General features: G+C 67.5%; 49 protein-coding genes (1 of these 49 only partly in view). 21 read left to right on the forward strand and 28 right to left on the reverse strand.

Translation table 11 applies throughout. The annotated features are described in order from the left end of the window. The first annotated feature begins 113 nt into the window (after window positions 1-113). Both GQ56_RS0100270 and GQ56_RS0100275 read left to right on the forward strand, forming a co-directional pair. A complete protein-coding gene (locus GQ56_RS0100270) occupies window positions 114-1,109 on the forward strand; it encodes an arabinose ABC transporter substrate-binding protein (RefSeq protein WP_031396742.1) in 996 nt (331 codons plus the stop codon). A 19-nt stretch (window positions 1,110-1,128) separates the two neighbouring features. Continuing rightward, window positions 1,129-1,893, forward strand: a complete 765-nt coding sequence (locus GQ56_RS0100275) for an SDR family oxidoreductase (protein WP_031396743.1) — start codon at window positions 1,129-1,131, stop codon at window positions 1,891-1,893. A 61-nt stretch (window positions 1,894-1,954) separates the two neighbouring features. Here GQ56_RS0100275 and GQ56_RS0100280 read toward each other — a convergent pair whose 3' ends face one another. The 4 genes from GQ56_RS0100280 to GQ56_RS0100295 all read right to left on the reverse strand — a co-directional run bounded on the left by GQ56_RS0100280 (window position 1,955) and on the right by GQ56_RS0100295 (window position 7,804). Then, the gene (locus GQ56_RS0100280; protein WP_031396744.1) at window positions 1,955-3,670 is read right to left on the reverse strand and encodes a cation:proton antiporter domain-containing protein; all 1,716 of its coding nucleotides are present in this window, start codon (window positions 3,668-3,670) and stop codon (window positions 1,955-1,957) included. Between the two features lie 197 nt (window positions 3,671-3,867). After that, complete coding sequence (locus GQ56_RS0100285) at window positions 3,868-5,289, reverse strand: cytochrome c (protein WP_031396745.1); 1,422 nt, start codon at window positions 5,287-5,289, stop codon at window positions 3,868-3,870. Beyond that, window positions 5,286-7,064, reverse strand: a complete 1,779-nt coding sequence (locus GQ56_RS0100290; protein WP_031396746.1) for a GMC family oxidoreductase — start codon at window positions 7,062-7,064, stop codon at window positions 5,286-5,288. The genes GQ56_RS0100285 and GQ56_RS0100290 overlap by 4 nt, the downstream gene beginning before the upstream one ends. After that, complete coding sequence (locus tag GQ56_RS0100295; protein WP_031396747.1) at window positions 7,064-7,804, reverse strand: gluconate 2-dehydrogenase subunit 3 family protein; 741 nt, start codon at window positions 7,802-7,804, stop codon at window positions 7,064-7,066. The genes GQ56_RS0100290 and GQ56_RS0100295 overlap by 1 nt, the downstream gene beginning before the upstream one ends. Before the next feature lie 598 nt (window positions 7,805-8,402). Between GQ56_RS0100295 and GQ56_RS0100300 the strand changes: the two genes are divergently transcribed. After that, complete coding sequence (locus GQ56_RS0100300) at window positions 8,403-8,987, forward strand: RNA 2'-phosphotransferase (protein WP_052007082.1); 585 nt, start codon at window positions 8,403-8,405, stop codon at window positions 8,985-8,987. A 9-nt stretch (window positions 8,988-8,996) separates the two neighbouring features. On the opposite strand, the gene GQ56_RS0100305 is transcribed toward GQ56_RS0100300, so the two are convergent. Then, on the reverse strand, window positions 8,997-9,413 hold the full coding sequence (locus GQ56_RS0100305) for a DUF3995 domain-containing protein (RefSeq protein ID WP_031396749.1): 417 nt from the start codon (window positions 9,411-9,413) through the stop codon (window positions 8,997-8,999). 329 nt (window positions 9,414-9,742) lie between these two features. Between GQ56_RS0100305 and ald the strand changes: the two genes are divergently transcribed. Beyond that, a complete protein-coding gene (gene ald / locus GQ56_RS0100310) occupies window positions 9,743-10,858 on the forward strand; it encodes an alanine dehydrogenase (protein WP_031396750.1) in 1,116 nt (371 codons plus the stop codon). A gap of 75 nt (window positions 10,859-10,933) precedes the next feature. Here ald and GQ56_RS0100315 read toward each other — a convergent pair whose 3' ends face one another. The 8 genes from GQ56_RS0100315 to GQ56_RS0100350 form a co-directional block, all read right to left on the reverse strand. Continuing rightward, the gene (locus GQ56_RS0100315; protein WP_031396751.1) at window positions 10,934-11,326 is read right to left on the reverse strand and encodes a TraR/DksA family transcriptional regulator; all 393 of its coding nucleotides are present in this window, start codon (window positions 11,324-11,326) and stop codon (window positions 10,934-10,936) included. A gap of 292 nt (window positions 11,327-11,618) precedes the next feature. Next, on the reverse strand, window positions 11,619-12,392 hold the full coding sequence (locus GQ56_RS0100320; protein WP_063962839.1) for a transporter substrate-binding domain-containing protein: 774 nt from the start codon (window positions 12,390-12,392) through the stop codon (window positions 11,619-11,621). 73 nt (window positions 12,393-12,465) lie between these two features. Next, window positions 12,466-13,665 (reverse strand): thiolase family protein, encoded by a 1,200-nt coding sequence (locus tag GQ56_RS0100325; RefSeq protein WP_031396753.1) that lies wholly within the window; start codon window positions 13,663-13,665, stop codon window positions 12,466-12,468. Beyond that, the gene (locus GQ56_RS0100330; protein WP_031396754.1) at window positions 13,662-14,324 is read right to left on the reverse strand and encodes a 3-oxoacid CoA-transferase subunit B; all 663 of its coding nucleotides are present in this window, start codon (window positions 14,322-14,324) and stop codon (window positions 13,662-13,664) included. The genes GQ56_RS0100325 and GQ56_RS0100330 overlap by 4 nt, the downstream gene beginning before the upstream one ends. Then, window positions 14,299-14,979 (reverse strand): CoA transferase subunit A, encoded by a 681-nt coding sequence (locus tag GQ56_RS0100335; protein ID WP_031396755.1) that lies wholly within the window; start codon window positions 14,977-14,979, stop codon window positions 14,299-14,301. The genes GQ56_RS0100330 and GQ56_RS0100335 overlap by 26 nt, the downstream gene beginning before the upstream one ends. A gap of 11 nt (window positions 14,980-14,990) precedes the next feature. After that, a complete protein-coding gene (locus tag GQ56_RS0100340) occupies window positions 14,991-16,304 on the reverse strand; it encodes an aminotransferase family protein (protein ID WP_031396756.1) in 1,314 nt (437 codons plus the stop codon). A 46-nt stretch (window positions 16,305-16,350) separates the two neighbouring features. Further along, window positions 16,351-17,112 (reverse strand): amino acid ABC transporter ATP-binding protein, encoded by a 762-nt coding sequence (locus tag GQ56_RS0100345; RefSeq protein ID WP_031396757.1) that lies wholly within the window; start codon window positions 17,110-17,112, stop codon window positions 16,351-16,353. Beyond that, entirely contained in the window at window positions 17,109-17,771 is a 663-nt protein-coding gene (locus tag GQ56_RS0100350; RefSeq protein ID WP_031396758.1) for an amino acid ABC transporter permease, read from the reverse strand. The genes GQ56_RS0100345 and GQ56_RS0100350 overlap by 4 nt, the downstream gene beginning before the upstream one ends. Before the next feature lie 212 nt (window positions 17,772-17,983). Between GQ56_RS0100350 and GQ56_RS0100355 the strand changes: the two genes are divergently transcribed. Next, window positions 17,984-18,907, forward strand: a complete 924-nt coding sequence (locus tag GQ56_RS0100355) for a LysR family transcriptional regulator (protein WP_031396759.1) — start codon at window positions 17,984-17,986, stop codon at window positions 18,905-18,907. Between the two features lie 47 nt (window positions 18,908-18,954). On the opposite strand, the gene GQ56_RS0100360 is transcribed toward GQ56_RS0100355, so the two are convergent. Both GQ56_RS0100360 and GQ56_RS0100365 read right to left on the reverse strand, forming a co-directional pair. Then, complete coding sequence (locus GQ56_RS0100360) at window positions 18,955-20,370, reverse strand: undecaprenyl-phosphate glucose phosphotransferase (protein WP_031396760.1); 1,416 nt, start codon at window positions 20,368-20,370, stop codon at window positions 18,955-18,957. Between the two features lie 2 nt (window positions 20,371-20,372). Next, a complete protein-coding gene (locus tag GQ56_RS0100365; RefSeq protein ID WP_031396761.1) occupies window positions 20,373-21,155 on the reverse strand; it encodes a Crp/Fnr family transcriptional regulator in 783 nt (260 codons plus the stop codon). A 926-nt stretch (window positions 21,156-22,081) separates the two neighbouring features. Between GQ56_RS0100365 and GQ56_RS0100370 the strand changes: the two genes are divergently transcribed. The 6 genes from GQ56_RS0100370 to GQ56_RS0100395 all read left to right on the forward strand — a co-directional run bounded on the left by GQ56_RS0100370 (window position 22,082) and on the right by GQ56_RS0100395 (window position 28,967). Next, window positions 22,082-22,864 (forward strand): Crp/Fnr family transcriptional regulator, encoded by a 783-nt coding sequence (locus GQ56_RS0100370; RefSeq protein ID WP_031396762.1) that lies wholly within the window; start codon window positions 22,082-22,084, stop codon window positions 22,862-22,864. Window positions 22,865-23,034: 170 nt separating this feature from the next. After that, window positions 23,035-23,286: an acyl carrier protein gene (locus GQ56_RS0100375; RefSeq protein WP_006490451.1), complete on the forward strand. Its 252-nt coding sequence runs from the start codon at window positions 23,035-23,037 to the stop codon at window positions 23,284-23,286. Then, a complete protein-coding gene (locus GQ56_RS0100380; protein WP_031396763.1) occupies window positions 23,283-24,479 on the forward strand; it encodes an acyl-CoA dehydrogenase family protein in 1,197 nt (398 codons plus the stop codon). Before GQ56_RS0100375 ends, GQ56_RS0100380 begins: the two co-directional genes overlap by 4 nt. After that, on the forward strand, window positions 24,476-25,438 hold the full coding sequence (locus GQ56_RS0100385; protein WP_031396764.1) for an amino acid--[acyl-carrier-protein] ligase: 963 nt from the start codon (window positions 24,476-24,478) through the stop codon (window positions 25,436-25,438). The genes GQ56_RS0100380 and GQ56_RS0100385 overlap by 4 nt, the downstream gene beginning before the upstream one ends. Then, window positions 25,435-26,490 (forward strand): DUF1839 family protein, encoded by a 1,056-nt coding sequence (locus GQ56_RS0100390; RefSeq protein ID WP_031396765.1) that lies wholly within the window; start codon window positions 25,435-25,437, stop codon window positions 26,488-26,490. The genes GQ56_RS0100385 and GQ56_RS0100390 overlap by 4 nt, the downstream gene beginning before the upstream one ends. Window positions 26,491-26,519: 29 nt before the next feature. Beyond that, window positions 26,520-28,967 carry a glycoside hydrolase family 2 protein gene (locus GQ56_RS0100395; RefSeq protein ID WP_407638571.1) on the forward strand — a complete coding sequence of 816 codons (2,448 nt, stop codon included), beginning with the start codon at window positions 26,520-26,522 and terminating at the stop codon, window positions 28,965-28,967. A gap of 46 nt (window positions 28,968-29,013) precedes the next feature. Here the strand turns inward: GQ56_RS0100395 and GQ56_RS0100400 are convergent, their stop codons facing one another. Together GQ56_RS0100400 and GQ56_RS43710 are read right to left on the reverse strand one after the other, a co-directional pair. Beyond that, window positions 29,014-30,405 (reverse strand): sigma-54 dependent transcriptional regulator, encoded by a 1,392-nt coding sequence (locus tag GQ56_RS0100400; protein ID WP_031396767.1) that lies wholly within the window; start codon window positions 30,403-30,405, stop codon window positions 29,014-29,016. Window positions 30,406-30,896: 491 nt separating this feature from the next. Then, on the reverse strand, window positions 30,897-31,415 hold the full coding sequence (locus GQ56_RS43710; RefSeq protein ID WP_152601579.1) for a hypothetical protein: 519 nt from the start codon (window positions 31,413-31,415) through the stop codon (window positions 30,897-30,899). 274 nt (window positions 31,416-31,689) lie between these two features. Between GQ56_RS43710 and GQ56_RS0100405 the strand changes: the two genes are divergently transcribed. The 4 genes from GQ56_RS0100405 to GQ56_RS0100420 all read left to right on the forward strand — a co-directional run bounded on the left by GQ56_RS0100405 (window position 31,690) and on the right by GQ56_RS0100420 (window position 36,612). Further along, window positions 31,690-32,274 carry a GNAT family protein gene (locus GQ56_RS0100405; protein ID WP_034196846.1) on the forward strand — a complete coding sequence of 195 codons (585 nt, stop codon included), beginning with the start codon at window positions 31,690-31,692 and terminating at the stop codon, window positions 32,272-32,274. Then, on the forward strand, window positions 32,271-33,845 hold the full coding sequence (locus GQ56_RS0100410) for a mannose-1-phosphate guanylyltransferase/mannose-6-phosphate isomerase (RefSeq protein ID WP_031396769.1): 1,575 nt from the start codon (window positions 32,271-32,273) through the stop codon (window positions 33,843-33,845). Before GQ56_RS0100405 ends, GQ56_RS0100410 begins: the two co-directional genes overlap by 4 nt. A gap of 426 nt (window positions 33,846-34,271) precedes the next feature. Next, complete coding sequence (locus tag GQ56_RS0100415) at window positions 34,272-35,420, forward strand: glycosyltransferase (RefSeq protein WP_031396770.1); 1,149 nt, start codon at window positions 34,272-34,274, stop codon at window positions 35,418-35,420. Between the two features lie 112 nt (window positions 35,421-35,532). Beyond that, the gene (locus GQ56_RS0100420; protein WP_031396771.1) at window positions 35,533-36,612 is read left to right on the forward strand and encodes a glycosyltransferase family 4 protein; all 1,080 of its coding nucleotides are present in this window, start codon (window positions 35,533-35,535) and stop codon (window positions 36,610-36,612) included. A gap of 120 nt (window positions 36,613-36,732) precedes the next feature. Here GQ56_RS0100420 and GQ56_RS0100425 read toward each other — a convergent pair whose 3' ends face one another. The 7 genes from GQ56_RS0100425 to GQ56_RS0100455 all read right to left on the reverse strand — a co-directional run bounded on the left by GQ56_RS0100425 (window position 36,733) and on the right by GQ56_RS0100455 (window position 48,221). Continuing rightward, complete coding sequence (locus tag GQ56_RS0100425; protein ID WP_043300964.1) at window positions 36,733-38,976, reverse strand: GNVR domain-containing protein; 2,244 nt, start codon at window positions 38,974-38,976, stop codon at window positions 36,733-36,735. A 45-nt stretch (window positions 38,977-39,021) separates the two neighbouring features. Then, a complete protein-coding gene (locus GQ56_RS0100430; RefSeq protein ID WP_031396773.1) occupies window positions 39,022-40,374 on the reverse strand; it encodes a cellulase family glycosylhydrolase in 1,353 nt (450 codons plus the stop codon). Beyond that, window positions 40,371-41,582, reverse strand: coding sequence for a hypothetical protein (locus GQ56_RS0100435; protein WP_235212599.1), 1,212 nt, complete (start codon window positions 41,580-41,582; stop codon window positions 40,371-40,373). The genes GQ56_RS0100430 and GQ56_RS0100435 overlap by 4 nt, the downstream gene beginning before the upstream one ends. A 312-nt stretch (window positions 41,583-41,894) precedes the next feature. Beyond that, the gene (locus tag GQ56_RS0100440) at window positions 41,895-43,148 is read right to left on the reverse strand and encodes an oligosaccharide flippase family protein (protein WP_031396775.1); all 1,254 of its coding nucleotides are present in this window, start codon (window positions 43,146-43,148) and stop codon (window positions 41,895-41,897) included. A gap of 38 nt (window positions 43,149-43,186) precedes the next feature. After that, window positions 43,187-44,377, reverse strand: coding sequence for a glycosyltransferase family 4 protein (locus GQ56_RS0100445; protein ID WP_031396776.1), 1,191 nt, complete (start codon window positions 44,375-44,377; stop codon window positions 43,187-43,189). 428 nt (window positions 44,378-44,805) lie between these two features. Next, window positions 44,806-46,611 carry a serine aminopeptidase domain-containing protein gene (locus GQ56_RS0100450; protein WP_031396777.1) on the reverse strand — a complete coding sequence of 602 codons (1,806 nt, stop codon included), beginning with the start codon at window positions 46,609-46,611 and terminating at the stop codon, window positions 44,806-44,808. A 428-nt stretch (window positions 46,612-47,039) separates the two neighbouring features. Beyond that, complete coding sequence (locus GQ56_RS0100455) at window positions 47,040-48,221, reverse strand: polysaccharide biosynthesis/export family protein (protein WP_031396778.1); 1,182 nt, start codon at window positions 48,219-48,221, stop codon at window positions 47,040-47,042. A gap of 35 nt (window positions 48,222-48,256) precedes the next feature. On the opposite strand from GQ56_RS0100455, the gene GQ56_RS43715 reads away from it, so the two are divergent. Next, entirely contained in the window at window positions 48,257-48,439 is a 183-nt protein-coding gene (locus GQ56_RS43715) for a hypothetical protein (protein ID WP_152601580.1), read from the forward strand. A gap of 39 nt (window positions 48,440-48,478) precedes the next feature. Here the strand turns inward: GQ56_RS43715 and GQ56_RS43720 are convergent, their stop codons facing one another. Together GQ56_RS43720 and GQ56_RS0100460 are read right to left on the reverse strand one after the other, a co-directional pair. Next, on the reverse strand, window positions 48,479-48,727 hold the full coding sequence (locus GQ56_RS43720) for a hypothetical protein (RefSeq protein ID WP_152601581.1): 249 nt from the start codon (window positions 48,725-48,727) through the stop codon (window positions 48,479-48,481). Between the two features lie 229 nt (window positions 48,728-48,956). Then, a complete protein-coding gene (locus GQ56_RS0100460) occupies window positions 48,957-49,517 on the reverse strand; it encodes a DUF4865 family protein (protein WP_235212600.1) in 561 nt (186 codons plus the stop codon). 144 nt (window positions 49,518-49,661) lie between these two features. Here GQ56_RS0100460 and GQ56_RS0100465 point away from each other — a divergent pair, with 144 nt between their 5' ends. Both GQ56_RS0100465 and GQ56_RS0100470 read left to right on the forward strand, forming a co-directional pair. Then, complete coding sequence (locus tag GQ56_RS0100465) at window positions 49,662-50,519, forward strand: LysR family transcriptional regulator (RefSeq protein ID WP_031396780.1); 858 nt, start codon at window positions 49,662-49,664, stop codon at window positions 50,517-50,519. Between the two features lie 25 nt (window positions 50,520-50,544). Then, window positions 50,545-51,270 carry a DUF2625 domain-containing protein gene (locus tag GQ56_RS0100470; protein ID WP_235212601.1) on the forward strand — a complete coding sequence of 242 codons (726 nt, stop codon included), beginning with the start codon at window positions 50,545-50,547 and terminating at the stop codon, window positions 51,268-51,270. A 691-nt stretch (window positions 51,271-51,961) separates the two neighbouring features. Here GQ56_RS0100470 and GQ56_RS0100475 read toward each other — a convergent pair. After that, on the reverse strand, window positions 51,962-52,939 hold the full coding sequence (locus GQ56_RS0100475; protein WP_031396782.1) for a hypothetical protein: 978 nt from the start codon (window positions 52,937-52,939) through the stop codon (window positions 51,962-51,964). 570 nt (window positions 52,940-53,509) lie between these two features. On the opposite strand from GQ56_RS0100475, the gene GQ56_RS0100485 reads away from it, so the two are divergent. Together GQ56_RS0100485 and GQ56_RS0100490 are read left to right on the forward strand one after the other, a co-directional pair. Continuing rightward, window positions 53,510-54,133: a glutathione S-transferase family protein gene (locus GQ56_RS0100485; RefSeq protein ID WP_031396783.1), complete on the forward strand. Its 624-nt coding sequence runs from the start codon at window positions 53,510-53,512 to the stop codon at window positions 54,131-54,133. 32 nt (window positions 54,134-54,165) lie between these two features. After that, the gene (locus GQ56_RS0100490) at window positions 54,166-54,582 is read left to right on the forward strand and encodes a gamma-glutamylcyclotransferase family protein (protein ID WP_031396784.1); all 417 of its coding nucleotides are present in this window, start codon (window positions 54,166-54,168) and stop codon (window positions 54,580-54,582) included. Window positions 54,583-54,638: 56 nt separating this feature from the next. On the opposite strand, the gene GQ56_RS0100495 is transcribed toward GQ56_RS0100490, so the two are convergent. Then, complete coding sequence (locus GQ56_RS0100495; RefSeq protein WP_031396785.1) at window positions 54,639-55,628, reverse strand: quinone oxidoreductase family protein; 990 nt, start codon at window positions 55,626-55,628, stop codon at window positions 54,639-54,641. 99 nt (window positions 55,629-55,727) lie between these two features. Here GQ56_RS0100495 and GQ56_RS40455 point away from each other — a divergent pair, with 99 nt between their 5' ends. Beyond that, on the forward strand, window positions 55,728-56,529 hold the 5' portion of the coding sequence (locus GQ56_RS40455) for a LysR family transcriptional regulator (protein WP_075122825.1). 128 nt of this gene lie beyond the right edge of the window; only the first 802 of its 930 coding nucleotides appear in the window; its start codon is at window positions 55,728-55,730; the stop codon falls past the right edge of the window.

The raw sequence follows: 56,529 nt of genomic DNA on the forward strand, positions 1-56,529 counted from the left end.
CTTTCTAGGAACGCCTCGCATCATTTGAGCGTTCGCCTCGCCTCCTCCTACAATTTTTTCGCGCGCCGGGCAGCCCTGCCCGCGTGCGGGACGACAACACAGGAGAGAGACGCATGCGATTCCACTGGAAAACGCTCGCGCTGGCCATGGCGAGCGCGGCGCTGGTCGGCGGCACGCCCGCCCGTGCCGCCGATCCGGCCGACGTGAAAATCGGCTTCCTCGTCAAGCAGCCGGACGATCCGTGGTTCCAGGACGAATGGCGCTTCGCCGACCAGGCGGCGAAGGAAAAGCACTTCACGCTGATCAAGATCGCGACGCCGAGCGGCGAAAAGGTGTCGACCGCGCTCGACAGCCTGGCTGCGCAGAAGGCGCAGGGCGTGATCGTCTGCGCGCCCGACGTGAAGCTCGGCCCCGGCATCGCGGCAAAAGCGAAGCGCGCGGGGATCAGGCTGATGTCGGTCGACGACCAGCTCGTCGACGGTCATGGCGCGCCGCTGCCGGGCGTGCCGCACATGGGCATCTCCGCGTACCGGATCGGCGGGCAGGTCGGCCAGGCGATCGCGGACGAAACGAAGCGGCGCGGCTGGAATCCGGCCGAAGTCGGGATCATCCGGCTCGCGTACGACCAGTTGCCGACCGCGCGCGAACGCACGACCGGCGCGGTCGATGCGCTCAAGGCCGCCGGCTTCCCGGCCGCGAACGTGATCGACGCCCCCGAGATGACGGCCGACACCGAAGGCGCGTTCAACGCGGCGAACATCGCGCTCACCAAGCATGCGAATTTCAAGCGCTGGGTCGCGTTCGGCTCGAACGACGACACGACGGTCGGCGCGGTGCGCGCCGCCGAGGGCCGCGGCATCGGCGCGGACGCGATGGTCGCGGTCGGCATCAACGGCAGCCAGGTCGCGCTCAACGAATTCGCCAAGCCGAAGCCGACCGGCTTTTACGGCTCGATCCTGCTGAATCCGCGCCAGCATGGCTACCAGACGAGCATCAGCATGTACGACTGGATCACGAAGAACCAGGCGCCGCCGCCGCTCGTGCTGACGTCCGGCACGCTGATCACGCGGGACAACGAAAAACAGGCGCGCGCCGCGCTCGGCCTGTGAGCCGCCACAAGGAGCCGACATGACACGAACCACCCTCGTGACGGGCGCCGCCGGCGGCATCGGCCAGGCGCTGTGCCGCACCTTCCTCGCGGCCGGCGATCACGTGCTCGCGCTCGATCGCGACAGCGCGGCGCTCGGTCGCTTCCTCGACACGCTCGGCGACGGGCGCGCGACGCCGGTCGTCGACGATCTGGGCGACGCGCAGCGGCTGCGCTCGATGCTCGAATCGCATCCACCGGTCGACGTGCTCGTCGCGAATGCGGGCACGGCCGCGTCGACCACGCTGCGCAACACGACGCCGGCCACCTGGCGCACCGACCTCGAGGCGAACCTGACCGCCACCTACGTGAGCGTCGAAGCCGTGCTGCCCGGCATGCGCGCGAGCCGTCGCGGCGCGATCGCGATCATCGGCTCGGTGAACGGCATGCAAGCGCTCGGGCATCCGGCGTACAGCGCGGCGAAGGCCGGCCTGGTCAGCTACACGAAATCGCTGGCGATCGAATACGGCCGCGACGGCGTGCGCGCGAACATCGTCCTGCCGGGCACGGTGAAGACGCCCGCGTGGGAAGCGCGCGTGCAGCGCAACCCGCAGGTGTTCGAGCAATTGCGGAAGTGGTATCCGCTCGACGATTTCGCGACGCCCGACGACGTCGCGCAGGCCGCGCTGTTCCTGTGCTCGCCGGCCGCGCGGATCGTCACCGGCGTCGCGCTGCCCGTGGACGGCGGGCTGCTGGCCGGCAATCGCGTGATGGCGCAGGAGCTGACGCTGGAAACGTTCTACTGAAGCACGCGGAGCCGGCGCCCGCCCCGGGCTGCCGGCCCGTGCGCGGCGGGACGCCGCGCGCTCAATGCGCGGCCACGGCCGGCTTCGCCATCCTGCCGAGCACGTGCTCGGTCATCCCGCGCGCGAGTTCGGTCTCGCCCATGAACACGGTGCCGATGCCCTCGTTTGCCAGCAACGCGGCCTCGTCGCCGCTGTTCGTGCACAGCACGACCTCCAGTGCCGGATTGAGCGTGCGCGAGATCTCGACGATCTGCCGCACGTCGAACACGTCGGGCAGCGTGACGAGCAGCATCCCGGCGCGCGCGATATGCGCCTGCACGAGCACGATCGGCTCGATCGCGTCGCCCGAGACGGCGGCGACACCTTCCTCGCGCAGCTTCTCGACGAGCTCGCGATTCTGTTCGACGACGACATACGCGATCCCGCGCTCGTCCAGCGCGTGCGCGATGCGCGTGCCGACCTTGCCGTAGCCGACGATCACGACCTGCCCGGTCAGGTGCGTCTGCGGCGTCGACATCGGCAGCGCGGCGAGCGGATCGTCGCGCGCCTCGAGCTTGCGGGCGAACGCCGAATGCTTGCGGATCCACGCCAGCGCCGGATCGATCATCGCGAACAGCAGCGTGTTCATCGCGATCGAGATCAGCGCGACCGCCAGAATCAGGCTCTGCCCCTCGGCGGACAGCAGCCCGAGCGCCCGGCCGAGCCCCGCGAGGATGAACGAGAATTCGCCGATCTGCGCGAGGCCCGCGCCGACCGTCAGCGCGGTGTTCAGCGGATAGCGGAACGCGATCACGAGGGCCACGGCCGCGAGCGTCTTGCCGATCAGCACGATCGCCGCGACCTCGATCACGTGCAGCGGTTCGTCGAGCAGCACCTTCGGATCGAACAGCATCCCGACCGAGATGAAGAACAGCACCGAGAAGGCGTCGCGCAGCGGCAGCGTCTCGTCCGCCGCGCGCCGGCTGAACTCCGACTCGCGCATCATCATCCCGGCGAAGAACGCGCCGAGCGCGAACGACACGTCGAACAGCTTCGCCGCGCCGAACGCGATGCCGACCGCGGCCGCGATCATGCACAGCGTGAACAGCTCGCGCGAGCCGGTGCGCGCAACGAGCCACAGGATGCGCGGGAACACGCGCTTGCCGACCACCAGCATCAGCGCGATGAACGCCGCGACCTTCAGCATCGTGACGCCGAGCGTGCCCCACACGCTGCCGCCGGCCGCATGCGCGTCGCCGGGCGGCGTGCCGCCGAGCAGCCCCGCGACGGGCGGCAGCAGCACCAGCACGAGCACCATCACGAGATCCTCGACGACGAGCCAGCCGACCGCGATGCGCCCGTTGACCGTCTCGACGAGCCCGCGCCCTTCGAGCGCGCGCAGCAGCACGACGGTGCTCGCGACCGACAGCGCGAGCCCGAACACGAGCGCCGCACCGACGCTCCAGCCCCAGGTGAGCGCGAGCGCGCCGCCGAGCAGCGTCGCGACGGTAATCTGCACGATGGCCCCCGGCAGCGCGATCTTGCGCACCGCGAGGAGATCGCCCAAGGAAAAATGCAGGCCGACGCCGAACATCAGCAGCATCACGCCGACTTCGGCGAGCTGCTGGGCGAGCGACAGGTCGCCGACGAAACCGGGCGTGCCGGGGCCGATCACGATCCCGGCGAGCAGATAGCCGACGAGCGGCGGCATTTTCAGCAGCGATGCGAGGTAACCGAAGATCATCGCGAGCCCGAAACCGGCCGCGAGCAACGCAATCAGGCTGACGTCATGAGGCATCCCCCCTCCCAAGGTCTTGTAACTATTTAGTAAGGTTCAAGACTGAGAGGATAAGGGATGAGGCGGAAGAATGGCGCGCCACCGCGAAAATTTCACGCGGCGGCGCGCCTTTGCGGGGTGCAACCCCGGCGAAACGACAGGCGACGCGCGGGCTCGCGGGCGCCGCGCGACAGGCGGGGCCGGCGCCCCGCCCCGCGTCAGCGCGACGCTTGCGGGAACCGCGCGCCCGGCGGCGCATCGGGCCGGGTCGACGGCACGCTCTTGCGCACCTTCGCGACCTGCGCGGCCGTCACCGGCGCGCCCGTGTTGCCCCAGCTCGTGCGCACGAAGTTCGACACGTCCGCGACTTCCTGGTCAGACAGGCGCCAGCCGAACGGCGGCATCGTGAAGGTCGACGGCGCGGTGTGCGTGCCTTGCAGCGCGCTGCCTTCCAGCACGACGTGGATCAGCGAGGTCGGATCGCCGCCCTGCACGACCGGGTTGCCCGCGAGCGCCGGAAACACGCGCGTATAGCCGTGGCCGTCGCTTCGATGGCAGGCCGCGCAGTTGTCCCGATAGACGGCCGCGCCCGGCTTGCTCGCGTCGCCCGCCTGCAGCGCCTTCGCAACGGCGGCGTCGTACACGTGCGGCTGTTCGCCCTGCACGCGCGGCGGCAGCGTCTTCAGGTAGCGCGCGACCGCGTTCAGGTCGTCGTCGGTCATGTACTGCATGCTGTGGCCGACCACGTCCGTCATCCCGCCGAACGCGGCCGTGCGCAGCGTGCGGCCCGTCTTCAGGAACTGCACGATCTCCGCCTCCGTCCACGTGCCGAGACCCGTGCGCGGCTCGCCGCGCAGGCTCGTCGGCACCCAGCCGTCGATGGCCGCGCCGCCGGCCAGGAAGTCCAGGCCGTCCGCGTCGGTCAGCCCGCGCTCCTGCATCGTCGGCGCGCGCGGCGTGTGGCATGCGCCGCAGTGGCCGAGACCCTGCACGAGATACGCGCCGCGCGCGACTGCCGGATCGCTGTACGGCGCCGCCTCGAACGGCTTCGACGCCGGCGCGAACAGCTTGCGCCAGATCCCGAGCGGCCAGCGCATCGACAGCGGCCACACGATGTCGACCGCGCGGTTCTCGTGTTCGACGGGCGCGACGCCGTGCATGAAGTACGCGTACAGCGCCTTCATGTCGTCGTCGGTGAGGCGCGAATACGACGGGAACGGCATCGCCGGATACATCGTGTCGCCGTTCTTGCGCACGCCTTCGCGCACCGCGCGCGTGAAGTCCTCGTAAGTCCAGCCGCCGAGGCCCGTTTTCGGGTCCGGCGTGATGTTCGTCGAATAGATCCCGCCGATCGGCGTATCGAATTTCAGCCCGCCCGCGAACGGCTTGCCGCCGCTCGCGGTGTGGCATGCGATGCAGTCGCCGGCTCGCGCCAGGTATTCGCCGCGCCTGACGAGATTCGCGTCGGCGGATTGCGCGACGGGGGCGGCCGCCGGGCCGGACGCCGCCGCGGGCGCCGCCGGTTGCGCGAAGGCCGTCGTGCCCGCGACGCCGAAGGCGGCCCAGGTTGCGCCGGCCGCCAGTGCGCGCCGCAACAGGGAAATACGGCGCGTGGCGCGGAAGTTCATCGTCCTCTTCATACGGTCACCAGCGGGGCGGGATTCTTCAGGTATTGCTCGCGGATCGCGCGGGCCGACCAGTAGGCCAGCGCCGCGATGATGCCGGTCGGGTTGTAGCCGATGCCCTGCGGCAGCGCCGATGCACCCATCACGAACACGTTGTGCACGTCCCAGCACTGCAGGTACCGGTTCAGCACGCTCGTCTTCGGGTCGGTGCCCATGATCGCGCCGCCGACCAGGTGAGTGGTCTGGTAGGCGCGCGAATCGAAGTGCTTGCCGAACTCGCGCGTCGACACGCCGATCGCCTTCGGCCCCATCGCCTCCGCGATCTTCTTCATCTGCCCGGTCACGTACTGCGCCATCTTGATGTCGTTGTCCTTCCAGTCGAAGGTCATCCGCAAGAGCGGCTGGCCGTACGAATCGCGATAGGTCGGATCGAGGTCGAGATACACGTCGCGGTACGACATGTTGGTGCCGTGCGCATCCATCGAGATCGTGTGCGCGTAGTTGTCCTTGACGGCCTTCTTCCACGCCGAGCCCCACTGCGGCGTGCCGGGCGGCGTCGCGATGCCGCTGATCGGCTTCACGCCGGCCTGGTTCACCCACAGCGGCGAGCCGCCGACGAAGCCGAGCGGGCCGTGGTCGAAGTTGTCCGCGTTGAAGTCGTCCACCCCGACGCCGTTGCCGCCCGCGCCGATGAACGGGTTCGTATAGGTGTCCTTGTCGAAGAACGCCTTGATCGTCGACAGGTTCTGGTACGCGAAATTGCGCCCCACGACGCCTTCGCCCGAGACCGGGTCGTACGGCTTGCCGATGCCCGACAGCAGCAGCAGGTGCACGTTGTGGTACTGGAACGCGGCCACGATCACGAGATCGGCCGGCTGGTGTACCTCGCGCCCGGCCGGATCGACGTAGGTCACGCCCGTCGCGCGCTTCTTCGTGTCGTCGAGATCGACGCGCAGCACGTGGCACTTCGAGCGCAGCTCGAAGTTCGGCGCCTGCTTCAATGCGGGCAGGATGTTCAGGTTCGGCGACGCCTTCGAGTACATGTAGCACGCGTAGCCGCTGCAGTAGCCGCAGAAGTTGCACGGGCCCATCTGCACGCCGTAGGGGTTCGTGTACGGGCCCGACGTGTTCGCCGACGGCAGCCGGTACGGATGCAGGCCGAGCGATTTCGCCGCGTCGAAGAACCGCTGCGCCGAATAGGTGTTGAGCTGCGCGGACAGCGGGAAGTTGTCGCTGCGGTTCGCCTCGAACACGTTGCCGTCGCCGACCACCTTGCCGCCGACCTTGTACGCCTGCCCCGACGTGCCGAACACCTTCTCGGCGAAGTCGAAATGCGGCTCGAGCTCGTCGTACGTGACGCCCGTGTCCTGGATCGTCATCCCTTCCGGGATGAACTTCCTGCCGTAGCGCTCTTCATAGTGGCTGCGCAGGCGCAGCTCTTCCGGCGTGATCCGGAAGTGCACGCCCGACCAGTGCAACCCCGCCCCGCCGACGCCTTCGCCCGGCAGGAACGCGGCGAGCTGCCGGTACGGCAGCGCGGTGTCCTGCAGGCCGTGACGGATCGACACGGTCGTCTTCGACAGGTCGAGGAACAGTTTCTTGCGGACGTTGTACGTCAGTTCGTCGATCGTGTTCGGATACGCGCCGTCCGGATAGGTGTCGCGATACTCGCCGCGCTCCAGCGCGACGACCTTCAGGCCCGCTTCGGTCAGTTCCTTGGCGAGAATCGCACCGGTCCAGCCGAAGCCGACGATCACCGCATCGACGTGCGGCTTTTTTTCTGCGGCCATCAGCTCCGCTCCCCGTTGATCGAGACGGGGCCGTACGGATACGGCTTGCCGTTCTGGTTGACGAAATCCATGAAATCCGCGCGCGCGCCCGGAAAGCCGATCATCTGCCACGCGGCCATGCCGCGATTGCCGCCGTGCACCGGATCGCAGAAATAGCCTTCGCGCGTGTTCTGCAGCAACTGACCGAAGAACACGCCCGGCGGCACGTCGTCGATCTGCGCGCCGCCCTTCTCCAGCGCGCCGAGCACGGCGTCGCGCGTCGGCGCGTCGAGCGCCGCGAACGCGTTGCCGTGGGTCTTCTCGCAATAGCGGTTGACCGCCGCGATGCCGAGCCGGTAGATGTCGCGCGGCACCAGCTTCAGCTGGTAACCGAGCTCGGGGACGCCCTGCTGGAACGGCCCCTGCATGTACCACGTCGCGCCGTGCGCGTACGGCGTCTCCATCTGGCGGTCGATGAATTCGGGCACGCCCGCATCGAGTGCGCCGGGGCCTTCGGCGTCGGCCGGAATCAGCCGGTCGACGGCGGCCTGGACGAACGCCCATTCCTTCGCATCGAAGAAGGTCGGCTTGTACGGGGCGCGGTCGGCGCCGGCCGACGCGGCGGGCGCATTGCCGGCCGTCGTCGCGGACGGCGACGACGAGCGCAGGTCGCAGCCGGCGACCGACGCGATCGGCACGAGTGCGACCGACGTGCGCAGGAAACGACGGCGCGAGTTGGGTTTGTCAGGTGGCGTGGACATGGTCGTGTTGATCGTTGGGGATCGGGGCCCGGACGCGCGCATTCCGCAAGCGGCGCGCCCGGCATTGGCAGCCGCGCCGCACGCGGCCGGCCTCCTGTTCTTTCATCTGTTGCGAACCAGCTCGATGCGGGCGCCGTCGGTGCCTCGCGCGGCAACGCCTTCATGCGGGCACGCAGCGCGCGGCTCCGGTGGCGCTGCACGAATCGACCTCTTTGCGGGCCTTATCGTCTGACAAATGCCGGTATCTACCGGCATCTGCCATTTATCGCCCATGACCCTTTTCAACTTAGACGCCGCATTTGTGGACAGCAAGCACGGCGTGCACGCCCCTCTCTCGGGTCTGGCGACGCGTGCGGCGAATTATATATGGAACCGGTTCCATATCGAGATGGTTCAATGCAATTCAATGCATCGAAAAATGCAACAATTGAAAAGCCGGAAACCGGCGTGCGCAAGGATCGTGTGATCCGCCCGCCGGCGAACGCGCAGGCAAGACGATTGCCGCGGTCAGATTGCGGCTGGCGGCTGTCTCTTTCCAGCGACGCCGGGTGGCCCGAGGGTGCCGGTTCGCGTGGCGGTCTGGTAGCCTCCGCGTCTCATGAGACCACGACAGAACGAATTGCCGGCGTCCGACGCGACCCGCATCAGCAAATATCTCAGCTACCTGCTGCGCCACGCGCCGCAGGCCATTGGCCTGCAACTCGACCCGGAAGGCTGGGCCGACCTCGACGAGCTGATCGCCGGCGCCGCCCGCCACGGCCACCCGCTCGATCGGGCGACGATCGAAGCCGTCTGCGCGACCAACGACAAGCAGCGTTTCGCGCTGTCGGAAGACGGCCGGCGCATCCGCGCGGTACAAGGTCACTCGACCGCCGCCGTGCAGCGGCGCTATCCGGCCGCGCAGCCTCCCGAGCGCCTCTACCACGGCACGGCGACGCGCTTCCTGGCGTCGATCCGGGTGCAGGGGCTGAAGCCCGGCGCGCGTCATCACGTGCACCTGTCGGCCGACCGCCAGACCGCGCTGGCCGTCGGCTCGCGCTACGGCGTGCCGGTGATTCTCGAGGTCGACGCGCAGCGCATGCATCGGCAAGGCCACACGTTCTTCATCGCCGAAAACGGCGTATGGCTGACCGACGCGGTGCCGGCCGAATACCTCACGGAACGGGAGCCGCCGGCGCGCTGACCCGCGCGCTCACCACGGCCAGAACGTCGACGCGATGGACAGCGCCAGCGCCGCGCAAAGCGGCGAATAGCACAGCGTGTCCATCCGCGCGAAACGCGACCCGCGTATGCGCTTGAAGAAGCCGACGTAGCGGAAATCGCCGACGGCCCGCACCGCGAAGATCAATGCGAGCGCAACGACCGCGAACGAGATCGCGCCGTGATATGCGTTGCGCCCCAGCCAGCCGGCGCGCGCGGCGACCCCGCACGCGCCGCCCAGCAGCGCCGCCGCGACGGCCAGCGTACCGATCGCGCTCGGCCGCAGCAGCGGCTCGCCGTCCTGCTCCGGAATGGCCGCCCGCTTGCCCAGTCGCCCGCCCAACGCCCAGTAGACGTGAACGAGCGCGATTGCGCACAGCGTCGGCACACTGAAATACGCTCCGGTCATGTCGGTCAGTGTCCTCGTCCCGTTGTGTTGTCGTGCTGCCGGCAAGATGCCGGCACGCGGCCCTCGCCCGCGACACGCATGACGATACCGAAACCCGGCAAACCACGCATTGCGACGCCCGGTCGCAACCCGCGCCCGCGCCCGCGCATGTTGCGATGCGGTGCGCATGCGCCGCCGCACCGGCGCGCCGCTTGACTTCCCTCCGCGCGCCACTACGCTGTTATTCCAGTGCCGCGGCCGCCACGCCCCCGCGCGACCGGCCGCACGCGCATCGTTCGCCGCAGTGCGCGCCTGCACGACAACGATAACGAAGGCCAAGGAGACGAGTCATGCTGATCGGTGTGCCGAAAGAGATCAAGAACCATGAATACCGCGTGGGCCTTACGCCCGCCGGTGCGCGCGAACTGACGCGGCATGGCCATCGCGTGCTCGTGCAGCGCGGCGCGGGCACGGCGATCGGCCTGCTCGACCCCGACTACACGGCCGCCGGTGCATCGCTCTGCGACGGCGCCGACGAAGTCTTCGCGCGCGCCGACATGATCGTCAAGGTCAAGGAGCCGCAACCGGCCGAATGCGCGATGCTGCGGCGCGGCCAGATCCTCTACACGTACCTGCATCTCGCGCCCGATCCCGAACAGGCGGCCGCGCTCGTGAAGTCCGGCGCCGTCTGCATCGCGTACGAAACCGTGACGGGCCCGGGCGGCGGCCTGCCGCTGCTCGCGCCGATGAGCGAGGTGGCCGGGCGCATGTCGATCCAGGTCGCGGCCACCCACCTCGAAAGCCCGCGCGGAGGCCGCGGCCTGCTGATGGCCGGCGTGCCCGGCGTGGCGGCCGCGCACGTGGTCGTGCTCGGCGCGGGCGTGGTGGGCACCGGCGCGCTGCAGATGGCGGTGGGGCTCGGCGCGCGCGTCACCGTGCTCGACACCAACGTGAACCGGCTGCGTCAGCTCGACCTCGTCTTCGCCAACCGGATCGCGACCGTGTGCTCGAATGCACAGACGATCGACGAAGCCGTGCGCGATGCCGACGTCGTGATCGGCGCCGTGCTCGTGCCGGGCGCATCGGCGCCGCGGCTCGTCACGCGCGACATGATCGCGACGATGCGCACGGGCGCGGTCGTCGTCGACGTCGCGATCGACCAGGGCGGATGCTTCGAGACGTCGCATGCGACGACGCATGCGGACCCGACCTTCGTCGTCGACGGCGTGGTGCACTACTGCGTCGCGAACATGCCCGGCGCGGTTGCGCGCACGTCGACCTTCGCGCTGAACAACGCGACGCTCGGGCATGCGCTCGCGCTCGCCGACCACGGCTGGAAGAAGGCGCTGGCCGACGATCCGCATCTGCGCGCCGGCCTGAACGTGTGCGACGGGCACATCACGTACGAAGCGGTCGCGCAGGCGCTCGGCCTGCCCTATGTGCCGGCGGCCGGCGTGCTGGCGTGACGCGCACGCCGGCGCACGGCCGTCGGCGCGTACCGCATGCCGCGCATCGCGTGCCGGGCCGCCGGGGTCGTCAGGTCAGAGGGTTGCGCGCGGCGTCGTTGCGTAGCGTCGTTCGTAGATCGACTGGCAATGCGTGCAGCGCTCCGCGGTCGGGCGCGCCATCAGGCGCTCGTAGCCGACCGCCGCATCGCAGTCGATGCATTCGCCGTAACTGCCGTCGCGCATCCGCTGCTGGGCGCGGCCGATCGCGCGCAGTTCGGCCAGCTTCATGCCGATCAACGCATGATCGACGTCGACGAACAGATCCGCATTCGCCTCGTCGCCCTCGTCCGGCGCCGCGCCGGCAAGATCGGCATAGGACTCCGACGCGCGATGGTCTTCGCTCGTGCGGATATCCGCACGCAACGCCTGCTCGTTCTCGCTCAGCCGCCGTCGCAGCGTCTGTCGTTGCTGTGGATCGAGCGCCATGGCCGTCTCTCCTGTTCCGGGTTCCGCGCGGAAAGTACGGCGCGCGGTGTCGCGCCGGTGCGCGGCGGGCAGGCACGACCGGCGCCGCCGCGCCCGGATGCACGCCCGGACGCACGAAGCACCGGACGCATTCGACGCAGGATAAACCCATTGAACACGCATGTGTTGACCGGAATCAGCCTGCCGGCTGACGCCCGTCATGTGGCGCCGAACTGGGGACGGACGCGAAATCGCGATGCCACGCGCCGGTCCGGCGACCTCCGCGATGCAGGACGCCAGGCCGACGACGGAATCAGCGCACGTCCTCGCCAAGCCACTGCTTGCTGATCGCCCCGTATTCGCCGTCGTTGAACAGCGTATCGAGCGCGGCGTTGATCGCCCCCAGCAGCTTCGGGCTGTCCTTGCGCACCGCGATCCCCATCTTCTCCGGATAAAGCAGCGCCCCGGCCGGTTTCGCGTCGATGTGCTTGTCGCGTATCGTCAGGAGTCCCGCGATGCGGTCGGTCACGAATCCTTCGATGCGGCGGTTCTGCATGTCGATCAGGATGTCCGGCAGGCCCTTGTAGGTCTTCACCTGCACGTCGGGCCGATTCTTGCGCAGCCACGCTTCATACGTCTCGCCGAGCGTGACGCCGACCACCTTGCCCTTCAGCTGGCCGATGTCCTGCACGGCGCTGCCCTTCGGCACGAAAAGCTGCGCGCCCGAGCGATAGTACGACCGCGTGAAATCCACGGCCTTCAGCCGTTCGTCGGTGATGGCCAGGCTGCCGATGACGGCGTCGTACTTGCCGGCCAGCAACCCGCCGACGATGCCGTCCCACGCGGTCATGACCGGGACGGGCTTCGCGCCGAGCCGGCTCGCGATGCGATTGCCGATATCGACGTCGAAGCCGTTCAGCCGGCCCGACTCGTCGATGAAGCTGAACGGCGGATACTTGCCGGTCAGCGCGAACGTCAGGTTGCCGCTCTGCCTGACCCGGTCGAGATCCTCGGCGTGCGCCGCGACGCTCGCGGCTCCGATGAGCGCCGCGCACGCCACCATCGTCAATCGTTGCATCACATTCATTTCCAGTCTCCAGAAGATCGATTTGATCGTGTACCGAACGCGGCGACGCGTTCGACGTGACATCGCGCGATTGCTAGCGGCGCGCGACCTCGAACAGCGCGGCCGCGCCCTGCCCGCCGCCGATGCACATCGTGACGACGACACGTCGCACACCGCGTCGCGCCCCTTCGAGCAACGCGTGGCCGACCATGCGCACGCCGGTCATGCCGTATGGATGGCCGAGCGCGATACTGCCGCCGTTGACGTTGACGGTTTCATACGACAGCCCGAGCGCCTCGACGCAATGCACGACCTGCGACGCGAAGGCTTCGTTGAGTTCCCACAGGTCGATGTCGGCGGCCGACAGGCCCGTGCGGGCGAGCAGCCCGCGCACGGCCGGCACGGGGCCGACGCCCATCTCGTCGGGCCGGCAGCCGGCCACCGCGTACGCGACCATGCGCCCGAGCGGCGGCGCGTCGAGCGTCCTCAACATCGCGCCCGATACGATCGCGCAGGCGGCCGAACCGTCCGCCAGCGCGCAGGCATTGCCGGCCGTCACGGTGCCCCCGTCGCGCACAGCGTCGAGCGCCGCCAGCGCATCGACGGACGTGCCGGGGCGCCGGCACTCGTCCTCGCTCGCGCGCAGCATGCGCGGCACACTGTCGCCGCTGGACTTGTCGCGCTCGAGCTTGCGCACGTCGACCGCGACGATCTCGTCGCGCAGCCGACCCGCTTGCGCCGCATCCTCCGCCCGGCGCTGGCTGAGCACCGCGTAGTCGTCCTGCGCGCGCCGCGACACGCGATACCGGCTCGCGACCACCTCCGCCGTCTCGACCATCGGCATGTAGGCGTCGCCGTGTCGCGCCAGCAACCGTTCGTCCTGCTGACGATGGCGATTCATGTGGGCATTCTGGACGAGGCTGATCGATTCGACGCCCCCCGCCAGGATCGCGTCGGCGTGGCCGCCGGCGATGCTCGCCGACGCCATGACGACCGACATCAGGCCCGATGCGCATTGCCGGTCGACGGTCATGCCCGGCACGCTCACGGGCAGGCCCGCGGCCAGCGCCGCGAGCCGGCCGACGTTGTAATACTGCGTGCCTTCCGGCAACGCGCAGCCGAGCATCACGTCGTCGATCCGTTCCGGGTCGAGGCCGCTGCGGGCAAGCGCGGCGCGCAACGACAGCGCGGCGAGCGTCGGCGACGTCGTATCGTTGAACGCGCCGCGAAACGCACGCCCGATCGGCGTACGCGCATATCCGACGATCCAGGCGTCGCGATCGGTCCCGCTCATGCCGCCTCCCCGTCGACCGCGAAGTCGGCATCGGTCATGTTCCGGATCTCCGCGACGCTCATCGAGCCCAGCCGCTCGACCAGCGTCAACCCCTGCGCGTCGCACCGGAACACCGCGTGTTCGGTGACGATCGTCGTGACACGGCGTCTCGCCGTGAGCGGCAACGTACATCGCTCGACGATCTTCGGCCGGCCGTTCTTGTCGGTGTGCGGCATCGTCACGATCACGCGGCGCGCCTTCTGCGCGAGTTCCGCGCCGCCGCCGATACCGGCCACGAGGCCGCCGGGCACGAGCCAGTTCGCGAGATCGCCGTACGCCGACACTTGCAGGGCCCCCAGAAACGTGATGTCGACCAGCCCGCGCCGGATCATGCCGAACGACTCGGCGCTGTCCACGATCGCGCCGCCCGGCACGACCGATACGTAGCCGCCGCCGGCGTCGATCAGCTGACTGTCGGGTTCGGCCGCGCGCGCGAGCGCCCCGACGCCGACGATGCCGTTCTCCGAGTGAATCCACGCGGCGGGCGGATCGCCGAGATACGACGGGATCAGCGTCGGCAGGCCGATGCCCAGGTTGATCAGTTGCCCGCGCGCCACTTCGCGTGCGGCCCGGCGCGCGATCACGTGGCGCGGGTCAGCGCTCGATGGGCTGGTATTCATCGCCGTCTCCGTCGATCTGGATGAGGCCGTGCACGTGAATGCCCGGCGTATGGATGTCGTCGGGCGCCAGCGGCGTCGCGTCGACGACGCGCGCCTCGGCCAGCACCCGGTCCGCCGCCATCGCCATCAGCGGCGAGAAGTTGCGCGCCGCGCCGCGATAGCGGAGATTGCCGCAGGCATCGGCGCGATCCGCGCGCAGCAGCGCGAAATCGGCATGCAACGCGGGCTCGAAGAACAGCGTCCTGCCCGCGACCGAAATCGTCTCGCGCGCCACCCCGAGTTCCGCCGGCAGCTCGATGTCGGTCACGACGCCCGGCAGCCCGACACCCGCGCAGCGGATGCGTTCGGCGAACAAGCCCTGCGAAAAGAACTCGACCCGCAGCGCACCGGACAGATACGCGCGCCGGGCCGCGCCGCTCAGGCCGAGATGCGTCGTCAGCAGCCGGCTCACGACGCCGGCCTCGATCAGTCGCGATACGCCGTAGTTGTCCTGATTCGCATCGTTCTTGATGATCGTCAGATCGCGCTTGCCCTGCCGCTGCAATTCGGCAAGCAGCGAGAACGGCGTGCCCGGCGATCCGAACCCGCCGACCATGATCGATGCGCCGTCCGGGATCGGCGCGACCGCGTCCGCGAGCCGCATGCATTTGTCCATCGGCCGGCCGCTCATCGCCCGAGCGTCCGGAACGCGAGATCGAGCCGTTCGACGATCTCGTCGCACTGTGCTCGCGTCGTGATCAACGGCGGCGCAATCAGCGTGTGGTCGCCGGTTTCCCCCATCAGGGATTTGCGCGGATAGACGATCACCCCCTGCTCGCGCGCGGCACGCGTCACCTGCTCGCCGAACCGCAGCGCCGGGTCGAACGGGGTCTTCGCGGCGCGATCCGCCACGTACTCGAGCGCCAGCAGAAAGCCGCGCCCGCGCACGTCGCCGATGAAATCGTGCCGGCTCGCGAGATCGTCGAGCAGGCCGCGCAGGTAGTCGCCCGTCACCGCCGCGTGCTCCACCAGCCCCTCGCGTTCGATCACGTCGATCACCGCCAGCGCCGTCGCGCTCGCGAGCGGATTGCCCGCGTACGTATAGCCGTGCTGAAACCCGCCCGACGCCAGGATCGGGTCGGTCAGCGCGGCCCGTGTCACGATCGCCGACGTCGGGTAGTAACCGGCGCCCAGCCCCTTCGCGACGCACAGGATGTCCGCGTCGACATTCCAGTGCTGAAAGCCGAACCAGCGCCCCGTGCGGCCGATGCCCGTCATCACTTCGTCGAGGATCAGCAGGATCCCGTGCCGCGAGCAAATGTCGCGGATGCGCGCGAAATACGCATCGTGCGGCACTTCCGCGCCCGTGCTCGCGCCGCCGATCGGCTCGGCGACGAACGCGGCCACCCGCTCGGCGCCGACTTCGCGGATCGCCGCGTCGAGCTCGTCCGCGCAATCGAGCGCGTGCTGCTCCGCCCCCTTGCCGGGCGGCACACGATACTGCGTCGGCGAGGCAATCTTCGGATAGAGCTGGATCATCGGCCCGAACGGTTGCGTCAGCGGCGTGTAGCTCGTCATCGCGAGCGCGCCCATCGTCGAGCCGTGATAGGACGGCCGACGCGCGATGAACACGCTGCGCGCCGGCTCGCCGCGGCACACCCAGTACTGGCGCGCGAGCTTCAATGCCGATTCGACGGACTCCGAGCCGCCGCTGGAAAAGAACACACGGTCGAAGCGCCCGCCCGCGAGGCCGACGAGCTTCTCCGCGAGATCCACGGCGGGCTGGTTCTCGAACTGGGTCCGGTACGAGAACGCGACCTTGTCGAGCTGCGCGAGCATCGCGTCGCGGATCGCCGGGTGGCCGTGGCCGAGCTGGGCCACGATCGCGCCGGAACACGCGTCGATATGACGGTTGCCGTCCGTATCCCATGCGTAGATGCCTTCGGCGCGCGCGATGGTCGGCAACTGCACGGCGGACTGGTAAAAAAGATGGTCGCTCATTGACGTCCTTTTCGGGTTGCGTAGGGTGATTCGGTGCGGCACGCCGTCACCGGATGTCGGCGAGAAACGCCTGGGTCCGTTCGTGCGACGGCCGATGAAAGATCTCGGAAGGAGGGCCGTCCTCGATCACCCGGCCGTCGGCCATGAACACGACGCGATCCGCCACGCGCTCCGCGAAACGCATCTCGTGCGTGACGATCATCATCGTCATGCCGGCCTGCGCCAGCCGCTCCATGACCGCCAGCACGCCGCCGACCATCTCCGGGTCGAGCGCCGAGGTCGGCTCGTCGAACAGCATCGCGTCGGGTTTGAGGGCCAGCGCCCGTGCGATCGCGACGCGCTGCTTCTGGCCGCCGGACAGGTGGCCGGGATAGACATCCTGCTTGTCGAGCACGCCGACCTTGTCGAGCAGCGCCCTCGCCTCGTCGCGCGCCTGCGCCGCCGCCACGCCGAGCAGCCGCATCGGCGCGAGCGTCAGGTTCTCGAGCACGGTCAGGTGCGGAAACAGGTTGAAATGCTGAAACACCATGCCGACCTTCATGCGCATCGCGTTCAGGTAGCGCTCCTGCGCGCCGTGCCCGCGGGCGGGATCGTTGACACGGCTGCCGAGCACCGTGACCTCGCCGCGCGTCGGCGTCTCGAGATGGTTCACGCAACGCAGCAGCGTGCTCTTTCCCGACCCGCTCGGGCCGATCAGCACGACCACCTCGCCCTTGCGGACCTCGAGTGAAATGCCCTTCAACACGTCGAGCGTGCCATACGTCTTGTGGATGTCGCGCAGGACGATCTGCGGCTGCGTGGCGTTCATGCGCGGCCTCCCTTCAGGATCAGACGCTGTTCGAGCTGGCGCAGCGCCATGCTCGTTCCGGTGGTGAGCAATGCATAGATCATCGCGCAGGCGAAATAGAGTTCGAATGGCTTGAAGGTCGCGCCGACCAGCTGCTGCGTGCGCATGAACAGCTCCGCGAGCGTGATCGTCGACACGAGCGACGTGTCCTTGGTGAGGATGATCAGGTTGTTGCCGAGCGGCGGCACGATCAGCTTGAGCGCCTGGGGCAGCACGACGAGCCGCATCGTGCGCGCGGCGCCGAAGCCCAGCGACCGCGACGCCTCGATCTGCCCGTGCGGGATCGCGAGGATGCCCGCGCGGATCGTCTCCGCGTTGTAGGCGCCGACGTTGAGCGCCAGGCCGATCACGCCGGACGTGAACGGCGACAGCTCGATGCCGAATTGCGGCAACCCGAAATAGATGATGAACAGCTGCACGAGCAGCGGCGTCGAGCGGATCAGCCAGATATAGGCGCTCGTGGCGTCGCGCAGCACGCGATGGCGCGACAGCCTGCCGAGCGCGGCGCCGAGACCGATGGCGAGGCCGAACACGGTGGCAAGCAGCGTCAGCTCCACCGTCACGGCGGCCGCTTCGAACAGCATCGGCAAATACTTGAGCACGAGATGGAAATCGAACATGGCGTGGCGGCCCGCGCGCTGCGCGGCGGCGCAACAGCGCGGAGGTGTCTCCGTAGGATGAGTGACCGATTTGATTCATCATCTGAAAACAGCTCGAGAGCCGCGACAGAACAAGGAACCGGCCTGTTGTTTGACTGGCTCGAAGTCTCGCTTTGAATTATTTTTCGGTCAATATATGATCTTTTTTAATCAATTGATTGACCGGAGCGAACATGCGGAGCGACTTCAGCCTGCGCGACATCGAGATCTTCCACGCGATCGCCACGGCCGGCTCCACGCGGCAGGCGGCCGTTCAGCTCGGCATCACGCAATCGGCGGTCAGCCATGCCCTCGCGCGGCTGGAGGACAGCCTGCGCATCCGGCTGTTCGCACGCGAGAACCAGCGCCTGCAGATCTCGCCGGCCGGCCGCTACATGCTCGACGAGGCCGTGCAGCTGCTCGACCGGCTGAATCGCATCGAAGAGGAGATTTCGCTGCTGCAGGACAACGGCGTCGCATCGCTGCGCATCGGTTGCGCGCCGGGGCTGTGCCACCGCTTCGGGCCGCGGCTCGCGCAGCAGTATGCGCAAGCGCACGACGGCACGGGTGTCGCGCTCGACGTCGCCGCGAGCGGAAGGCTGATATCGGATGTGGAAGGCGGCCGCCTCGATCTCGCGATCGTGTCCTACGAGATCCACGAGCCGGGCCTGATCTTCGTGCCCGTCTTCGGCGCGAAGATGGTCGCGCTGCTGACGCGCAAAAACCGGCTCGCCGCGCGCAAGCTGCTGACGTACGACGATCTCGCCGACCAGCAGTACATCAAGCCGATCCAGTCCGATCATCTGATCTACGACGATTCAAGCGACCGGCGGCGGCTCGGCTACGAATTGCGCGTCAGCATGAGCTCGCTCGGCGAAGTGATCCGGCTGACCGACGGCGTCAGCCTGCTCAACGCACTGACCGCCGCCGATCTCTGTGCGAACCGCGACCTGGTGGCGCGCCCGTTCGATTCGACCCAGTGGTTCAATTTCTATCTCGTTCACCAGCATGCGCTGAAGAACAATCCGGCCGTGCGCGACGTGCTCGACATCGCGCAGGCGTGCGTCACGGATACCGCCGCGGGCACCGCGTATCCCGAAGCGTTCGTGGTGCGCTGACGCCCGCCGCCGCGACGCCGGGCCCGGCGTGCGCGCACCGGGCTTCGTCAGAACGCATTGCGCCCGACGAAGCCGCGCACGACCGTCAGCAGGATGATCTTCATGTCGAACCAGAAACTCCAGTTCTGCATGTAGAAGAGATCGAACTTCACGCGCGCCTCCATCGCCTCGACCTTGCGCGTCTCGCCGCGATACCCGTTCACCTGCGCCCACCCGGTGATGCCGGGCCGCACGCGGTAGCGATACATGTAGCAGTCGACCAGTTGCCGGTAGAGGTCGTCGTGCTCGATCGCATGCGGGCGCGGGCCGACGACCGACATCTGCCCGAACAGCACGTTGAAGAACTGCGGCAGCTCGTCGAGCGACGTGCGCCGCAGGAACGCGCCGACCCGCGTGATGCGCGTATCGTTGCGCGACGCCTGCCGCACGACGCCCGGCTGCGCGCGGTGCACGCGCATCGTGCGGAACTTCAGGATGTCGAACTCGCGGCCGTCCACGCCCTTGCGGCGCTGCCGGAACAGCACGGGCCCCGGCGACGACAGCTTGACCGCGATCGCCAGCATCGACAGCAGCGGCAGCAACGGAATCAGCACCCCGACCGCGAACAGCCGGTCGAACGCGAACTTCGCCCACAGTTCCGGCGCGGAGCGCGGCGTGGTCGCGAGATTGATCGCCGGCATGCCGAGCACGTCGGTCGCCGAGCGCTCGACGGCGGCCATCTGCCGCACGTCGGGCAACAGCCGCAATTCGACGAATTCGTCGCGCAACTCGCGGACGATGCGCTGAATCCGCCATTCGTGCGACATCGGCAGCGTGAGCCAGACCTCGTCGATCCCGCCGCCGCGAATCATGTCGCGCAACGCGTTCCAGTCGTCGATCACCGGTACGCCGCCGATGGCGTCGGCCGAGGCCGGCGCGTCGTCGTCGAAGACGCACGCGGCCGCGAACGGGCCGTTCGACGCGAGCTGCATCCGTTCGATCGCCACACGCCCGTATGCGGTCGCGCCGATCACGGCGACGCGGCGCTGCCGTGCGGACGGGTCGTCACGCGTCAGCGCGAGCGCCATCAGCGCGGCGCGGCCGAGCAGCAGCGCCACGTCGCCGGCCAGCACCGTGCACACGATCCAGCGCGCCGTGACGGTGCCGCCGCGATCCATGATCCACATCGTGACGACCACCGTCAGCACGCTCATGCAGACGACCGCCGCCACTGTCTGCGTCAGCCCATGGGCGCCGCCCTGCGGCGCCGTGCCGCCGCGCACGGCGTGCAGGTCGCGCGGCAGCAGCGCCACGGCCAGCACGCACAGCAGCGCGATCGCGCCGCGCTGCGCGTCGGACAGCGTGCGCCACGCAAGACCCGACGCCGCCTGCGCCGCGAGCGCCCCCGCCAGCACCAGCACGACGTCCGCCACCGCGATCGCGGCACGCCGCGTCGCACTTGTCCCACCGGACCTCGACTGCATCGTCACGCACCATGGGCCGGGAATCCGCAACGCCCCTCCGGCATGCGCGGGCGAACCGGCGCCGGCCGCGCATCGTCGCGCGTGCCGAGTAGCCTGCGATAGTCCGCGCGGATCAGGTCGTAGCACTCGCACGCATGATGTTCGAGGCCGTCGCGGTCGAGCACCGTGATGCGGCCGCGGCGCTGCCGGATCAGCCCGGCTTCCTGCAGGTTGCCCGCCGCTTCCGTCACGCCTTCGCGCCGCACGCCGAGCATGTTCGCGATCGTCTGCTGCGTGACGGCCAGCTCGTCGCCGTCGATGCGGTCGTGCGCGAGCAGCAGCCAGCGGCTGAGCTGCTCGCTGACCGAATGATGGCGGTTGCACAGCGCGCTGCGCGAGATCTGCGCCATCGTCGCCTGGCAATAGTTGAGCAGCAGCCGGTAGGTCTGCGGCGACCGCTCGAATTCCGCGCGCATCACGCAGCTCGGCACGCGGTAGGCCATGCCGCCGATACGGACTTCGACCCGATACGACAACGCCGCGCCGCCGACCAGCGACGCCAGCCCGACCGCGCCCTCGCGGCCGACCAGCGCCACCTCGACCATCGCGCCGTCTTCCATCAAGTGCTGCACCGACATCATCGCCGTCGTCGGAAAATGCAGATGGCGCATCGGCTCGCCGACCCGGTCCAGCATCCCGGCCTTGATCCTGACCAGTTCGAGATGCGGCGCGAGGGCGCGGATGCTGTCCTCCGGGAGGGCATCGAGGATGGCATTCGCCGAGTAGCTCGAGTGAAGATGAAGCATGTCTGTATCCCTTTTATCGTCCGTGCCGCGTGCAGCCGCGTGCATGGAACTCGTTATCGCGATGCGTGCCCGGACGCTGATGGAGGTTGCGGCCCACAACCCTGATTCCGATCGACCATCGGCTTGTCTATACCGGATCGAATCGACCGTCCCGTTTCGACACGCCCGCCCGAATAAGCGATTTACGTGCCAATACAGGCCCGTCCTTAATATGTGAATCACGATTGATTTGGATCGCCCGAATTAGCGTTTCAAAAACAAAAAAAATGTCTCATTTCCGGACACTCTCCCGCCGCGCGGACACCGTACGCTATTCGACTGATCAATCCATATGCATCGAAGCGAGACACTGGCACCGGTGCCACGAGGCTTGCCGCTCATATACTTACAGCCGTTTTTCAATTGTTTCCGTGATGTTCAGGACAGCATTTCACGGCGCCGCCACCCCGCGCCAACCCGTTGAAAACTGTCTCAAATTTGAATCGGCACACTAATCTACAGCTCTGTAAGACACCGCACATATCTCAAATAAGCCATTGATTTACATGGACAATCTTTCCTCATCCAGGCCTTTGTTAAACAATGTTTAATCCGCCACGAATGCATTCTCCACACGATATCCCAGGGCGGACAATTGCTTCCGGACCGACATTGAATGGACGACCGATACGCCAATCCATTCCGGAATGATTAATTCCACTGAAATCAATCTTTAAATCCATATAACGTTTGCGCCCAATTCAAATCGTCAAACTTTGTGAGATGACGCGATGTGCAATTGATTGGATTCAATTGCATGCTAGCCTTTTCGCCAGCATCGTCATTTCCGTTTCCTGACGAACACAAGTCCGCACGAGCGCGCCACTCCCCGGGGCTCCGGGGTACCGACGCGACGACGCGCGACCGCCACCCTGCGAGGATGTGCCGTGACTGACCTGGCCCCTGACGCCGTCGCCTGTACGAACGGCACGATCGAGCTTTCCCACAGCTTCGACGCGAACCGGTTCCTCGCGGCGATCGATCGCGACGAGCTCGTGGCGCTCGCGCCTCACCTGCAACTCGTCCACCTTAAATCGGGGCAAGTGCTGTGCGAGCCGGGCGAGATGCTTGCCGCGGTCTACCTGCCCGTCACGACGGCGATTTCGCTGCAATACGTGTCGTCCGGCGGCATGACGCTGGAGGTCGCGGAGATCGGCAGCGAGAGCGTGGTGTGCGAGGACGTGATCGGGGGCAGCGGCCGGATGCCCTGCCGGGCGGTCGCCTGCCGCGACGGCTTCGTCTACCGTCTCGACCGGCGCGTATTCGCCGACGCGTTCGACGCGTCGCCGGTGATCCGCCACCTCGTGTTCGTCTGCGTGCGGCTGCTGATGGCGCAGGTCTCGCAGATCACGTTCTGCAGCCGTCATCACGTGCTCAAACATCAGTTATGCAGATGGTTCCTGCTGGCATACGACCGTACGCGCAGCATCGAGATCCAGGTGACGCACAGCATGCTGGCGCAAATGCTCGGCGTACGGCGCGAAACGGTCACCGACGCCGCCGGCGAAATCCAGAAGCTCGGCCTGATCCGGCAATACCGGAGTTCGATCGAACTCGCCGACCTCGGCGGCCTCGAGAAAATGTCGTGCGGCTGCCGCGCGATCGTGCGCGACGAGATGAAACGCATCCTGTCGGCCGACTCGGGCGTGCCGGCCGCGTCGCGCGCCTGACCGTCCGACGCGGCCCGGGCCGCGCCGTCAGGTTGGGTTAGTGGTTTGTAGGGTGGCGAACAGACCGCCGTGCGTGCCAATGGTCTACTGATGCCGGACTGCCGGGGGGACGTCAGCGCGTGTCGCGCGTCTGCCCCGGGCGGACGACACCACGCACGACGGAGCAGCACGTGAAAAACGAAATCAGAACCATCCTGAAGCACGTCGCCCACCTCGAAGCCGCGATCGACTCGATCGGCGACGGGGACGACCTCTACGAAGCGGGCCTCTCCTCGCTCGACACGATCCAGCTGATGCTTGCGATCGAGAAGCAGTTCAACATCGAGATTCCCGACGAGATGCTGAACCGCAACCTGTTCCGCAGCATCGACGCACTCGCGGACACGATCGCCACACTACAACGCACCGAGCATTCCGCATGAGCGCGCCGCTCCCCGAACTCGCGGCCGACAGCGATTCGCGTCGGCTCGACGAGGCCGCTCATGCCGTCGCCCAGATCGCCGCGCAGCATGCGGACGCGGTAGACCGCGACGCGCGCTGCCCCGTCGAGGCGATCGAGGCGATGCGCGCGCGCCGCCTGCTCGGCGCGATGGTGCCGACCCACCTCGGCGGCGCCGGCGCGTCGCTGGAGGATGTCGCATCGGCCTGCTCGATTCTCGGCCAGGCCTGCGCATCGTCGGCGATGGTGTTCGCGATGCACCAGATCCAGGTCGCCTGCGTCGTCGATCACGCGGTCGACCAGGGCTGGCACAAGCTGTTCCTGCAGCAGCTCGTCCGCCACCAGTGGCTGCTCGCGTCGGCCACGTCGGAAGACGGTGTCGGCGGCAACCTGCGTGCGAGCCAGTGCGCGCTCGAAACCAACGGCGGCGAGTTCCGGCTGCGCAAGTCCGCGCCGACGATCTCGTACGGCGACTATGCCGACGGCATCCTCGCCACCGCGCGACGCGACGCGGACGCGCCGGCTTCCGAGCAGGTGCTCGTCACGCTGCTGCGCGACGGCTACACGCTCACGCGCCGCGGCGAATGGGACACGCTCGGGATGCGCGGCACCTGCAGCAACGGCTTCACGCTCGACGCGCAAGGCGCGGCCGTCCAGTGCCTGCCCGTGCCGTTCGCGAAGATCGCCGAGGAAACCATGGTGCCGGTGTCGCACATCCTGTGGGCCGCGGTATGGATCGGGGTGGCCGGCGACGCCTTCCATCGCGCGCACCAGTTCTTCCGCGCACAGGCGCGCCAGACCGACGGCGCGCCGTCGCCCGCGTCGCGGCGCATCGCCGAATCGCTCGCGCTGATGCAGGCGATGCAGGCCCGGGTCGACAACGTGCTGCGCCTCCATTCGAACGCGACGTCCCGCTCGTGGTCGGCCGGCATGGCGTGGGCCGCCGAGATCAACACGCTGAAGACCTACGTGTCGACGACCGCGCTGGAAGTCGCGCACCAGGCCATGATGATCTGCGGGATGGCCGGCTACAAGCAAGGCACGCCGTTCAGCATCGGCCGCCACATTCGCGACCTGCATGCGGCGCCGCTGATGATCAGCAACGACCGCATCGCCGTCAACACCTCGAACCTGCTGCTCGCGCTGCGTCCTGCGACGCTGGAGAAACACTCGTGAACGACCGCCTTGCCGTGCCCACCGCCGCCGACGCCCCGCTCGACCGCGCGGGCGTCAACCCGCTGCGCGACGCGCTGATCGACGCGGGCCTGCTGGTCTCGACCGGCATCCAGGGCCTGTTCGGCCGCAGCGAGCGATTCGAACGCGTCGTCGAGGCGCTCGACGCGTTCGTCACGCGCATCGGCGCCGACCAGCAGGCCGAAGTGCTGCGCTTCCCGCCCGCGATGAGCCGCACCGAGTTCGAGCGCAGTGAATACATGAAGAGCTTCCCGCAGCTCGCGGGCAGCGTGCATGCGTTCTGCGGCGACGAGCATCAGCACCAGCGCGTGCTGCAGTGCCTCGATCGCGGCGACGACTGGACGGAGAGCCAGAAGCCGACCTACGTCGTGATGACGCCGGCCGCCTGCTACCCCGTCTATCCGGTCGTCGCGCGCGCGGGCGCGCTGCCCGCCGACGGCCGCATCGTCGACGTCTTCTCGTACTGCTTCCGTCACGAGCCGTCGCTCGACCCGACCCGCATGCAGCTGTTCCGGATGCGCGAATACGTGCGGATCGGCACGCCCGAACAGATCGTCTCGTTCCGGGAAACCTGGATCGAGCGCGGCACCCGGATGATCGAGGCGCTGCACCTGCCGAACGCGATCGATCTCGCGAACGACCCGTTCTTCGGCCGCGGCGGCAAGATCGTCGCGAACAGCCAACGCGAGCAGAACCTCAAGTTCGAGCTGCTGATCCCGATCGAACACGACAACCGTCAGACCGCGTGCCTGAGCTTCAACTACCACATGGACCACTTCGGGCTGCTGTGGGACATCCGCACCGCGACGGGCGACGTCGCGCACACGGGCTGCGTGGGCTTCGGCCTCGAGCGGCTCACGCTCGCGCTGTTCCGCCACCACGGCTTCGACCTCGACGCGTGGCCGCGCGAGGTCCGCGACGTGCTGTGGGGCACGCCATGAGATTCGTGTCCCGCGACGGCGAGGATGCGACGTTCGAAGACGTGCGCCACCGCGCACGCCACTACCGGCCGCACCCGTTGCACAGCCAGGAGATGGTCTGGAAGCAGACCAACTGCTACGTCGACATGTGGCTCGAGGTGCTCCGGTGGTGGGGCTTCAATCCGTACGCGGCCCTGCCCTTCACGATCGCGCTCGATTTCGAGGGCGACCAGTTCACGTTCTTCAAGTTTCCGCACGACGAACTGGAGCGTCTCTACGGCATCGTCGTGCAGGAGCACTCGATCTACGAGCCGCTCGACCAGCACATCGAGACGCAGGTCGCGCGCGGCCACCTGATGATCGTCGAGGTCGACGCGTGGTTCCTGCCCGACACGCGCGGCAGCAGCTACCGCACGCAGCACACGAAGACGACGATCGGCATCGATGCGATCGATCGCGCGAAACGCCAGATCGGCTACTTCCACAACAGCGGCTATTACGTGGCCGAGGAGGCCGACTACGACGGGCTCGTCGGCGACAGTTCGCCGATGACGCTGCCGCCGTACGTCGAATGCGCGAAGCGGCGGTTTGCGCCGCTCGACGAGCGTGCGCTCTGCGAGGCGTCGCTCGCCGCGCTGCAGCGCCACCTGCGGCGCCTGCCCGTCGTCGATCCGATCGCCGCCTTCCGGCGGCAGTTGCAGACCGACGCGCGCACGCTGGCCGACGCGCCGCTCGAACACTTTCACGCGTACTCGTTCAATTCGGTGCGGCAACTCGGCGCGAACTTCGAACTGTTCGGTCATTACGCGCGCTGGCTGCAGGCCAGCGGTTGCGTCGGGCCGTTCGCCGAGATCCGCGCCGCGTGCGATCGCATCGCGTCGGAAGCGATGGTGCTGGAATTCCGGCTCGCACGCGCATGCGCGCGCGGCAAGGAAGAACGCGGCGATTCGACGCTCGAGGCGATCGAGACCGCCTACGCGGATGTGGTCGCCTGCGCACGGCAGATCTGCGCGCCGCTGCGGCACGCCACGCCGGCGCGCAGCGACGCGGCCCCCGTGCCGGCCATGCGGTGACGCGCGCGCGCACGCCGCCCGCGTGGTCGATGCTGGCGACGGCCGCGGGCGCCGCGCGGGAGCCGCGCGACCTCCCGGGAGCCAGTGCCGGCTGGATCGCGGCGCCCGTGCCGGGCACGGTCGCGCAGGCGCTCGCGCTTGCCGGCCGGCTCGACGAAGCGGAATCGCTCGACGCACGCGACCACTGGTACCGGCTCGAGCTGCGCGGACACGGGCCGCGCGTGCTGCGCTTTCATGGCCTCGCGACGCTCGCGCAAGCGTGGCTCGACGACACGCCGATTCTCGGCTCCGACAGCATGTTCGTCGCGCACGACGTGCCCGTGACGCTCGACGGCACCCACCGGCTGACCCTCTGTTTCCGCGCGCTCGCGCCGTACCTGCACGACGCGCGCGCGCCGCGCCGTGCGCGATGGCGCACCCGGCTCGCCGAGCCGGCGGCGCTGCGCACGATCCGCACCTCGCTGTTCGGCCACATGCCCGGCTGGTTTCCGCCGTACGTGCCGACCGGCCCGTGGCGGCCCGTCGAGGTGCTCGATCCCGCCGGCGGCCCCGTTCCGGTCGCGTGCGACCTGCGCGCGCGCATCGAGGGCGACACCGGCTGGCTCGATGCGGAGCTGACGTTCGCCGCGCCGCTGCCCGACACGCTCGCCGCACGGCTGTCGTGCGGCGAGCACCAGGCCACGCTCGAACGCGCCGGCGCCGACCGCCTGCGCGCCAGCGTCGCGGTGCCCAACGTGCGCCGCTGGTGGCCGCATACGCATGGCGAGCCGGCGCTCTACGACGTCGTGCTGCATCTCGGCGAGGTGCGGCGGCCGCTCGGCGCGACGGGCTTCCGCACGATCGAGATCGACGCCGGCGCCGACGGCAAGGGTTTCGGGCTGCGCATCAACGGCGTGCCGGTATTCGCGCGCGGCGCGTGCTGGAGCAGCGCCGCGCCGCTCGCGCTGCACGCGGACGACGCAACCTACCGCCGCCTGCTCGGGCTTGCGCGCGACGCCGGCTTCAACATGATCCGCGTCGGCGGCACGATGACCTACGAGGCCGACGCGTTCCACGCGTGGTGCGACCGGCTCGGGCTGCTGGTCTGGCAGGATTTCATGTTCGCGAACTTCGACTACGCGCTCGACGATCCCGCATTCGCGGACAACGTCGGGCGCGAAGCCGCGCAGTTCCTCGCGCGCCACGGCGCATCGCCGTCGCTCGCGGTACTGTGCGGCGGCAGCGAGATCGCGCAGCAGGCCGCGATGTCGGGGCTCGGGCCGAAGCAGCGCTTCCTCGAACTGACGGCCGAGCGGCTGGCCGGCCTGGCGGCCGCCCGCCGCCCCGACGTCCCGTACGTCGCCGATTCGCCCGACGGCGGCGTGCTGCCGTTCGTGCCGCGCGAGCGCGTGTCGCACTACTACGGCGTCGGCGCGTACCTGCGCCCGCTCGACGACGCGCGCCGCGCGGACGTGCGCTTCGCGAGCGAATGCCTCGCGTTCGCCAACGTGCCGTGCGATGCCACGCTCGCCGAACTGGGCTGGCCCGGCGTGCACGAACCGCGCTGGAAGGCGGCCGTGCCGCGCGACCCCGGCACGTCGTGGGATTTCGAGGACATTCGCGACCACTATCTGCAGACGCTGTACGACGTCGCGCCCGACCGGCTGCGTCGCGAGGATCCGGCGCGCTACTTCGAGCTGTCGCGCGCGACGATCGCGGACGTGATGCGCGAGACTTATTCCGAGTGGCGGCGCACGGGCTCCCGCTGCGCCGGCGCGCTCGTGTGGCAGTTCCAGGACGTGATGCCGGGCGCCGGATGGGGCGTGATCGACGCCGCGCACCGGCCGAAGTCGGCGTGGTACGCACTGCGCCAGGTCCTGCAGCCCGTGCAGGTGCTGCTTGTCGACGAAGGCTTGAACGGGCTCGACGTCCACGTGGTCAACGAGCATCCCGCGCCGCTGTCGGCGGCGATCGAACTGGTCGCGCTGCGCGACGGCCGCACGCCGGTCGCGCGGGCCGGTTGCCCGGTGCGGATGGCGGCCCACGACACGGTGCGGATCGGCTCGGCCGAGCTGCTCGGCCGGTTCTTCGACTGGACGTACGCGTACCGTTTCGGGCCCTGCGAACACGACACCGTCGTCGCGACGCTGCGCGCCGACGACGGCACGCTGCTGTCGCAGGCGTTCCATTTCCCGTCCCGTACGCATCCGGCCGTACTGGCGCGTCGCGAACTCGGGATCGAGGCGTGCGTGTCGCGCACCGGCGACACGTGGCACGTCGACATCGACACGCGGCACGTCGCGCGCCATGTGCAGATCGACGCCCCGGGCTTCGTGCCGCGCGACGACTGGTTCCATCTCGCGCCCGGCTCGCCCGCGCGCGTCGCGCTGGTTCCGTGCGACGCGGCCGGAGGCGATCCGGCCGCCGCCGCACCGCCGACAGTGGAAATCCGCGCGGTGAACGCCGTGCGCACGGTACGGGCCACACAGGCCGCCTGACGCCGCGCTCGCGGCCGGCGAAGCCGCGAGCGTTGCCCGCCACGCGTCAGTCGGACGAGCCCGTGCCGCGCGGCCGCTCGATCCCGTAAGCCTCCATCCAGCGATACAGCGTGGCGCGCGATACGCCAAGCTCGCGCGCCGACGCCGCGACGCGTCCGCGCGTGCGCAGCAACGCGGTTTCGATCGCCTCGCGCTCGATCGACTTGCGGATATCGGCCACCGACGGCGACGCCGCGTCGAGGCAGTATTCGAGTTCGAGATCCTGCGCGGTGATCAGGCGGCCTTCCGTCATCACGACCGCGCGCCGCACGCGGTTGATCAGCTCCCGGACGTTGCCCGGCCAGTCGTGCTTGTAGAGCGCCGTGATCGCATCCGTCGAGAAGCCGCGCACACGGTGGCGCGCGTCGCCGCGAAAGCGTTCGAGCATGTGGTGCGCGAGCAGCTCGATGTCCTTGCCGCGCGCGCGCAGCGGCGGCTGGTCGATGCGCATCACGCACAGGCGGTGGAACAGGTCGGCGCGAAAACGCCCCTCCTCCATCGCGTCGCGCAGGTCGACGTGGGTCGCCGATACGATCCGGACATCGACCGGCACCGGATCGCTGCCGCCGAGACGATGGATCGCGCGCTCCTGCAGAAAGCGCAGCAGGCTCGCCTGGCTCTCGTGCGGCAGGTCGCCGATCTCGTCGAGCAGCAGCGTGCCGCCGTTCGCCGCCTCGACATAGCCGATCTTGCGCGTGTTCGCGCCGGTAAACGCGCCGCGCTCGTAGCCGAACAGTTCCGATTGCAGCAGGTGCGGCGGAATCGCCCCGCAGTTGACCGCGACGAACGGGCCGCTGCGCCGCTCCGAATGGCGATGGATCGCGACGGCCGTCAATTCCTTGCCGGTTCCCGTTTCGCCGAACACGAACACCGGTGCGTCGGTGCGCGCGAAACGCCGTACCGTATCGAACAGCCGCAGCATCGCGCTGCAGGTGCCGACGATGCCCTTCTCTTCCGATTCGAGCTGTTCTCGGTCGCGCGCGAACAGGCATTCCATGCCGTACGCATGGCCGACCGTATCGGCGATCCGCTGATGCGACGCAGGCAGCGTGACGTAGTCGAAGCAGTAGTCGCGCAACAGCGCGCGCACGTTCGGCGACGCGGTCTGGCCGACGTCGATGAGCGCGACCCAGACGACGTCGCGCATCGACGCGCAGGTCGACGCAATGCTGCCGATCGCATCGGCATGGCCGCCGCTCAGGTCGAGGATGCCGCAGGTGATTTCGCCGGACGTGTCGCGCAGCTCGCTCGCCTGGGCGACGATCGACACTTTCCAGTCGCGTCGCGCCAGCTCCTTTCGCAGCATGACGGACGGCGACTGCGTCCAGTAAATCAGCGGACGCTGCCCGTTACCACTCCCCGCGCCGGCGCTCTTATCGCGCGTTATTGGCATATTCATAGCGAACCATCACTTTCCACACTCCGCGAACCGTTCGCGTGCGCTGCGGCCGCCGGTACATGACCGACTGTCCGCGCTGCGCTTCCGCAGCTTTGGCGAAGATCGAGACTGCACACGGCAAGAGCCCCCGGAGGTCGAGCCGGATGTCATCCGGCCTCGTTGTCATCCAACTCGAAGGAAACGCGCGGCTGCGGGAGCCGCGACGTTCCGGCTTTGATGCGCCCCGCCGCGAGGCAAGGCACGTCTGCAAACAGGAATTCCGTCCGCCCGGGCGTCGCGTCTTGCACGACCGTTGCGCCCGATGCCGAACCGGACGGCTGCCAACCCGCTCCCGGAATGACCGCCGCACTTCATCCGCTCCTGAATTTACACCCCGTTTCGAGATGGTCTTGTTACCAAAAGATAAACCTGAATCAGCCGGTTACGCGACCCTTCGCCCCCGCGCCATGCACGTTTGATCACTGAGATTTGATTATCTATAAACATTCCAGTCAATCAGTGGCAAATCCTACTTTCCCCCGGGATGGCAGCCATCGATTGCCCGCGATTCCCGCCCGAATCACCGGAAATAGTCGGCACCGTATTTCGATCGACGCATAATCGCGCGCGCGGCCGGCCGGCAGCACCGGGCCGCGACGACGCACGGCCCGTGCCTCTCGCTCGCATCCGTTACATGCGGTAATCAAAGGCACCGATCCGCGCGTCCCGCGGCGCAGCATGGCCGGCACGCATGAGGCGACGGGCGGTCTCCCGGGCTCGGGGCTCGGGACCCGATCGGCAGCGGAAACGACGGCGGGGTGCAGCGGGTGCGCACGCAGGCAAACGCCGACGTACTGGATGAACGACGTGCGCGCCGCGCAGGCACGCACGTCCTGAAGGCATGCGACGAAGCCGCCGGCCTGCCCGATACGGCGGGCCGCGCGCGCGAGCGTGTCCCCTGCGCGGCCCCGCGCGACCCGCCCGTCGTGAACGATCGCGATGCTCAAATCCTGCCCCGGTTCGTTTTTCACATTCGATGTCGACCGGCCGCGTGTCGTGGCGGGCCGCCAGGATGGAGTCATTATGAAAAAGCACCGGTCGCGGCGATGTGTGCTACCGCACCGTCCGGCATTCGCGGGGCATGCGAGGCAATCCATTCCGCGCCGCCGCATGAATCCCGGGCATGAGTACGCTTTCGAACAGACCGGCGCGCCATGCATCCGGATGATGAGGATCGCCACACCGTACGGAACGATTGCGTCCGCGCGGCACGGCATGCCGAAGGCATCACGCGAGGACCGCATCATGGAATGGCATTGTTGTGAATTCGAACATCTGAGCGCCGTCGATCTCTATGCAATCCTGCGCGCGCGCAACGCCGTGCTGGTGGTCGAGGACGCGCACACGCATCTCGACATCGACGGCAAGGACGCGGGCGCGCTGCACGTCTACGCGACCGTGCGCGACGGCGACGCGACCGAAGTCGCGGCCTACGCGCGCATCCTGCCCGGCGACGACATCGATCAGGACGTCGTGATCGACAAGGTACTGACGAGCGAACGCTGCCGCGACGACGATACGCTCGAGCGGCTGATCGGGCGCGCACTCACCGCCGCGCAGGCGGCGTGGCCCGACGCCGCCGTGCGCACGCACGTCCCCGCGCCGCGCCAGGCGTTCTACAAGCGCTTCGGATTCCGCAAGGCCTACGGCCCGTATCTCGAACAGGGCGCGCCGTTCGTCGGCCTGATCCGGTCGGCCGATCGCGCCGCCGGCGCATTGCGCACCCTGCTGTCCCGGGCCGTTTCGGCGCATCGGTCACGCAACGACGACACGCGCGCCGAAGGCCGCACCTACCACCGGCAGCCCGCCGACACCGGAGCCAACCGATGACCCGCACCCTTCGCCCGGTTCGCGAGCCCGACATGCCGCGCATTCTTCCGGTCATCCTTGCCGGCGGTTCCGGCACGCGGCTGTGGCCGCTGTCGCGCGAGCAGTATCCGAAGCAGCTGATCGAGCTGACCTCGAACGAGTCGCCGCTGTCGGCGACCGCGCGGCGCCTGAACGGCATCGCGAACGCGTCGCTCGACGATACGCTGCTGCTGGTCTGCGGCGAGCAGCATCGCATCATGAGCGCCGCGCAGGTGCTCGGCCGTGGGGCGTCGCCCCGCATCCTGATCGAACCGGCCGCGCGCAATACCGCGCCCGCCCTGACACTTGCCGCGCTCGACGCAAGCGCGCTCGCCGACGATCCGGTGCTCGCGGTGATGCCGGCCGATCACGTGATCGCCGACGTCGGCGCGTTCCAGGACGCGGTCGCGCGCGCCGCGCGCTACGCGCAGGAAGGCGCGATCGTCACGCTCGGCGTGCTGCCGCGCCGCGCCGAAACGGGCTACGGCTACATCCAGGTCGGCTCGCCGCGTGCGGGCCGCGTCGGCGGCCAGGGCGGCTACGCGATCGGCCGCTTCGTCGAAAAGCCCGACGCGACGCTCGCCGAGCGTTACCTGCAATCGGGCGACTACTGGTGGAACAGCGGGATCTACGTCACGCGCGCGTCGGTCTGGTTGAAGGCGATCGCCGCGCTCGCGCCGGACATCCACGCGGCATGCGAAACCGCCTGGCGCGCGGGCGTCGCCGAGGATCCGTTCTTCCGGATCGACTCGGCTGCTTTCGACGCGTGCCCGTCGGATTCGATCGACTATGCGGTAATGGAACACCTCGCGAACCGCGGCGACCTCGGCATCGAAGGCATCGTCATCCCGCTCGCGGCCGGCTGGTCGGACGTCGGCACCTGGGATGCGATCTGGGAAATCATGCCGAAGGACGACCAGGGCAACGTCGCGCGCGGCCCGATCGTGTTCGAGGATACGCAGGACAGCCTCGTGCGCTCGGAAGGCCGCCTGATCGCGTGCGTCGGCATGAAGGACGTCGTCGTGATCGAGACGCCCGATGCGGTGCTGGTCGCGAACAAGCACGACGTGCAGCGCGTGAAGAACATCGTCGAGCGCCTGAAGATCGACCGGCGCCCGCAGGCGAGCGAGCACCGCAAGGTGCAGCGGCCGTGGGGCCATTACGATTCGATCGATCTCGGCGAGCGCTTCCAGGTGAAGCGGATCGTCGTCGAGCCCGGCAAGCGGCTGTCGCTGCAGATGCACTATCACCGCGCCGAGCACTGGATCGTAGTGCGCGGCACCGCGAAGGTCACGCGCGGCAGCGAAACCTTCCTGCTCTGCGAGAACGAGTCGACCTACATCGCCGTCGGCCAGGTGCATCGCCTCGAGAACCCCGGCCGCATCCCGCTCGAAATCATCGAGGTGCAGTCGGGCAATTATCTCGGCGAGGACGATATCGTCCGCTTCGACGATCAGTACGGGCGTGCCGTCGAGTCACGCGCGGCGCAACCGGTCGCGCTCGCATCGCAACAGGCGCCCGCGCCCGTCACGGCGCCGGACGTCGCCGGCTAGGCGTGCCGGGGGCAGGCCGCCGCGCGCGTCAGGCTTCGACGCGCGCGGCGCAGTGTAAGCCATCGCACCCAGCCCGCCGCGCATGCGTAGCACAATGCGTTCGGCACCGGGAATCACGCGTCTTCGTGCACGCCCTCCCGGTCGGGCGACGCGATTCCCGCCCACTTCGTGCGTGGAGAAGCGTTCCGTCCTTCCGCGATATCGGTCCTGCACCGCGCGCCCTCTTCCCGCACGACGCCATGCCGCACGGATGACCTTGGCGGCACCGGCATGAATGACAACGCTCGAACCCATCCATTTATTTAGTCATACATATCTTTTGATCCATTCCGGAGAGCGGGACGAAAGCCAGCGACATCGCGCCCCGCCCGACATGCGTTTTTACAGGCGACCGTGCCGCGTCCGGTCGAACAGGCTGCCCCGAAGATGACCACACAACGGATCGTTCATATCGTCGAAGCGTTTGGCGGCGGCGTGCTCTCGATGCTCGTCCATCTCGCCAATCACGCCGCGGCAACGGGCGCCGACGTGACCGTCCTGCACGCCATCCGGCCGGAAACGCCGGACGATTTTCCGTCGCTGTTCCATCCCGACATCAGGCTCGTCCACGTCGAGATGGATCGCGAAGTCAGCCTCTCGAAAGACCTGCGCGGCGCGCGCGCGCTGGCCCGGTGCCTGCGCGAGTACCGGCCGACGGTGATCCATCTCCATTCGTCGAAGGCGGGCGTGCTGGGGCGGGTAGCGGCCCGGATCGCCGCGCCGCGCGCGAAGGTGTTCTATTCCCCGCACGGGCTCTCGTTCCTGCGTTGCGACGTTTCCCGGCTCAAGCAGTTCGCGTACCTGAGCTTCGAGCGAATCGCCGCCTGCCTGGGCGGAACCATCGTCGCCTGCTCCGACAGCGAACTGAGGGAGATCAACGGAAGGATTCGCGCGAAATCGGCGGTACTGGTGGAAAACGGCGTCGACGTTGCCGAAATCCCGGCGCGCCGGACACGCGACGATCGCAGGATCGCCATCGGCATGAGCGGTCGCGCGTCGTTCCAGAAAAATCACCAGGCGTTCGTGCAACTGGCGTCCGAACTCCGCGCGTCCGACGTCGAGTTCCTCTGGATCGGCGGCGACGCCGCCGAGATCCCCGATCCCCGCGAAAGCCGCGCGGTCGCCTGCAGCGGCTGGGTCACGCGCGCACAAGCGCTCGAGCTGACCGCCGGGCTGGATATCTACGTCCAGACGTCGCGCTGGGAAGGCATGCCGGTGGCGCTGATCGAAGCGCAGGTGGCGGGCTTGCCCGCCGTCGTGACCGACGTCGTCGGCAACCGCGACGTGGTGATTCACGGCGTGACAGGCTACGTCGCGTCGAACGCCGACGAGATGGCGCGGTACGTGGCCCTGCTCCGCGACGACCGGCAGCTTCGCGAACAAATGGGGGAATCGGCCAGAAAGTTTGCACTCCATCGGTTTTCGATGACTTCCATCTTCCGACAGTGGCGTTCCCTTTACGGACTGGACGCGATCCCGCGTCGCGCCGACGCATCGTATTTCGAGCATGCCGCGCCCGACCGGGTCGAGGCGTGAGGGCTCGCCGACGCCGGGAACGGGCCGAACCGGCCCCGGCGGCCACGCGAGCGGCGCGGCCCGGCACGATCCGTACGGGTCCCGGCCGCGCAGCGATTTCACCGGATTTCACATGAGCAACATTAAAGAACCCAGGAAACTCGTCTATAACGGCCGTTTCGCCACGCAGAAAACGACCGGCGTCCAGCGCGTCGCACGCGAACTGATCGCCGCGCTGGTCAGGCTGCAGCCCCAGGATTCCGTCACGGTGCTGGTTCCCCCGCATACCGACGCCGTGGTGAGCGGCACCCGGACGGTCAGGATCGGTTTCTCCAAGGGCGTGATCTGGGAGCAACTGGTCCTCCCGCTGTTTGCGCGCCGCGACCGCATCGTCAACCTGAGCAATTCCGCGTCCATCTTCCTCGGCAACCAGATCATCTACATGCACGACGCGGCGGTGTTCGACACGCCCGCGCACTTCTCCCGGCTGTTCCGGGCCTGGTACCGCGTCATGTTCTGGATACTGGCGCGCACCTCCGTCTGCGTACTGACCAACTCCCGCTTCTCGCGCGATCGCCTCGCGCATCATTGCGGCGTGTCGGCGGACAAGATCAGCGTCGTGCCGCTGGGGGCCGACCATCTCGATTCGCTGGAACCGGACGCGAGCGTGCTGAACGAACACGCGCTCACGCCCGGCCGGTTCGTGCTGGCGGTGAGCAGCATGAATCCCACCAAGAACTTCGCGCGCATGATCGCGGCGTTTCGGCAGCTCGGCGATCCGTCGGTGGATCTTGTCATCGTCGGCATGCGCAATACCGCCGTGTTCGGCGCGCAGGACGACATCGCCGCGACCGAGCCGAACATCAAGTTCGCCGGGTACATCAGCGACGAGAAGCTGAAGGCGCTGTATCAACACGCGGCCTGCTTCCTCTACCCGTCCATCTACGAGGGCTTCGGCATTCCGCCGCTCGAAGCCATGCGGTACGGCTGCCCGACTCTCGTGGGACGAACGGCGGCGCTGCCCGAAGTCTGCGCCGACGCGGCGCTCTACTGCGACCCTTACTCGTCGAACGACATCGCGGAAAAACTGCGCAGCCTGCTCGATTCCGCCGAACTCCGCGCGGACCTGAAGCGCCGCGGCGCCTTTCACGCCGAGCAATACAGCTGGAGCAAGAGCGCGGAAACGATGGCGCGGATCTTCAATACGCTCTGACGCGCGCGGCATGCGTCGCCGGACGCATGCCCGCAAACCGTCGCCGCCGCGGATCGGGCGGGCCCGGCTCGATGCCGGGGCCACGCCCGTCGCGAACCCGCGACATCAGGACACCCCCTGCTACACCCGCTGACGCTCGGTCGCCCGAACCGGAAAGCGACGCGTGCGCACGCGCTCGACGACCGGCCGGATCGATCCCGCGTACGTATTGAACACGTGCCCCGTGATATCGGCCCCGATGCTCTGCAGGCGCGACAACGCCGTCTCGACGTCGGCGGCGCGTGTCAGTCCGCTGCGCGACACCAGCACGTGCGCGTCGCACTTCACGCCGACGATGCCGAGCGCATCGTTGTTCGTCAGCAGCGGCGGCCCGTCGATCACGACGAAGTCGTAATGCTCGCGCACCGACGCGACGAGCTTCGCGAAAGCCGCGGATTCCAGCAGTTCGCCCGGTGACGCCGTGCCCGGCGAGCCCGCCGGCATGATCGACAGCTGGCTGCCCGCGACGCGCAGCGTCACGACCTCGGGCGACACCGTGCCGTCGAGCACCTGTGCGAGCCCCGGGCCGCCGGCCGTCGACGACGCGCGCAGGTCGGCGTTGATCAGCAGCACACTGGCATTCGTCCCCGCCAGCAGATACGCAAGGTTCGACGCCACGAAGCTGCAACCGACGCCCGCCGTCACCCCGGTGAACAGCAGGACCTTGCCGCCGCCGCGCCCGGTTTGGGCCAGCGCGACCTTCAGGCTCGCCCGCAATGCACGTACCGAATCGACACCCGCGTCGTCCGGATGGGTCGCCGCGAGCGGCAGCGCGGCCACGCGCGGTCCGCCGGGCAACGCCGCCAGCGCCGGCGACGACGCCACGCTCGCGAGACACGGGCGGTCGGTCAACCTGGCCAGTGCGCCGGCCGAATGCAGTTCGCGGCGATACAGCGACAGCAGATGCACGCCCGTCAGCGCCAGGAACACCCCGGCGAACAACGCGCCGAGCACGATGATGCCGCGCTTGGGCCACACCGGCCGGAACGGCGCGACCGCCCAGTCCACCGCCGTCACGCCCGGCGCCGCGCTGGAAATCGCGATCTCGAGCTGCTGCGCATTGGTCACCACGCCCGTGTAAAGCTGCGTCGCGATCGTCACCTGGCGCGACAGCCGCACGAATTCGCGCTGCGTCGTGGGCAGCTTCGCCGCCTCGGCGCTCGTGTCGCGGATCTCGCGCTTCACCTGGTCGAGCTGCGACTGCACCGTCTGGTACTGGAAGCTCTTCGGCAAGAAGCGCTGCCTGACGTCGTCGAGCGAGATCTGCAGCTCGGTCTGGTGCTCCGCGAGCGTATTGAGCCGGCCGATCAGCGCGGCGCCTTGCTGATCGACGTCGATCGCGCCGTTCTGCGTCCGGTACCGGTTCAGATCGTCCTCGGCTTTCTGCAAGTCGTGCTTCAGCGCCGGCAAGCGCTGGTGCAATGCGTCCAGATTGCGCCGGGCGCGATCCGTCCGGAACGCGAGGTCGCGCTGCAAGTACGCCTGCACGATCGCGTTGACCATCTTTTTCGCGTCACGCGAACTGTCGGCCTGGTAGCTGAGACGGATCATCGAAGGCGATTCCAGCGTCGAATCGCGGTTCGGCACGACCGTCTTCAGGTGCTTCGAGACGTTGTCGTACACCAGCGGTTCGGGCTGCTTGCGCACCGTGAACGCAATGCCCGGACGCGCGCGCAACGTGTCGACGCGCAGGCGGCCGGCCGTCGCCTCGCCGGGCAACTGGAACGGCACGGTTTCGCCGACCTTGCCGTGCGCGAGCGCGTGATTGTCGTCGTCGTAGAGCGTCCAGTCGTTCGCCTCGTCCGCGACGATCCTGAACCGGTCGCCCAGCGCACCCGACGGAATCGAGAATTCGCCGATGTCGAGCCGCTCGCCGCCCCACGCGTAACCCGTCAGTCCGAGCGGCGCCGGCGCGAGTGCGTCGTCGCCGTCGACGCGCGACGCGAGGAACGCGCCGATCAGCGGAAACCGGCTGGCGTTGCGGATGTCGAGATCGGCGCCGGTCGCGTCGATCGCGCTGTCGACGACCGCGCGCGAAATCAGCATCTCGCTTTCGTCGGACGCGGACGGCGACGCCGCGATCGTGCCGGAGACGTCCGACAGCGAACTGATCGACGAGCCCGGCTTGGTCTGGACGCGCAGCAGCGCCTCGGCCCGGTACTGCGGCGTGGCCAGCAGCGCATACAGCACGCCCGCGGCGAACGTCGTCGCGATCGTCCCGAAGAACAGGCGGCGATGCCGTGCGACCGATTGCCAAAGCTGCATCAGCCCGGATTCGTCCGGTACCCGTTGCGGATATTCGAGGTTTCGTGCGTTGAATTTCATGTTTGTTTTCTGTATGAGGCGATCGTTTCCGATCCTGCTCGCCGGCTATCGGTCAGTCGCAGACACGATGAACACCGGGCCCTGCTCCTCGCGGAGCGTCAATCGACGGCGCGCGATGTCGAGCGACGCGCCGTAGAGATCGGTTGCGGACGTACCCGCGGCAGGCAACCGGGACAGGTCGATATCGACCGCGTTGCCGCTTTCGTAGCACCAGACGACGTATTTCACGACCTTGTCGGCATGCAACTGCAGGACGGCGACGCGCCGGACGGGATCGAGAAACACGCGCGCGGCGTGTGCGTTCGCGGTGAACGCGAACAGGTGCCGAACCGCGACGTAGGCCGGCAGCGGCGTGTTGTCCGCGTCCAGCAGCCCGAAGTTGTGCTCCATGTTCGTCGGGTCGCGCCCGTCGTTGCGCATGTCGTAGTACGCGCTCAGCCCGATCTGCGCGATCCAGTCGACCAGCAGGCGTCGCACCGCGTAGCGCGCCTGGCGCTCGCGCGCGACCGGATCGTGACCGTCGCGGGTATGCGATACGTACTTGTAGCCATAGGTCGGATACGACCATTCGGTTGCCCAGATGGCCGGCGCCGTGCGGTACGCGGCGAGATCCCGTGCGAGCACGGCGTAATCGCCCAGCGCGGTCTCCGGCGCAGTCTGCCGATACGGGTGCACGCTGACCGCGTCGGGTGCGGGCTGCGACGCGCCGCCGATATCGCCCACCGACCGGATGAACGCCCGGTCGACCTGCTGGACGCCGCCCGTCGCGACGACGGCGTCCGGATTCGCGGCCTTGACCGCCCGGACGGTCGCGACCAGCAGGTTCCGGTACGCGGCCGGCGACGGCGGCGCGAGCCAGTAATCCTTGTGATCCTCCTCGTTCCACACTTCGAAGCGCACCGGCTCGCCGCGATAGTGCCGCGCGGCCTGCGTCGCATACTCGGAGAATGCGGCGATCTGCGCGGGCGACGTCGGCGGCTGCTTGGGCGCGTATCGCGGATGCCCGTAGCCGAGAATGAACAACGCGCCGAGCCCACGTGCGCGCAGGTTGGCGACAAGCGCGTCGTAGCGCGAGAAATCCCAGCCGTGCGGCGTTTCCACCGAATCCCAGAAGAGATCGGTACGGACGAACGAGAATCCGGCGTCCCGTACCGCGTCGAGCAGCGCCGGATCGTCGATCTCGTGGATCGCGACACCCGTGTTCGCCCGCGTGTCGAAAAAGCGCGGAAGCGCGACGTACGGCGGTGCGGGCGCTTGCGTCGGGTTCGGCAGGACGACCGGCGGCTCGTCCGAGCGGGCGGAATTCGACGCCGCCGATATCACGACGGCGCCGAGCAGCGCGGCGGCGAACCATTTCGCCCACGCTTTCGCGCGGGCGGGTTCGATGCCCGTGCTCATCGGCTTCCCGCCCAGGTCGCCGTGCGCCCGGCGCTGTCGCGACGCGGTTCGTGCACGCGGCCGGCACGCACGGTCAGCGTGCGGATCGCGAGGCCCGTGAACAGCAGGCAGCCGAGCGCCTCGAAAATGTCCGTGGTCACGCCGCTCAACAGCACGAAGAGCAGCATCACCCACGCTCGCGGATCGTCGATGCGACTGGCCAGCACGCGCTGCGCAAACAGGAGCATGACGAGCAGCCCCCCCGCCACGCCGATATTCGCGACGACATAGAGCGCCGCGTTGTCGGCGTAGCCCGTATTGAAGCCGAAGTCGGCCGTGTAGTACGCCGTCGCGGAACCGAAACCGCCGGGCCCGACGCCGAACCAGAGCAGATTCGCGTTCGCCATGCCTTCGAGCAGTTTCGGCCAGGTGTTGAACAGCCGGTCCTGCATCGACGCCAGCGAACCCGTATCGGCGACGCCCACGTTGGTCGTCGTGGCGACGACCCAGCCCACGATCGGCAGGACGATCATCAATCCCGTCAGGACGATGCACGCGCGCCGGAGGCCCGGCGTCTTCAGCGTCGTGAAGCAGAACAGCACGAGCGACAGCGCGATGAGCGTCGTCTTGTTGGTGGTGGCCCAGATCGCATACGCCGACATCGCGAGCAGCGCCGCGATCGCCAGCGCGTTGCGCAGGCGCGGGACGAGCCACGTGGTCAGCAGGCCGATCACGAGGCCGGTCGTGGCGCTGCTGCGGCCGAAACCGGTCAGGCGCGGCACCGTGCCGACGTAATTGGACGACGCGAGCTGCACGTTGACGCCGTCGACGTCGATGCTGCCGCCGACCCACGGCAGGTGGACCAGCCCGTTGAGCATGACCCCCGCGCAGCAGGCCGTCGCCAGCAGGACGATCGCGCCCCGGATCGCGTCCGACTCGAGCAGGTCAAGCGCGCCGCGCGGCATGAGCAGCACGAACAGCAACGGCGCGACCGTCCATATCCAGAAGCATGCGGCCACGAGACTGACGCCGTTCGCGAGCGACACGCACAGCTGCACGGCGAGGAAACTGGCGACCAGCAGCGTATCGACGCGCGGACGGATCGCGAGGCCGAGCGCGATGCAGCCGACCATCAGGGCCTTGGGCAGATAGCCGAGCATCGACACGCCCGCGATCGACGTGTAATAGCGAATCGCGCCGGAAAAGACCTCGCTCGCGATCGCGATCATGAATGTGGCGGCCCAAAGCCGGTTTATCGATCGGTTTCCGTTCATGACGCTGGAGACACATGTTTTCGAGCGGAGCGACGCGAACGCGTGGCGCGCGACCGGATTCGCGCAGACCGCCCCGTGCGACATGCGCCGATCAGGCGCGGCGAGGCGTCGCCCGCCCGCGCTGATGTCAGGCCAGTATAGGTGGGGGCCCCCGGAAGAAACGTTCGACAACCCACACTTTCCGTGCCGCGGCAAAGCAGGCTCGCGGGGCCGGAAGATCGCGCGGCCGCGCCGCGCCGCCGTCGGGCGCGCCGGGCGCGACGCGCGTCAGCCCGTGCGCGCCGGCACGTTGACGAGGCCGACCCGCTCGCGGCGCAGCACGTACGCCAGCGCCGCCGCGACGGCCGTTTCCGCGATCAATACCGCGATGGCCGCGCCGCGCTCGGCGAACAGCATCGCCAGCGGCGGCAGCAGGGTCACGTTCAGCACGCCGGACGAGATCAGGATGAGGCTGAACGCGCGCTTCATGCCGAGCGGCAGCATCGTCTGAACGCCGAACAGGTCCGTCATGCAGGCCATGAACGGCACCAGCGCCAGCCAATGCAGCACGCCGACCGTCGGCGCGAACGAGCTGCCGTACAGGATCCGGACGGCGAGCGGCGCGCATGCGTAGATCGCCGCCGACATCGCGAGCACCAGCGCGCCCTGCATGACGATCAGCTTGCGCAGGAACGCGAAGGCCTCGTCGCGCGCGTGATGCATCAGATAGGTGACGTGCGGATAGGTCGACGCCCGCAGCGGCTGCAACAGGCCGACCGCGGCCCGGATCAGCTTGTCGCCCGCGGCGAAATAGCCGGCGGCGACGTTCCCCGAGACGATGCTCAGCAGCACGGTATTGGTCGACGCATAGAACGAGATCGACGTCGACGCGAGGAACACCTGGAAACCGCCCTTCAGCGCGTCGACGATGTCGGCGAACCGCACGCGCACGCCCTCGATCTCGCGATGCAGGAACAGGTACGCAAGCAGCGTGACCCCGCACAGCAACGGCACCGCCGCGTTGATCGCGACCGCCGGCAGGAGATCGTCCGGCGAGCGAACCCACATGAAGAAGGCCGCCACGCTGAGTGCGCGGTACACGACCACCGTGACGCTGTAGACGCTCAGCCGCTGGATTCCCTGGAAGTACCAGCCCGGCGTCAGCGCGGCGCCGATCGCCATTCCGAACCCGATCAGCAGCGCCGTACGCTCCGCCGCGAAATGCGGGATCAGCACGGTCAGCCCCACGAGCACGGCGAAGCCGGCGACGGTGATCATCCACTGCGCGCACACCGTCGTCCAGAAAATGCGGGACCGTTCGGCCCGGTCCTTCGCGAGGGCGACACGCGGCGTCGCGGTCAGGTCGAAACTGTAGTTCGCCAGGTTGATGAAGTATGTCGCGACCGCCAGCACGAACGACAGCGTGCCGTACTGCTGCGGGCCGAGCACGCGCGTCAGCAGCGGCAACGTGACGAGCGGAACGACGTACGTCGAGATCTGCAGCGCGAACAACAGCGCAAAATTTTTTCGAACGGCGGTCATCGTGCTCTACGGGCTGAATGTGAACAGTGCGCCGACTGTCAGTGTGCCCACGTGCGCGGACCCTCGGTGCCGATGCCGAGTACGGCGCACAGCGACGACGCATAACGGTCGACCGAGTAACGCGACCAGTCGTAGCGGCGATTCTCGCGATCGAGGTGCGCGCGCAGTCCGGCCAGTGCTCGCGCGAAGTCCTGGGGCGTATTGCGGTAGCGAATCTTGTTGCCGATCTCGTCGCCGAAGGTCGACAGGCTGCCGATGTCGTGCACGAGCGCCGGCAGCCCGAGCATCGCGGCTTCCACGATCACGAGGGGGGCGTTCTCCACCCAGATCGACGGCATCACGAGCGCGTCGTGCATCGGCAACGCGGCGAACAGCGTTTCGTGATCGAGGCGTCCGGCGAATCGCAGCCTGCCCGAATCGACGAGCGCCGCGTAACCGCTCTCGAGGGCGCCCCGCTCCGATCCGTCGCCGTAGACCGTGAGCGACGCGATCGCATCGCCGGCCGGCTGGGCCATCAGCGCGAGAAACGGCGCGAGGCCCTTGTCCGCTTCCACGCGGCCGACGAACGCGAGATCGAGACGTTCGCCCCTCGCGCGCTTCGGCGCACGCGGAACGAGCGTGGCATCGACCGGGTTCGGCAGCAGCGTGGCGGGCGTGCGGCTCGATCCCGCGATCAGGTCGCGCATGAACGGGCTCGGGCAGAGAATCTCGTCGAACAGGCCGAGCGGATCGAACAGCGCGTTGACCGCATGCCAGTGCAGCTTCTTCGCGACGTCGTGCAGCACGCCGTGCGGGCTGGCGGTGAAGACGACCCGCCGCGCCCGCCGCAGCGTATCGAGCGACAACGGCCGCGCCCGTCCGCCGGAGTAGACCATCAGGCTCGGGTTGTAGAACAGCAGATGGTAGTCGTGCGCGGTCAGGTACAACCCGCATCCCGAGCGCCGCTTGTAGCGGGCGAGCACGGGCAGGATCGCGCTCGACAACAGGTTGTGATAGTTGTGCACGAGGATCCGCTGCGGACGGAACCGCTCGAGCAGCGCAACGAGCGCGCGCGCGGCGGCCGGCGACCAGGCGCGCGCGCGCCGGCTGTTCCCGGCATCGGGCAGCGCATGCTCGTCGAAGGTTTCGACCACGACGCCGTCGCGGGCGCGCAGCACATCGACGGATACCCGGTACACCTCCTCGGCCCCACCCTTGCGGACGAAGTCGTTGATCACCAGCACACGCATCGCGACGGCCCTCAATGTACGCTGGGCCGGGCGCGCGACGCGCCGTCACCGTCCTTGCAGGCCGCAAGCGGCGCCATGCGCCCGCTCCACGTTCCGGCCCCCTGCACGCACGCCCGCGCGAACCGGCGCGCCGCAGGGTTTGGGCTCATCTTTCGGCATTCACGGCGATTTCGTTGCATCGGCATTCCTGAACGGCCTCGTGACGCCGACGCCGTCGAAAACGGGACGACACGAGAAAGGGACACCGCCACGATAATGTGTCGGAAACCGCGGATCTGTTCGCACGGTTACTTACGGGCGGTTTCAGCCGGGCAGCCGGGCGCGCCGGGCAGCGCTCCCGGTTGCGCACCGGGCAACCTGCCGGGCGTTCAGGCGGCGGGACTCGCCGGTCGCGCCGCGTTCGTCTCGACGCGGGGCCCGCCCGGATGTTACGGAATCGCGCGTTCCGTCTTCGTTTTCACTTCCGTTCCCGGAGCGGTGGCAACCGCGACGACGGAGGCGGCCGGCGCATGCCAGCCGACCAGCAGCGCGGCGCACCGGTCGATCACGTATTGCGCGGCGGCGGCGCCGTGCAGCGAATGATCGAGCGTGTCCTGCATATCGACCGACACATTCGGCAAGTGCGCGAACGCGCCGGACACGGGGCCGAAATTCCGGACGATCACGTCGACGCCCGCGTCGAACGTCCCGTAGATCAGGTGCGTCTGGATACCGCGCAGCGACATGTCGCGCAGCAGGCCGCGAGGCGTGTCCTTGCCCGGCCCCCGGCCGATGCGCTCCGCCAGGTTCCTCACCGGCACGGTCGCACTATCCACGACGAAGCGGGCGAGCGCACGCAATACCGGGCGCAGGTCGCGGCCCTCGCTCAGCAGGCGGCGCCACTTGTCGACGCTGCGCAACGACGCGACATAGCCGCGCATCGAATTGGTCTGGTTGTCGACGGCATCCGCGAGCGTCTGCCCGCGCGGCCAGATGAGCACCGGAAGGTTGACCGCGATCACGCCGGCCAGCGTCCCTTGCGCGGCCGCATGAAGCGAAGCGTACGCGCCGGAGCAGATTCCGAACGTGACGACCCGGTGGTGGCCGGCTTCCTTCAACCAGCGCGCGGCGGCGACCATGTCGGCAACAGCCTGGTCGGAGTACGGGATGTCCGTCTGGTTGTCGCGCGCACGCCGGCCGCTGTCGCCGATGCCGCTCGAATCGACGCGCAGGCTGCGGATGCCGAGCGCCGCGAGCGAACGGGCCAGCCGAACCGCCAGCCGCCCGTCCGCGACACGCGGGTTGGCCGCCGTATTGGCGATCAGCAACGTGGGCGCGGCGGCGCACGCCCTGTCGCCGGCCGGCTCGCACAGCACGCCGACCAGTTGCTGCGGCCCCACGCGCACCAGGTGTTCGACGCAGCCGTTGCCGGCCAGCGTGGGCCGGGGCGCGGGACGTCGCGCGAGCGTGCGGACGGCCGCGGTCGAACCGTCGTCGATCCAGTCCACGATCGTATCGGGCAGCGCATCGGGCCATCGCGACCAGATCGGTTCGCGCATCGCGACCGCCCAGTCCGAGCAGGTTTGAAGGTTCACCGCGACACCGCGCGCCTGCAGCGCGGACGACAACGCAGCACCGTCGCCGTACGGCGCATCGACGATCAACGCGCGCGCCGGGCAGCTCTGCAGATTCGCGGCGGTGCGGCACAGATCGATGCGCCGGAGCGCGTCGACGAGATCGTCGGGATACGCATGGCCCAGCACGGTGAACGGCCGTTCGTCGCGAACCGCATCTCGTACGGCGGGCGACACGTTGTCGAGCCAGCGTTGCGCGACGAGCGAAAGCTCGCGCATGTAGCTGCGGCCGCGCACGACGGGCGCCAGCGCGACGAAACGCGTGAGGCCGGGTATCCCGTCGGCCGCAAGGAGTGCCAACGCCGCGCCCGCGCGCACGCCGACGAGCGTCAGGCCGTCCAGCGCCGCGCTTTCACGCAGCGTCCGGGCGGCTTGCCGGATGCTCGCCAGCATGCGCTCGAAGCGTTCGGCATCCTGTTCGTCGCCGAGCGAATCCCCGCTCGCCGGATACTGAAAACGCAGCACCGGAAAGCCTCGATCGGCGAGATGCTCCGCGAGCGAGCGCACGAGCTTGTGAAGCCAGAGCGCCTCATGGCCCAGCGGCTCGCAAATGACGATGCCGTGGGATCGGTTGCCCTCGTGAAGCCAGCCAACGCATCCATCGAAGTGGATGGGTGTCATGGTTTGGTCCTTGTTCTAGGTGTCTGACGGGCCGGATTTCAATACGTGCCTGCCGCAGGCCATGCGGCAAGTGGTCGGGCGCTACTCACCAGACCGAAGAGCGGCACGCGCATGAAGCACGAACGCTTGCCGTGGACCACCCCGATCCGCGAGCTCTTCGAGATTGAGACTGGTGTCGGGAATGTGCTTGATTCGCATTCCGTCATATCGCCATCTTTCATGCCTGACGACCTCGATGCGTCGGGCCGGCGGCCCCGCTCGAATGTCTACGCGCAGTAGATCATTCACGCCTGACGTATTTCGTACGCCACATTACAATTTCAATACCTTCCGCAGTATCACCACCCCGCAGCCGGCAGGAACGATGACTGCGTCCTTCCACGCGCCCGACGGCGCGAAAAATCTTCCCCGGCGCACACAACGGGGCATCACGGCGTCACGGCCCGGGCGGTCAATGCGCCCTGCGCCGCGGACGGAATCAGCAGGTTCACGACGCGGCTCCAGCGCACCAGCGACGATGCGTCGACGAACACGACGTCGCGCCGCTCGAGCGCGAACTGGTCGGCGAGCGCGTACGACGCCGGCGCACTTCCGTCCAGGTGATAGACCTGCGGCCGGTTGCCCGGCCCGCGGCGCACCACGTAAATCTGCCGCGCGTCGGACGTGTACTGGCTCACACCGCCCGTATCGCCGAGCGCTTCGCCGAGGCTCATCCGTCCGTCGGTCAACGTCAGCGTCGCCGGGCGCGACACTTCGCCCAGCACGAACACCTTCGCGTCGCTCGTCGCCCGCACGCGCACCAGATCGCCGTCGCGCAGCAGGATGTTCGACGGATTCACGCCCGCCGCGATCAGGGCCGGCAGGCTCACGTTCACGGTCTGTCCGCCGCGCGTCACCGACACCTGCGACCGGTCCGCCGTGGTCGTGAAGCCGCCCGCGCGATCGATCGCCTCGGGCAGCGTCATCGGCATGTCGTTGACGATCTGCAGCCCCGGCGTGCGCACCTCCCCATCCAGATAGACGCGCTTGCTGCGATACGCCTGAATGCGCAGCGCGATCTGCGGCTTGCGCACGGTTTCGCCCAGCCGCCGGGTCAGCACCGTGCGCGCCTCCGCCTCGGTCAACCCCGCCACGTGAACGAGGCCCGCGTAGGCGAACTGCACGTTGCCGCCGGGGTCGACCGTGTAGCCGGCCGCCACCGAGTTGGTGCCGATGTTGTCGCCGTTCGTCGTCTGGGCGGTAGGCAGGTTCAGTTCCGGGTGATCCCATACGACGATGTTCAGCACGTCGCCGGGGCCGATCACGTACGGCTTCGGCGTACCGAACAGGCGCCGGACTTCGGCGTCGACGCTGGCGGGTCGCGCAGCCTGCTGCTGGACGAACGCCGGCGTGATCTCGATCAGTTCCTCGCTCGACACGTTCTGCACCCCGTCGAGGCCGCCCGCGCCCGATGCGGCGACGTTCACGCTCGCATTCGCGTCGCGTCCGGCCGGCGCGCGGTACGTCATGCCGGGGGCGAATGCACATGCGCTCAGCGCGCACACGGTCGCCGCCGCCGCGAGCAGTCGCGGCGAACCGAGCCTCGTTCTCTTTTGTGTAGTCGTTGACATCGCGTCTTTCCAAACTGTGCAGGAACCCGTCCGGAATGACGGACTGGCGCATTGCGCTTGCCGGCACGGCACGCGCCGCATTGCCGCGCTTCCCTTGTCGCCGCACATCGTTCCGCCCGTTTCGTGATGAACGGCTCGATGTCGCATATGCCCGCGTCCTGCCGGTCGTGCTCCGTCAGGGCTACTCACGCGGTAATACCCGATTGGACACCGTCTGACGCGACGTGTATGTGAGCAACCCCACCGAAAGCCTGTCTTCATACAAAAATGCGATCGCACCCCGGCTTTCGCCGGCCCGTGCGGCCGATGCCAGTGCCGGAACCGCTGCCGGGCTGGAGGAAGCCGGCGATGTCGGTCCGGAACGAGACGACCGGCCGTTCGAACGCCGGATGCGCTGTGTCGGGCGCGTTGCCTGTCGGGGTGGCGGACAGCCGCTCACGTTTGTCGAGGTCGTTGAGGTCGTCGCGGGCCGGCCGGTTGCAGGGAACCCTGCGGCCATAAACCAACGGGGGAGCCGCGCACGTCGTGCCCGGCTCCCCCGCATTCGCCCTCCCGTCGACGCTGCTTATCGAAGCAACAGCGCCAGCAACGTCGCAAGCGCGGCAAGCGCCGCCATCCCTGCCGCCACGCCGGCCAGATGCGCGGCAACCGCCAGGCCGGCCGGCAAGCATGTCGACGCCTCGCCACTCGCCCCGCCCGCGGGCCCGGCCCGCGGTCGCGATGCAACGCCGGCCATCACGCGCCGCCCGCTTCGAGCGTATCGAGCAACGGCCTGGCCAGATACAGGACCTGATGCACCGTGCCGGCCGCCCCGCCCTCCGGTTCGTGTTCGGACAGCAGGATGCGGCTCAGTCGCCAGCGCGCGGTATCGATGCTGACTGCCGCGGCGACAACGCCGGCCTGCGCCGCCGCTTCGCGATTGCGCGCGATCTCTCGCGCAAGCGTCGCATCGAGGTCGGAATCGACCGGAATATCGATGGCGTCCAGCCGCGCGAAGCGTGCCGTCGAAGCGCTGCCCTTGCGGGCGTCGAGCACGACCTGCACGTCGATCGGCGCGCGTCCGAAGCTGGCAGTGACGACCCGATAGCGGCCCTCCGCGACGAACCGCGTAAACGCCTGCTCGTTGCGCCACAGATAAAGCGACGCAAAACTGTTTTCCGTCGCGCCGTGGCGGCCTGCCTCGCGCAGCAGGAACCCCTTGAACAGCAGGTCCGGCGCGTCGTCCCAGTGCCTGCCGCGCTCGCGGGCGCGCTCACGGATGAGGTCGAGGTCGTAGTCCGCCGGCAGGCGGTGCACGTAATACGCGGTCAGCATGATCGACTCCTGGAAAGGAAACGGAGATTCCGGACGGCTCGAAGACAGCGTAGAAGACCTTGAATCATTTGAAAATACGATGGCAGAATATTTCAATGATTCAATTCTGAAATGAGTGAGTACGCGATGAAAACGCTCGACATCGAAGCCGTGCAGGCGTTCGTGCTGACCGCCGACCTCAAGAGCTTTACGCGGGCCGCCGAGGCGATGGACACGACGCAGTCGGCGGTGAGCCTGAAGATCAAGCGGCTCGAGGACGGGCTCGGCCGCCGCCTGCTGGAGCGCACACCGCGGCAGGTTCGCCTTTCGGCCGACGGCACCGCGTTCCTGGTGCCGGCGCGCGAACTGGTGGCTGCTCACCAGGGCGCGGTCGGCGCGTTCGGCATCGGGCAGCGGCGGCTGGTGATCGGCGTGAGCCATCATGTCGTCGGCGCCGAGCTTCCGATGCTGCTGCGACGCATGAGCGAAGCGGAGCCCGGGCTCGTGCTGGAGATCCGGGTCGCCGCGTCGCGCGACGTGCTCGATGCGTTCGACCGCGGCGAACTCGACGCGGCCGTCGCGTTGCGGCACGACAGCCGGCGGCTCGACGGCGAGACCATCCTGTCGGAATCGTTCGGCTGGATGGCCGCGACCGATTTCGAGTACCATCCGCCGCAACCGCTGCGGCTCGCCACGCAGGCCGAGCCGTGCAGCGTGCGCCGCATGGCGATCGGCGCGCTGGACGAAGCCGGCGTCGCCTGGACGGAAGTCTTCGTCGGCGGCGGCGTGGCGACGATCGGCGCGGCGGTATCCGCGGGGCTGGCCGTCGCCGCGCTCGGGCATCGCGTGGCGCCCGCCGGGACGATCGACGTGGGCGCGCAATACGGATTGCCGCCGCTGCCCTCGCGCGATGTCGTGCTCTACTCGAACCAGACCGATGCGCCGGCCCGGCAGGCGCTGCGTACGCTCGGCGCGGCGCTGCGGTCGTCGGTCGGGGTGCGGTGACGTCGCGTGCGGCATGGGTAGGTCGATGCATGCGACGTACCGCTCGGTCGCGCCGGTGCCGGTCGGCCCACGCTGGATCGAAACACACGGAGAAAACGACATGCGCCCGCTGGACGAACTGGTGAACGAACGCGAATCCGCTCTTCCGACCTTGACCGAGTGGGCGGCGGCGGCCAGCGGCCCGTGCGAAATACTGCCCTCGTCCGATCGGTGCGGCGACGTGCTGGCGGCGCTTCAGGTCTCCACACGATCGACGTTGGGAACGGTCGCGTACTCGACCGGCGGCATCCTGGCGGCGGGAGGCTTCCTTCGCCTGCTCGGCTCGGGCCATCCGAGGCTGCCCAGGGACATCGTCGGCTGGAACGACGGGCGCTCGTCCGGTTTTCTGCTGGTCGCGGACGACGCCGTCGGCGGATTCTTCGCATTGAACGGCGGCGCACTCGGGGAGGACACGGGCTCGCTGTATTACCTTGCCCCCGACACCTTGCAGTGGGAGCCCCTCGAGATCGGGTACAGCGACTTCGTGCGCTGGGCCCTCGGCGAAAAGCCGGACGATTTCTATGCGGGCATGCGCTGGCCCGGCTGGCAGGCCGATGTCCAGCATCTGACGACGGATCAATGCTTCAGCTTCTATCCGTTCCTGTGGACCAAGGAAGGATCGGTCGAACACAGCAGCCGCAAGGCGATAGCCGTTTCCGAACTGTACGCACTGCATCTTGCCCTTCGATCCGGAGCGTCACCGCAATCGTGACCGGGCCGCGGTGCTCGAACGACGCACGCGGCCGGGGCGGCGGCCATCCATTCCCATCGTGTCGGCGGCAACAACATGCACCGATGCGCCCCACGGGAGATTCCCCGCGTCTTCCCGCTCTCACCTGCGCGGGCGGGAACGAAAAGACGGCACCTCGATGTCATTACGTGCGTAAGTCAAGACCTGATCTCTCAGTCAGCGTCAGATCAGGTCTGAGATTGCTTCGGCATCACTCCATCAAGGGCCCGGATCGACCCATCTCAGTCGTTCGTCGCCGCGCCGACTATCCGTCGTTTCTTGGGACCACAACGGCCATTCAGGAACACCTCTTTCGAGAAAAGCCCTCCATAGAGCCATCTCGCTTGCTAGTCCGCGTTAACTTGCGGTCGGTCGTGCGACCGTGCGGTTTGCAGATGCCTGCCAGGCTCCTCAGTGGCGAGCACGACCGACACCTAGGCATTAGCGACCTTCCCTTTCATGCGCCATATGTTGGATATGCGGATTCAGGCAGGTCTACGATCCCCGCTTGGCTCAGCCAGTGATTGATGCACATAGGTCTACCCATCGAGTGGGACTTGCTTCGGGCCGGCTCGGGACCGCACGCTTCCACGAACGACCGCTGACCGGCGAGAAGTGCGGCGACTCAGCGCCGTGAACAGTCGCTCACTACCTGAACCCAAGCCTCAAGGTGTCACTGCACTTTCCTGATCCTGAAGTCGAACATTGTGTGCAAGACACCCAACTGATTAACCGTTTGGGGGGTTTCGCTCGTGATCACCCATCCTGCTTTCCGGAAAACGCCGGTGCTGGTTCTTCCGTGCCGCTGGCAGTCGGACACCACGTCGTCACTGCGTTTTGGTGATGAATCGAAAAACGCCGTCCTGCAGTAATCCTCTTCGCCAATGGGTTCTTTCGCCCAAGTCGCGACCACAGCTTGCGCAGCCGACACTGCTTCCTTCTGCCTCTCAACCATATCTTGTCTATGCACTTCCCCGCGATGCTGCGCCTCTTGAATCTGACTATCAACCTTCTTCAGGAGAGACACTTTTTCTTGTTGTGCGTCATCGAAAAACTTGACGGTGTTGGTCACCGGTGCACCAATTACGCGACCCGGATCCCAGAATTCGTCTGTCGGAACCAGATAGGCCGAAGGCTGTAGCGGGTTGGAATTCCAAGGCAGGATCGCCTGAAGGTCATCGTCCGTGATACCGGAAAGCAGATTGCCCATCGCATTGTAATTGTGGATGTTGAACGGGACTCGGTTGGTGCATGTCTTGTCAGTATCGCAATGCAGCCATGCCAGTTCCGACGCCTTGGGATACGCGCGCAGCCTCACATTGAAGGTCTCGCCGGAACGCATTTGCACGCTCACGTTGCCGACCTTGCTACCGACCTTGCGCGAAAAATTGACGCTGGAGACGTCCTTCGTGTTGTAAACGCGCTCACCGATCTGAAGAGCGAGGATCTCGTCGCCACTGCGGGTCCACGCCCAATACTTAGGGGAGAGGTCGCTCTTGGACGTCGTGTACGCCACCGTGTTATCGGAATAGACGTTCAGGGTAGTGGTATCCATCTTGCCCACTTCCGTCTTGACTGCAGAAGTGCTTGCGCAGGCTTGCAGTAGAACCGTCAAAGCGCCAGCTGTTCCAATGAGGTATTTTTTCTTCATTCTCAATCTGCGATAGAAAAGGGGGGATTCCAATGCGTTTCATGTTATCGGCACGGAAACCAATTTTCTTGAACCTGCTGAAGCGGCCAGGCGGCCAATTGCACTTTAGCGCCATACTGGCTGCGCAAAAGGCCGATGATTGGTTCGGCGAAGCCCATGCATAGCCCCAAAGGACGGGCGTGCCTGCAATCCATCGGGGATACTGCAATGCGAATGGCTGATGTCGGCGCCGACGGCGACGCTCGAACTCCCTGTCAATTTGATCGTCGAACGTCGCCTCATGGCCGAATACAGCCGGATGCATCGCGCATAACCTAAGGCGTCAACGCAGCGCGTCGACCGACGATATGCTACCTCCGCGATCACGAAGCCAGTGGAAGCTGGTTCGCAACCCGACAGCAACATAGTCCCGCCACAGGTGCGCTGGCCTGGCCCGGTGAGTGGCATCGGAACTGTACCTGTCGGGCAGTACGACCGATAGATACACTGGATTGATCAATCTATACAGCGTAACTGAGTGGCCTGATTCGCTGCGTCGTTCTGATCAACCACGAACATTCTGTCATCAACATGCTGCAGATACTGGGGAAGGCCTCTTCCATCAACGTGCGCAAGGTACTCTGGACCTGCGCCGAACTGGATCTTTTGTTCACGCGTGAAGACTGGGGGGTGGGTTTCCAGTCCACCAACACGCCCGAATTTCTGGCGCTCAACCCTAACGCGATGGTGCCTGTGATTCGCGATGGAGATTTCGTGCTCTGGGAGTCCAACACGATCATTCGCTATCTCGCCAACCGCGAAAACGCTACCCACCTTTACCCAACGTCAGCGCTGGCCCGCGCTCGCGTAGACCAATGGATGGACTGGCAGGCGACCGATTTGAACAAGTCGTGGAGTTACGCGTTCCTGGCGCTAATCCGGCGTCTTCCGGATTACCAGGATCCGGAACAGATCGCGAAGTCGTGCACCGCCTGGCGCAGACACATGACAATCATCGAGCGACAACTGGAAAAGACCGGGGGCTTCATCGCCGGAGCGTCGTTCACGATGGCCGACATCCCTATCGGACTCTCCGTGAACCGCTGGCTCGAAACGCCAGTCTCGCATGAAGGCTTCCCTGCCACGCTGGCGTACATGGAACGCATGTGCGAGCGCTCAGGCTACGCAGAGCACTGTCGCAACGGAACCCCGTGAATACCACGAACCTCTCTCACGTGGCGCCCACGATGGAACGACTTGTCGACATATTTTTCTATGGCCTGCACATGGATGGCGCCAACCTCGCAGCAAAGGGGGCACATCCACGGCAGCCTCGCATCGGGCGCATACTCGATCACCGTGTCGTGGTGGCGACGAAGGCCATCCTGATTTGCGCTCCGGGTGAGGTGGCCGAAGGGATGATCTACGCGCTCACGCACTGCGAGATCGATCGACTCTATGACGGGCTCGACGACTACCGCGCCGAAGCGTACATCGCGCGCATCGATGACCCGGACGGCGAAGTGTCGCTGCTCGTTCCGACTTTGGCCATGGTGCATGTCGCTCCGCGCATCGATGGCGCCGTCGAGCCGGACTACATAGCCCGACTCCATACCATACTCACGTCGTTGGGACTATCAACTTCTCACTTACCCCGGATATAAGTCGGCGCTGCCACGAACCCGGTCTCGTATGAAGTCGCCGGTCTGCACATAGAGCATCAGGGGCGCAATATGATCGAGCCGTTTGCTTTGCCCGTTTCCAGCCGACGCTGCGCTTCGCCTGCTTCGGCCAGCGGTAGCACGGCTCCGATCTGCGCTCTCAGACCGCTTCGCACGCGTTGGAATGTAGCCAGCCCCGCTTCGCGGTATCGCAACGGATCGGCAATGTAGCGGAACACGCTCGGACGCGAAAGTGCAATCGAACGTGCGGGACCGAGCAGAGACAGATCGATTGGCCCGGGATCACCGTCGACCTGGCCGACGCTGGCGACCATTCCAAATGGGCGCACGGTGCCGAGCGTCTCGATGAACGTCTTGCCCCCGATGCCGTCGATGGCGTAATCAACGCCGCGACCATCGGTCAGTGCGTGGACGGCAGTGGTGAGGTTCTGTTCGCGGTAGAGAATCGCATCGTCCAGACCAAACTCTTTCGCGAGTTCCGCCTTTGCTTTCGAACCAACGGTGCCGATGACACGCGCGCCTAGCGCTTTGGCCCATTGTGTCACGACGAGTCCGAGTCCGCCGGCAGCGGCCTGGATCAGCACCGTGTCGCCGGCCTTGATGGTGTAGACGCAGGAAGACAGCATATGTGTGGTGATGCCCCGCAGCAGCAGGCTGGCAGCCGTGTCATCGTCGATGTCATCTGGCAAGGGGAGAACGCGAGCCGCAGCAATATTGCGCGCGCTGGTATAGCTGCCGACCGGCGGACCGGCGTAGGCGACGCGCTGGCCAATGTACAGCGATTCGACGCCTTCGCCGATGGCGTCGATGATACCTGTGGCTTCGACGCCCAGCACGGCGGGAAGTGCTGGCAGCGGATAGAGGCCCGTGCGGTGATAGATATCGACGAAATTGACGCCGATAGCTGTCTGGCGGATGCGCACGTCGCCGGGTGCAGGCGCAGGGAGCATGGTCTCGTGCAGTTTTAGCGTCGAAGCGTCGCCGTGCCGTGCAATGGCGAGTTCGACAGCAGGTAGCGGCGACGTCATCGGTATGGCAATGGAAGGCATGTTTTCCTCATGATGTGTTATCTGGCAAGTTCATGGTGCACTGAGAGGACGCCCGGTTCAATTCCGCATAGATCGACAATGAGTGTGCAAAAAAACACAGGTAGCGCTCTGCTGGAAGGCTCTCGCCTGCAATGGGACGACATCCGGTATTTCCTCGAACTCACGCGAACCAGAAGTCTCTCGGGTGCGGCGCGTAAGCTCTGCGTCGAGCATTCGACGGTTGCCCGCAGGGTCGGGGCGCTGGAGCAGTCACTGGGACTTAGACTGTTTGATCGTCTGCCGAAGGGCTGGACGCTTACCCCGGAGGGAGAAACCCTCGCCCGGCATGCGACATGCCTCGACGAAGAAGCGCACGCGTTTTTCCGCGCGGCCGCTGGCATATCGTCGTTGAGCGGTACGGTGCGGCTGTCTGCGCCGCCTGTGCTGGCGAGCCATCTTCTGGTGCCGCGTCTGTCCGCAATGCGTGCCCAATGGCCGAACATCGATCTCGAGGTGATGGGGGAGTCACGTGATGCGAGTCTGTCTCGCGGCGAGGCGGATCTGGCGATTCGCATGTCCAGGCCTACCACTTCAGGCCTGGCCGCGCGACGCGTCGGCGAAATGGGTTATGGCCTTTACGCTGCGACCGGGTATCGAGAACGGTCGGAGTCGGAATGGGAATTCCTGGGCTATGACGAGCGTCTCAGTCAGGTGCCGCAGCAGCGCTGGCTCAAACAATTCGCCGGAGATAGACGATTCGTATTCCGAAGCAATGACCTCGCCGCCCTATTTCATGCAGCCAAAGCTGGGTTAGGAGTGGCGGTGCTTCCGTGTTTTTTGGCCGAACAGGATCCGGCGCTTCTGCGGATATCAAATCACGTCTGTCCGATCACCCGACCGT

It is taken from the genome of Burkholderia paludis (assembly GCF_000732615.1).
GTDB classification, from domain to species: domain Bacteria; phylum Pseudomonadota; class Gammaproteobacteria; order Burkholderiales; family Burkholderiaceae; genus Burkholderia; species Burkholderia paludis.

What these genes read in the sequence shown, in the direction of transcription:
- GQ56_RS0100270 (WP_031396742.1), top strand. Translation starts at nt 114, where the DNA reads ATGCGATTCCACTGGAAAACGCTCGCGCTGGCCATGGCGAGCGCGGCG.
- GQ56_RS0100275 (WP_031396743.1), top strand. Translation starts at nt 1,129, where the DNA reads ATGACACGAACCACCCTCGTGACGGGCGCCGCCGGCGGCATCGGCCAG.
- GQ56_RS0100280 (WP_031396744.1), bottom strand. Translation starts at nt 3,670, where the DNA reads ATGCCTCATGACGTCAGCCTGATTGCGTTGCTCGCGGCCGGTTTCGGG.
- GQ56_RS0100285 (WP_031396745.1), bottom strand. Translation starts at nt 5,289, where the DNA reads ATGAAGAGGACGATGAACTTCCGCGCCACGCGCCGTATTTCCCTGTTG.
- GQ56_RS0100290 (WP_031396746.1), bottom strand. Translation starts at nt 7,064, where the DNA reads ATGGCCGCAGAAAAAAAGCCGCACGTCGATGCGGTGATCGTCGGCTTC.
- GQ56_RS0100295 (WP_031396747.1), bottom strand. Translation starts at nt 7,804, where the DNA reads ATGTCCACGCCACCTGACAAACCCAACTCGCGCCGTCGTTTCCTGCGC.
- GQ56_RS0100300 (WP_052007082.1), top strand. Translation starts at nt 8,403, where the DNA reads ATGAGACCACGACAGAACGAATTGCCGGCGTCCGACGCGACCCGCATC.
- GQ56_RS0100305 (WP_031396749.1), bottom strand. Translation starts at nt 9,413, where the DNA reads ATGACCGGAGCGTATTTCAGTGTGCCGACGCTGTGCGCAATCGCGCTC.
- ald (WP_031396750.1), top strand. Translation starts at nt 9,743, where the DNA reads ATGCTGATCGGTGTGCCGAAAGAGATCAAGAACCATGAATACCGCGTG.
- GQ56_RS0100315 (WP_031396751.1), bottom strand. Translation starts at nt 11,326, where the DNA reads ATGGCGCTCGATCCACAGCAACGACAGACGCTGCGACGGCGGCTGAGC.
- GQ56_RS0100320 (WP_063962839.1), bottom strand. Translation starts at nt 12,392, where the DNA reads ATGAATGTGATGCAACGATTGACGATGGTGGCGTGCGCGGCGCTCATC.
- GQ56_RS0100325 (WP_031396753.1), bottom strand. Translation starts at nt 13,665, where the DNA reads ATGAGCGGGACCGATCGCGACGCCTGGATCGTCGGATATGCGCGTACG.
- GQ56_RS0100330 (WP_031396754.1), bottom strand. Translation starts at nt 14,324, where the DNA reads ATGAATACCAGCCCATCGAGCGCTGACCCGCGCCACGTGATCGCGCGC.
- GQ56_RS0100335 (WP_031396755.1), bottom strand. Translation starts at nt 14,979, where the DNA reads ATGGACAAATGCATGCGGCTCGCGGACGCGGTCGCGCCGATCCCGGAC.
- GQ56_RS0100340 (WP_031396756.1), bottom strand. Translation starts at nt 16,304, where the DNA reads ATGAGCGACCATCTTTTTTACCAGTCCGCCGTGCAGTTGCCGACCATC.
- GQ56_RS0100345 (WP_031396757.1), bottom strand. Translation starts at nt 17,112, where the DNA reads ATGAACGCCACGCAGCCGCAGATCGTCCTGCGCGACATCCACAAGACG.
- GQ56_RS0100350 (WP_031396758.1), bottom strand. Translation starts at nt 17,771, where the DNA reads ATGTTCGATTTCCATCTCGTGCTCAAGTATTTGCCGATGCTGTTCGAA.
- GQ56_RS0100355 (WP_031396759.1), top strand. Translation starts at nt 17,984, where the DNA reads ATGCGGAGCGACTTCAGCCTGCGCGACATCGAGATCTTCCACGCGATC.
- GQ56_RS0100360 (WP_031396760.1), bottom strand. Translation starts at nt 20,370, where the DNA reads ATGCAGTCGAGGTCCGGTGGGACAAGTGCGACGCGGCGTGCCGCGATC.
- GQ56_RS0100365 (WP_031396761.1), bottom strand. Translation starts at nt 21,155, where the DNA reads ATGCTTCATCTTCACTCGAGCTACTCGGCGAATGCCATCCTCGATGCC.
- GQ56_RS0100380 (WP_031396763.1), top strand. Translation starts at nt 23,283, where the DNA reads ATGAGCGCGCCGCTCCCCGAACTCGCGGCCGACAGCGATTCGCGTCGG.
- GQ56_RS0100390 (WP_031396765.1), top strand. Translation starts at nt 25,435, where the DNA reads ATGAGATTCGTGTCCCGCGACGGCGAGGATGCGACGTTCGAAGACGTG.
- GQ56_RS0100395 (WP_407638571.1), top strand. Translation starts at nt 26,520, where the DNA reads ATGCTGGCGACGGCCGCGGGCGCCGCGCGGGAGCCGCGCGACCTCCCG.
- GQ56_RS0100400 (WP_031396767.1), bottom strand. Translation starts at nt 30,405, where the DNA reads ATGAATATGCCAATAACGCGCGATAAGAGCGCCGGCGCGGGGAGTGGT.
- GQ56_RS0100405 (WP_034196846.1), top strand. Translation starts at nt 31,690, where the DNA reads ATGGAATGGCATTGTTGTGAATTCGAACATCTGAGCGCCGTCGATCTC.
- GQ56_RS0100410 (WP_031396769.1), top strand. Translation starts at nt 32,271, where the DNA reads ATGACCCGCACCCTTCGCCCGGTTCGCGAGCCCGACATGCCGCGCATT.
- GQ56_RS0100415 (WP_031396770.1), top strand. Translation starts at nt 34,272, where the DNA reads ATGACCACACAACGGATCGTTCATATCGTCGAAGCGTTTGGCGGCGGC.
- GQ56_RS0100420 (WP_031396771.1), top strand. Translation starts at nt 35,533, where the DNA reads ATGAGCAACATTAAAGAACCCAGGAAACTCGTCTATAACGGCCGTTTC.
- GQ56_RS0100425 (WP_043300964.1), bottom strand. Translation starts at nt 38,976, where the DNA reads ATGAAATTCAACGCACGAAACCTCGAATATCCGCAACGGGTACCGGAC.
- GQ56_RS0100430 (WP_031396773.1), bottom strand. Translation starts at nt 40,374, where the DNA reads ATGAGCACGGGCATCGAACCCGCCCGCGCGAAAGCGTGGGCGAAATGG.
- GQ56_RS0100435 (WP_235212599.1), bottom strand. Translation starts at nt 41,582, where the DNA reads ATGATCGCGATCGCGAGCGAGGTCTTTTCCGGCGCGATTCGCTATTAC.
- GQ56_RS0100440 (WP_031396775.1), bottom strand. Translation starts at nt 43,148, where the DNA reads ATGACCGCCGTTCGAAAAAATTTTGCGCTGTTGTTCGCGCTGCAGATC.
- GQ56_RS0100445 (WP_031396776.1), bottom strand. Translation starts at nt 44,377, where the DNA reads ATGCGTGTGCTGGTGATCAACGACTTCGTCCGCAAGGGTGGGGCCGAG.
- GQ56_RS0100450 (WP_031396777.1), bottom strand. Translation starts at nt 46,611, where the DNA reads ATGACACCCATCCACTTCGATGGATGCGTTGGCTGGCTTCACGAGGGC.
- GQ56_RS0100455 (WP_031396778.1), bottom strand. Translation starts at nt 48,221, where the DNA reads ATGTCAACGACTACACAAAAGAGAACGAGGCTCGGTTCGCCGCGACTG.
- GQ56_RS43715 (WP_152601580.1), top strand. Translation starts at nt 48,257, where the DNA reads ATGACGGACTGGCGCATTGCGCTTGCCGGCACGGCACGCGCCGCATTG.
- GQ56_RS0100465 (WP_031396780.1), top strand. Translation starts at nt 49,662, where the DNA reads ATGAAAACGCTCGACATCGAAGCCGTGCAGGCGTTCGTGCTGACCGCC.
- GQ56_RS0100470 (WP_235212601.1), top strand. Translation starts at nt 50,545, where the DNA reads ATGCATGCGACGTACCGCTCGGTCGCGCCGGTGCCGGTCGGCCCACGC.
- GQ56_RS0100475 (WP_031396782.1), bottom strand. Translation starts at nt 52,939, where the DNA reads ATGAAGAAAAAATACCTCATTGGAACAGCTGGCGCTTTGACGGTTCTA.
- GQ56_RS0100485 (WP_031396783.1), top strand. Translation starts at nt 53,510, where the DNA reads ATGCTGCAGATACTGGGGAAGGCCTCTTCCATCAACGTGCGCAAGGTA.
- GQ56_RS0100490 (WP_031396784.1), top strand. Translation starts at nt 54,166, where the DNA reads ATGGAACGACTTGTCGACATATTTTTCTATGGCCTGCACATGGATGGC.
- GQ56_RS0100495 (WP_031396785.1), bottom strand. Translation starts at nt 55,628, where the DNA reads ATGACGTCGCCGCTACCTGCTGTCGAACTCGCCATTGCACGGCACGGC.